Source organism: Microcoleus sp. PH2017_12_PCY_D_A, assembly GCF_020738565.1.
GTDB lineage: Bacteria > Cyanobacteriota > Cyanobacteriia > Cyanobacteriales > Microcoleaceae > Microcoleus.
Genome location: NZ_JAEQCI010000021.1, coordinates 1 through 57,147 on the forward strand (window position 1 = coordinate 1; position 57,147 = coordinate 57,147).

Genomic DNA, 57,147 nt, shown 5'->3' on the forward strand with positions numbered 1-57,147 from the left:
CCTGACTGCCACCTTAATTACAAGGGTTTAACTGGACTGGCTCTAACAAAATACTCTCCATAATGAACCAACAAAAATAACAGATGAATAACAAACCTATCGATTTATCTACTAACTCAATTAAGGTAAAACTGCTGAATCATTTAGCTCAAGAATTGCTCACCCCGCTCACTTCTGTCCTCGGCATGGCAAGCGTGTTGAACCAAGAAATTTACGGCCCCTTAACCAGCAAGCAAAAAGAATATATCGACGTGATCGAAGACAGCAGCCGGTCTTTGCGATCGCTAGTTGAAGAAATTTTGGAACTTGCAGAACTAGACGATACCGCTTTCACATTGAAGCGAACCGCAGTTGATATAGAAACTTTGTGTCAGCAAGTTGTGACAACCCTGTTGCCCGCGGCAAGTAAGCGAGAGCAAGAAATTAACTTGTCCATGGGGCCCGGGCCCCGCATCTGGTTGGCCGATAAGGATAAAGTTCAGCAAATGCTCCACCACTTAATTTTTAGCATTATTCAATCCGCTGGGGCAGGCAGCGTGATTCGAGTCCACCTTTCTCGGAAAGAAGAGGGGATCAACATCGGAGTTTGGGTTTTTCATCCTTGGTTGGGTGAAAGTTTGCCCCATGCTAAACTCTACTCCGACTACTTGCTAAAGGTGGGATCGGCTAGCGGTAGCGGTGGTCGATCGAACTCCGAAACCAGCTTTCTCGGACTCGAACCGCAACTGGCGTCACAGACACAGGCTTCGCAGCGATTAACGCTGGAGTTTGCTGAGTTGGCGGCTTTGGTGGCCGAGAATGCTGCGGATACCGCACCGGTGCTAGCTGGTTACGGCGCTAGGGAACGTTTGGGGCTGCTGCTTTGCTGCCAGTTGGTGGAAATTCAAGGCGGCCAACTCTCGATTCAAGGCACTCCGGAATCTGGATATCGCTACGTGCTCTGGCTACCCTGCATCAATGCTACCGAGTTGTTGGAAGGGTAAAAACCAGTTGACAGTTGACCTGTGACAGTTGACGGTTGACCTGTGACAGTTGACAGTTGTTAGTTGTTAGTTGTTAGTTGTTAGTTGTTAGTTGTTAGTTGTTAGTTGTTAGTTGTTAGTTGTTAGTTGTTAGTTGTTGGTTGTTGGTTGTTAAGGGATGAAGTTAGTTGAATGTTGATTGTTGACTGTTGACAGTTGTTATTAGTTGTTACTTGTTAGTTGTTTTATAATAAAATAACTAACAAATTTTCAGTAATAAGCAATGCTAAATTGCCCCTAATAACTAATAACCAATAACCTGGGAAGGCCAATGCCCTGGGAAGGCCAATGACCAGGGAAGGCCAATGACCAGGGAAGGCCAATGCCCCATGCCCCATGCCCAATTACCAAGTACAAATCTAAAAATGAATTCAGTTTGGCAACAGTTAACTATGGCAAATTTGCCGCTCTCTCAGTGGCAAAATGCCAGTTATTTATTGAATTTTGCGATCGGCAATGCGCGCAGTTGGCGGCAGAGTAGCTGGCTGATGCAGTGGGCCCAACCCTTGGGTTTTGCTTTGCTCGCCTTGACTTTCGGTATGGGCCCGTTTGTGAACAACGCCCTGGTGGGGCTGTTGATGGCTGCTGGCGCTGCATTTTGGGTGCTGCTGACTATTTCCGACGATCGCGCGATCGCCCTCACACCCATTCACTTGCTGGTACTTTTGTACTGGGGCATTGCTACCGTCGCCACAGCAATGTCGCCGGTGAAAGCCGCCGCTTTCACAGGTTGGAGCAAACTCACCCTGTATTTGCTATTTTTTGCCCTGATGGCGCGGATATTGCGAGATTCCCCTTTGCGATCGTGGTTAATAGCCGTATATCTTAATGTTGCTTTAATTGTCAGTTTCTACGGCGTGCGGCAGTGGATTGATAAAGTGCCACCATTAGCTACTTGGAACGATCCGACTTCTACCCAAGCCGATGTCACCCGAGTTTACAGTTTTTTGGGCAATCCCAACTTGCTCGGTTCCTATTTGCTGCCAGCCATTGCCTTGAGCGCCGCCGCGCTTTTTGTCTGGCAAGGATGGGGCACCAAACTTTTAGCGCTGACGATGCTGGTGGTGAATTGTGCGTGTTTGCGATACACCGACAGCCGCGGCGCTTGGATCGGTTTTGTCGCTCTGCTTGTGGTGTTTTTAGTGCTGCTTTGGTACTGGTACAGCCCTTTGATGCCTAGGTTCTGGCGCACTTGGGCCCTGCCGTTAGGGTTAGGAGGTTTGGCTGGGGCGTTAGTTTTGGGAGTGCTTTTGGTGGCTCCCTTGCGCGATCGAGTTTCCAGTATGTTTATCGGCCGCGGCGACAGCAGCAACAATTTTCGGATTAATGTTTGGACTGCGGTGATTGACATGATTCGCGATCGGCCAATTATCGGCATTGGGCCGGGAAATACTGCTTTTAATAAAGTTTATCCGCTTTATATGAAGCCGAAATTCACTGCTTTGAGCGCCTATTCTGTGCTGCTCGAAATTGCCGTCGAAACTGGTTTTATCGGTTTAATGTGTTTCTTGTGGCTGATGATTGTCACCGTCAATCAAGGTTTGTTGCAGATCAAAAAATTGCGCGACGCACAATTTAACAGCTCTAACTCGCAGGAAGCATCCCCAAATCTCAACTCAAATCAGGGGTTTTGGTTGATTGGGGCGATCGCAACTTTAACCGGCATGATGGCCCACGGTTTTGTCGATACCGTTTGGTACCGGCCGGAAGTTAATATGCTTTGGTGGTTGATGGTGGCGATTATTGCTAGTTTTTACAGCAATTCTCAGCAGCAGCAAGATTCAGCTTTGACACAGCCCGAGTAGATATATAGCACTCGGGAGCGATCGAACCTATAAAAGTGAGGGCGGGGTTTTATCCCCCCTTGGAAAGGATTCCAGTGCCAAAAAAGCTTGCAGCTTTCCTAAAGCTGCAAGCGATGATAGTCATCAGTTATTTCCAATTCTTTAATCTCAAATCTAAAAATAGAAAATCTCACATCTCAAATCTCAAATGGTATAAGGTGCGCGGCGCGCACCTACATAACTACTACTACATACTACATACCTGTTAGTGTAAAGTGCTAGTGGCGAACTCTACAAAAATTATTGAAAATAACTCTTATTCTTCGGTATCCGAAGGCATTGCAAATCTCGGACACGCATAATATCCATCTTTATCTTTGCACCGCCGCCACGTCGTAGACTGATTCGATGTGAACAGCGTTTCGACTGATTCATTTACTGTGGGCGTAACAGTTGCAGGAGTTGGCATTGCTCTTGAGGCTTGACTTAGCTCCATTACCGTTATAATTGCCAGCATGGTTGATGAAAGCAAAACTGTGCGTTTCATTTATTTGTTTTTTCCTTTTTTAATCGTTGACGTGCCATTCCTATCCATATATCCTCATCGAATTCCTGGGAATCCGCATACTTTAGACAAGTTTTCCACTGCGGTAGCGCTTCCTTCGTCTTGTTCATCCCTTCTAGGACTTGCGCTTTTAAGCAGTAAGTTGCCGATCTTTCACTATCAAGCTTAATCGCTGCATCCAGATGCTGCAATGCCTCTGAATATCTACCCTGTTTCAGCCGAGCCCATCCCAAATTTTTGAGTAAGGAATATTTTACTCGATCGTCCTCAGCTAATTTTAAACCTTGCCACAGCAAGTGAACAGCAGCAGCATAGTTTTTCTTCTCTACTATATATAATCGAGCTAAATTGCTGTAAGCAGCAGGGAGACCCAGTTTGGCAGCTTGCAGGTATTTTCCTCGGGCGCACTCTAAATCTTGCACCTCTTCGCAAAGCCATCCCAGATTGTAAAGAGCTGTTCGGCTTTTGGGATCTACGAAGAGGGCTAACTCATAGGCTTTTTGAGTATCAGCCAATCGATTGGCTTTGTAGTTTTCAAAGCCCCTATTATTAAACAGTGAGGCGAGTTCCGGCAACCCAAATTGCCAGCCACCAAAGCCTACTGCTAGCATCAGTAGGAATGCCCCCCACTTAGATTGATGATGCTTTTTTGTTGGCTCTTTCATGACATTAAAAATGTTAGCTAACGGTGTCGTTTTTAGCATCTTTTAACTTGAGAGTTGAGATATTTTGCTGTCTAGATTTAATTGCCACCCTCATGGCATCATAATCTTACGAAATGACTCAGGCTTGAGCTCATTTCTCATTTATGGTTTGCAAATCCACAGCAGAATGCTTGCGTCATGCTGCGATTACCTAGATGTATTCGAGCATAGGTTAACCCTTCGCGGGACTCCCCAAGCAATCCGGATATTTTTAAGAAGATTGAAGATTGAAGCGGGAAGCAGGACAGTTGACAGTTGACTGTTGACTGTTGACAGAAGAGCCCGAAGAATTCAATAGAAGGGTTGAGAGAAGACAGTTTACCGTTTACCGAATGATGACTGATGATATGGTGTCCGCTCGATTAAGGGCACGCGCGAACAGTTTGTAGTGCGGACTTCAGTCCGCTCTGAAGCTGCGGACTGAAGTCCGCACTACAAACCATTTTTATTATGGTCATCGATCGGACATAATATAACTGATGACTGTTGACAGTTGACAGCTTGCCCCCCTGCCCGAAGAGCACAGTCGTTGGGTTGATAGGTGACAGTTGACTGTTTACCGACTAATCACTAATGACTGATGACTAAAATTGCTTCATCGCGCGTTCCATATCCCGCTTGTCTTCGCGTTTCTTCAAATCTTCGCGCTTGTCGTGCAGTTTTTTGCCTTTCCCCAAACCAATATCAAGTTTTACCCAGCCACCTTTCAAATACATTTTTAACGGCACTAAAGTCAATCCTTTTTCTTCCACTTTGCCGATTAATTTGCGAATTTCCTGCTTGTGCATCAGCAATTTGCGGGTGCGGCGAGGCTCGTGATTAAAATAGTTGCTAGCACTTCTCCACGGCGAAATATGAACGTTAATCAGCCATATTTCGCCATTTTTAACCAAAGCGTATCCGTCCCGCAAATTCGCTTTTCCTTCCCGAATCGATTTGACTTCGGTTCCCTTCAACTCGATGCCCACCTGATATGTATCTATAATTTCATACAGATGGCGCGCTTGTCGGTTGTCGCTAAGAATTTTGTATCCTGTAGTTTTTTCGCTCATTTTTACCTCCGATAAAATTATTATAAGGCTAACATTTATGTATAGAAAATAGAAGCTTGACAAAACTTAATTTATAGGTCTAGGCATTACCTATTTTGCTGAGCTAAGATTTCATCAATGTGAATGTCAAGCGGTATCATGCAGCGCACCAATATTCCCGATTCGGGAATTCCCGATTCTGTTAGTCCCCCTCAGGCGGTTAATTTGGTTTGGCTGGCTCCTTTTTTCCTGGCGCTTGCTTGGTTCTGGGCGAATATCTCGGCTGTTAAGTGGCTGTTATCGTCGTTTGTTGAGATATCGACACTGTACAAGATAGCAATTGTTTTTCTGATTGTAGCATTAGTAGTGCGATCTCTCATTTCGGGCGATCGCCCGCGGGCATTTTCCCCAAACTTCGTTTTGAGGCGCAATCCGCTGCTGTTAATGTTGGGTGCGGGTGTTTTGGCGATCGGCCCAGGGTGCATAATTAATATCCCACAACTTAGCGTACTGCTATTTATCCTGGGAACTTACGGGCTGTCGGGCTTCTTTGCGGAACCGAATTTTTGGCAAAAAAACTTGCCAATTGCCGGCTTGCTGGCTTGTATTTTACCCTTCAGCAATCAGTTTAATAGCGGCCTCGGCTTACCAGCACGAGTGATGACTGCTCACGTAGTAGAACAGTTGCTCTCATTCCTGCACGTGGGAGCTATTTCTTCCTACGATATCCTGATTTTAGAAAACGGCATCGCTCACGTTGACGTACCTTGCAGCGGCATTAAAACCCTCTTAGTCGGGACGCTATTTTTGCTAGTAGCTACCTGGTTAGAAAGCCGAAAATTGAGTTTTCAATGGCTGGCAGTATGCGCTGCTAACTTGTTAATGTTGTTGTCTGCTAACGCTTTGCGAGTTGTCGTCTTAGTGCTGGTTGCCCAAGTTTTGCAACAGCCAACTTATGCAGAAATCCTCCACGTACCGCTGGGAATTGTGGGTTTAGTCTGCGGTTGTTTTGTAAGTTGGTTGATGCTGCAACAAGTCCCCAAATTTCAGGCAACAAAACAAATTGATTTTAACTCGCAACGAGATTCGGAAATACTGAAAAATCAGCCTCTGGCAAAAGCTGGACTAATTGCGACCGTAGCTGTTTTAGCACTAATTTCTCAATTGTATCATGTAGAAAGTACAAAAGTAGCGATCGCCCCGTTGAAATTTCCCCAACAAATTATATCCGAAGCAATCCCCCTGAATCCCAGCGAACAAAGATTCTTCGGCAATTACCCTGACACAAAAGCAGAAAAAAAGAGATTTGTGTCAGGTAACTTGCACGGTTCCATGCTCGCAGTAGCCAGCACATCTTGGCAGACTTATCACGCACCAGAGTTGTGCTTTGTAACCAGCGGCATCTCCGTCAATCGCATAGAACAAAAACAGCTAACCCCTACTGTAACCGCTCGCTGGCTCTATCTCAAAAACAACCAACTATCCGCTGCATACTGGCTGCAATCTCAAGCGCAAACCACAGATAACTTCTTGTCGCGCATCGGCAGCGACATCACCCATCGCAACCAGACTTGGGTGCTAGTTTCCATTCTTTTTGACACTTCCGTAAACCCAGAAAGTCCTGAAATCCAAGACTTCGCGACTACCGTACACAACACGGTCAATCATAGCTTAACAGCAGGAAAAAATGAAGAAACTCAAACTGGCATTTAACATAATTTTTCAGTCAATCTTTTGGCTGTGGAACCTGAACTTTTTGTCAATAGTTTATTTGGGAATTTTGCCTTACCTGGCAATTCCGTTGATTCAAGCCACAATAGACGGAATTATTCCCCTTGAATTTTCCTTAACCCTAACAGCGTTGATAGCAGTACCTACAGCATTTACAATCCTCGGATTCAGGCGTTTTCGCAAGCAACCATTACAGCTAATGCGCCTGTTTTACGGAGTAGAAGCGCCGTTGTTTTTACTGTGCTCGATCAGGCTGTTTTTGCTGCGAGAACTGAATCCAGCTAGCTCGCTAATTATCGCTACAATCCTTTTGTGCATCGCAGCATTTTTAGTAGAAATGCTCTACGGATATCTGGGAAAAAAAGAAAATCTTCAAGATTTTTCAACATCTCAAAATGCTGGCAACAGCAAGCTTAGTTCGATTGGATTCATGGGAAAAAAGCGAAGTGCGTGGATACAATTAGGATTTCACAGCTTAATGCTGCTAGTTGGAACTTGGGCGGCAACATTGCTGATGTTTTACGCTCTACCTCTGGCAATTGTGACAATAGTTGGATTTTTTAGTTTTGCTTGGGTATCACCACTCATAGACTCTCTAAAATACAGCTCATTTTCTATAATCTGGTGGCTCCCATTATCCTTAATTTTGTTTGGTTTTACCTCCAGCTTGTTCGTGGTAATGCCTTCGCTTTACGGCTTTCTCTACATCCAATCCGGGCGCAAAGTATTTCGCAATTTTGCTTCGCAATACGGGAAAAATCAGGCAATAATGGGCAGCTTGGGAGTCATGGCGGCTTGGCTGGCGATTTTCGCGGCTTTGCTACAGCAGCCGCAAATTCAAGCAATGAAAATGCTGGCAACTCCCGCAGCAAATGATACTGCCCGTCAAACTTTATTAGCCAAGTCTGATATGATTCGATCGGGCTTAGTTAATGCTTATTTATCTCCGTACCGGTACCTCAGCACTGTGGGAGAAAACAACCACATTTATGAGATATACAAAAATACTTTGAGTTTGCCTAATGCAGCGGCTCGCAACGTGCAGAACAGCTACAATTTTTTAATGTCGCCGTTTTTGTATCAAGGCTCTAGTTCAGATGTTGAAAAAGCCGAAAAACTCTACGCTGGATTCTTCGATACCGAGATTCAAAAAGGTGACATGGAATCAGTAAAACACGCGGTGCAGTCAACATCTAACCGCGAAGAAGCTAAGGCAGGTTTGCTGAATGTCAATGAGGAAAAAGTCTGGTTGCAATCCCAAGAAGTTACAGTCACAGAAAAGGGCGATTGGGCTGACGTTCAACTCTACGAAGTTTACAAAAATCAAACGCCTAACTTGCAAGAAGTATTCTATTACTTTTCTCTGCCGGAAAGCGCCGCAGTTACCGGAGTTTGGCTGGGCGATACTGGGGATTTGAACAAGCGTTTTGTATTTACTGTGTCGCCCAGAGGAGCCGCCCAGCAAGTTTACAACCAGCAGGTGAGAGAAAGGGTAGATCCGGCTTTGCTCGAACAAGTTGGCCCGAAACAATACCGCTTGCGAGCTTTTCCAATTCCGGCTAAACGAGAGTTTTCGGGCACGCCAACTGATGCACCAACGGAGATGAATCTGTGGCTGACTTACAAAGTCATGCGACAGCCCCAGGGTTGGGCGATGCCTGTTTTGGCAGAAAAACGTAACATTTATTGGGATGGAAATACTCGCCGCACGATTGCCGGAAAACAGGTAAATTACAGGGGAAAAGAGGCAAAAGCAACTTGGTTGCCGGCTTTTGTGCCAGCAGTTTCGCAGCAGCAAGCAATACCGCGTCTGACGAATTTGCCTGGAGAAAATACGATTTCTGCTAAGCCGCTGGTTGATGCAAATTATTCGCTGCCGCAGGGCAAGAAGTTTGCAGTGATTCTGGATACTTCCCGCAGCATGGCGGGGGAAACGAAGGAGGTTAAGGAGAATTTTGAATGGTTGAAAGCGAATAGTTTAAAAGCAAATACGGTTGATTTGTATGTGGCGAGTGCTGCGGGGATGCCGCCGAAGTTGGTGGAAGATTTGCGGAGTTTTGATGCTGGAAAGTTGACGTTTTATGGTACGCTCCAACTTAAGGATATTCTGCAACAGTTTGCTAAGTTGCGGGGTGATAAAAGTTACGATACTGTGTTTTTGGTGAGCGATCGCCACAGCTATGAGTTATCGGACGATCGCAAAACCACCGTTTCCATGCCCTCACCCCTATGGAGTGTGCATTTGGGAGGCTTACCACCGGGCTATGACGACGCAACTTTAAAGCTGATTCAAGATAGCGGCGGCGGAGTTGCTACGGATATCAAAGAGGCGATGCAGCGAGTGGCGACGACAGCAGCATCGGGGAAATCGGTAGTTAATGTTATTGATGGCTATGTTTGGAGTTACAGTAAAACTCCGAAGGCGGCGGCGGTTCCGAAAATAACAGATGATGAAAATGAAGGTTTTAAACCGATAGCTGCGCGGCAGTTGATAACCGCCCTTAGCAAACAGAAAACTGCGAATCAATTGACTCAATTGGATGCGATGCACTCGTTGGCTAAAAACTTTAAGGTGGTAACGCCGTATTCTTCGATGATTGTGTTGGTTAATGACGCGCAAAGGGAACAGCTAAAGGCGGCGGAAGCTAAGAGCGATCGATTCGATCGCGAGGTAGAATCTGGTAAGGAACAGTTGACTAAACCGAACAATCCTTTGAATGTTTCTGGGGTTCCTGAACCGGAAGAATGGCTGCTTTTGATCGTTGGGGCGATCGGGCTTTTGACCATTTTCCTCCGCCAGCGGCGCGCGAAATTGATAGATTGAGGGTGAAAAGTGCGATCGCGTTTGTAGTGAGGACTTCAGTCCGCATCCATTTTAGGAAAGAAGGACTAAAATCCTTACTACTAACTACTTATAGGTTTGTAGTGAGGACTTCAGTCCTCAGAATTTTAGCAAAGAAGGACTTTAGTCCTCACTACGAACCAATTTCTACAAAAACGATCTCGCCCTCAATCTTTACCGGGTAAGATTCCAGGGCATCGCTGGGTGCATTCAAACATTTACCGCTATCTAACTTGAACTGAAATTTGTGAAACGGACAGGTAATGATTCCATTACTTACTTTCCCCATGTCGATCGGATATTCTAAATGAGTGCAAGCATTGCGGTAACAAGTGACCTTCGCGCCTTGGCGATTCAAAATCAGCGAAGTATCCTCAACTTTTACCTTCAATACACCCCATTCGGGAACTTGATTTAGCGCTGTTGTCTCTACCCACATAAAATATTTTTGTTCCGAAATTAATTTTGTCTGAACTTAGGCAAAACCTTTATATTTAGCACTTTACGGCTATTCAAACTACTTTTTGCGTAAGTTTAGATTATTTTATTCCATCCGCAGGTAACGCATGAGAATGCTCATCACTTCACCCGGCTTTTGGGCAGGTTGCAGCGGACTCCATTTGCTGACAATCGTCAACAAAACTATCTTACCTCAGTGTAGACGAATGTCAACAATCTTTACTTAGTTGCGAGCTTCTGGCAACATAGAAGCCATGAGCAAGGCAGGAAAGGCGCTGAAGCTGGTTTTAGAAACCTATGGCATCAGCCAAAATCAATTGGCAGCGATTATGGGCATTGGGCGATCGAGCATTAACCGCTGGGTTAACGAGAATCGAGATCCGGCATCTGAAGCGGTTTTAGAGATTCGCAAGGGATTGCAGCAAATCAATCCCGATGCAGCAGGGGAATTCATTCGTTTGTATTTAGATGATTTGGAGGAAAAACTCGAAGAGTAATCATTAAGAAACTATTGCAACTAATTGGCGATCGCCCGTCGGATGCGATCGCGAAAACCCCTCAAAGTCGGGCTTCTCCCCAGAGTAACGCTTTGAGAGACAAACTCAGCTATCAGTTCAACAATCGGCAATCCTGGGAAGATGCGGCTACTTAAACAATTAACATATTTCCCATCTTCTAGCACGTTAATTTGCAGTTGGTTATTTTCATACCGCCACAATTCAGGAACTTGCAAAGCTTCATAAGCATCCAGTTGCGTTTTAGAGGTGACATCAATTTCAATTGCCAAATCGGGAGGCGGATCTACTGTCAAATCTACCCGCCGTTTTCCTCGCATCGCCTGATGGTTTTGGATGTAAAAACATTGGTCAGGTTCCACACCACTCTTTTTAGTTTCTCGCTTAAATGTAGTCGAACCAAAGCACTCGCAATCTATTTCTAATTCTTCTAGCAATATCTTCACCATATCGCCGATTAGTTCTTTATTTACCTCATGTTCTGGTAAAGGCATCCGAATCTCCAACGAACCTTGATTGTAGGCTAAGCGGGCGGCACGGTGTTCGCCCAGTTCTGATAAAATCGCTTCAAATTCTGGCCAACTAACATCGTGTAGCAACAATCGCTGTCCTAGGGGAATATCGAGTTGTCTGAGTTGAAGTGTCACCATAATATGATTTTAGAAAGCTGTTTAAATAAAACTTAGCTGTTCGCAAAGTGCGATCGGCCGCATTTCCCAATAGTATCAGACTTAACGGGATGAAGTGCGATCGCCTTCCACGCATCAAAACCTAACCGTCTTTAGGGTCATTTCCCAGATACAACCGAACGAATTCCGAAGCCGCCTGCGGATTGAAAGTCTGCAATGCCTTGTTAATCGCAAATACCGCCTCAGCCGACGGATCTCGTTCTTCACTCACCCAACGGCTAACGTTTGAGCGATCGATCTCCATCTTTGCAGCCAATTGATATTGACTGATCTCGTATGCCTCCAAGATTTGTCTGAGGGCTTTACCTGCTTTTCCCATGTTTCCGATTCTGTCAGAGAGTCACGACGCTGTAAACGTTGCTGATTGTCATCGCTTGTGCTACACTAGGAACGTTGACAATTAGCAACTATTCGTTACATACCAGAGTCTGGCTGGGGCGATCGCCCCCATGCCAGTTATACTTAACATAGATTCAACAAATAGCCATCGTGGACATCAACCAGCAAAAAGAACAGTTCAGCTATGCCTATATTTATGCAGTTGCTTCCACAGCAGGCTACTCTTTCCAGGTAGCAGCTAGACCGTTAGATTTTGACGGGATTGATATCATTCTTGCTGGCGGTATAGGAAGTGGAATAATTCGCTATCCTAGGCTTGAACTCCAGGTAAAATGTACATCTAGGGATGTAGTTGGAGACGAGGCAATTAGATATCCCCTCGAAGTCAAAAACTACAATGACTTAAAAGTAGAAAATATTCTGACTCCCCGACTGTTAGTCGTTGTAGTCGTACCCGATAATCTAGACAATTGGCTCATCCAATCTCAACAGGAACTTTGCCTGCAATATTGCGGTTATTGGGTTTCTTTGCTTGGTCAACCTCCAACCCAGAATCAAACCACTGTCACAGTTTCCATACCCAGACAGAATATATTTAATGTAAAAGCTCTCACCACTCTCATGCAGCGAATTGAAGCAGGTCAAACCCTATGATAGTCACCGTTCGAGATCCAGAAATTCTCAAACACCTAGAACCAGAAAGCGTGCGTACCTACCTCCAAACGCACCGCTGGCTAGAAGTGCGGCAAATTGAAGATAAAGCTTCAATCTGGAATCGCCACAGCGAAACCGGAGAAGAGTTCGAGATTCTTCTACCATTGAAACCAGAATTTTTAGATTTTCCTCGCCGGATGGCTGAAGTTTTACAAACCCTAGAAATTGCCGAAAATCGTTCCCAGCTCGAAATTCTCAGTAACCTCTTGACATCAGCTCCTAACATTACCATTCAAGGCATCGTAACCAACTTGCAAGAAGGAGCAGCCACCGGAAAATTAACTGTGACTGGTGTTATTGTTGGCAAACTGCGGCGCATTCAGTTAGAACTAGCAGAACCAGTATACGAACTGGCAGTCAAAGCCTATCAAGCCAGAATTCCGGTTATTTGTCAAGGCAATTTAGTTAAACAAGGTCGCTCTTTTTTGCTGCAAAATACGCATCACTTTACATTAGATTTAGATGCCTGGTTGGAGTGAATGCTGTGTACTACAATCAATCTAAAAAGAGATTTTGAAATGATTTTAAGAAGATGGTTAATGTCTTTATTCTTCAGCACGTTCATGAATTCGGAGACGACCGCGAAGACTACAAAATAATCGGTATTTATTCGACTAAAATATTAGCCGAAGCTGCTAAGGCAAGAACGCTTTCCCAGCCCGGTTTTATAGATGCTCCAGAAGGCTTTCATATAAGCTGTTATCCCTTAGATAAAGACCACTGGATCGACGGCTATGTAACTGTTTATTATTCTGATTCTTAACCTTTACCCTAGGGATGAATCTGACTCAAAATCACCCGCAATCTGTCGTAATCATCCTTCAACAAAACACTCAAACTCCTCCCCGCTTCCACCAACCAAGATCGATCGCGCATCCGCAACTGATAAATCTCCCGAATCGTCGCCGCCGTCAGCGCATCCACTGGCGCATTAGTCACCCCCAGCAGCGTCCTCAAAAAATCTAACTGCACCGTAAAATCAATCACCTCATTCGGTTCGCAGCGATAAACCGCCTGGTGAATTTGCGGCGGGCGGGGTGGCAAATACTGATAAATTGTACCCCTCGATGGGCCGTGGCCGTTCAACCTTTCCGGTGGCTTCTCAAACCCCACAATCGCCACTCGAAACTCGGTTTTGAGCATCGCAAAAATCTGCGGTTGTTCTTCCCGCAACTCTTCGAGGGACAAACCCAAGGCGCGGGCTCTGTGCACGGAGTCGATCGGGCTAGTGGTAGCATGGTAAACTACGCCGTAAATTTGATTTTTCGACTCTTCATCTTCCGCCTTTACCCAACTCCCAAAAGGCGGCATCACCGGAAAACTCAAGTCATCCGGTTCCAAACATTGAGCCAAAAACTCCGTAGTTGCCGTCTCGATGACTTCAGCAATGCGATCGGGATGGCGTTCTTTTGTTTCAAATTGGGGTAAAGGTAAACGCATAATTTTAGTTATTAGTTATTAGTTATTAGTTATTAGTTGTTGGTTATTAGTTTTGTGTTAGACTTGGGTACTTTTGCAATCAAAGGATTTACGAATAACTTCTATACGTAGGGTGCGCACTGCGCACCTTACTGCAATCAAAGGACTTACGAATAACTTCTATACGTAGGGTGCGCACTGCGCACCTCTTACGAATAACTTCTAGTAGGGTGCGCACTGCGCACCTTACCTAAACGTTCGCGAGCGGGGACGCTCGCGCTGATGACTAATGACTATTTCGCGCGGCCAGCCGTAGCATCCACAATATCCAATTGCGATAGCCGGAACGTGATCAGCTTGTCCCAATTGCCGCCTTCAAACAGTACCGCGACTTTCCCGTCAGTAACTCGCTGGACAAGTCCTTGAAAGCCGTAGTAAATCTCGCCCTTATCTTTAACTCGAACTGCCGAACCTGGAAAAATCATAATTGTTTGAAAGTTAAGTTTGACTCTTTATAGCTTACCGTTTCTCGTTTCTAGTTCCCAAGCAGAGCCTGAGAACTAGGCAAATCTTCGCCAACAGGAAGACGCGAGGCAGAGGAGGGGAACGAAAGTTTTAGTCCCGGACAGGCTGCGACTCTCAGAAACCGGGTTTTTTATCAATCCTAGGGCTGCAACCCGTGTTTTTGTGCAAAAACCCGGTTTCTCGGCCTCCATGCGTCCTAGACTAAATTTGTTAGGCTAGGGCTGCTACAGAAACTTTACCGGCAATGCGTCCCGCGATCGCCCGCAACTCCCTAGCAGAAGCAGAACCCGGTTGCCCCACCACAATTGGCACGCCCGAATCGCCACCTTCCCGCAGCGGAATTTCCAGCGGAATGCGGCCTAACAGCGGCACTCCCAACTCCGCCGCCGTCCTTTCCCCGCCGCCGGAACCAAAAATATCGTATTGCTTGTCGGGCATATCCGGCGGCACAAAATAACTCATATTTTCCACAATTCCCAGCACCGGCACTCCCAACTGCTGGAACATCTTCAACCCCTTGCGGGAGTCCAACAAAGCCACCGTCTGCGGTGTCGTCACAATCACCGTACCAGCCATCGGCACCGCTTGGGCCATTGTCAACTGCGCGTCTCCTGTACCCGGAGGCATATCGACAATCAGATAATCTAAATCGCCCCAATTCACCTGATAGAGGAACTGCCGGATGATCCCGTTCAACATCGGGCCGCGCCAAATAACAGGCTGGTCTTTGTCAATTAAAAACGCCATCGACACTAATTTGACGCCGTAGTTGAAAGCGGGTTCGAGGGATTCCCCGCTTTTTGAGTCTCTAACCATCACTTTCGCGTCCCCCAAACCCAACATATTTGGGTCGTTGGGCCCGTAGATATCCGCATCCAGCAAACCCACCTTCGCGCCGGTTTGCGCCAGGGCTACAGCCACATTTACCGCCACCGTGCTTTTGCCGACGCCGCCTTTGCCGCTGGAAATTGCGATAATATTTTTAACGCCTTCTATGCCTTGGCGATCGACCACTCCTTTCTGCTGCGGGGTCTCGGCTGTCACCTCCACAGCCACTTTTTCGACTCCTGGCAACTGTTTGACCGCTTTTTGGCAATCTTCAACAATAAATTCTCGCAGCGGGCAAGCAGGCGTTGTCAGCACTAGAGTAAAACTGACGACACCGCCGTCAATTTTAATGTTACGAATCATATTCAATTCCACCAAACTTTTTTGCAGTTCGGGGTCTTGCACGGGTCGCAGGATTTCTAAGACTGAACTAATATCGAGTGTATTGGGCATTGTGTTCTCCACCATAGCTCTGCAATTTGGTCAACGAATTTTCGATCGCAAGTTTAAGTATATTTTTATTGCTATTTTTTAATGTAACTTCATAGCGATCATTTGCAGACCTGCGGTGGCATAATGACATGGCGACTGGATTTGGGACTCACGGTCAATCTCAAACTCAAATGCGATCGGCAAGAATTTCTACGACCGAAAGCAATTTGGTCACAATCCCCGAATTGATCCGTGGTCGCAATTCTTCAATTCTTCAATCTAAAATCTTAAATCTAAAATCGGATGACAGTTTCTACAACACTTAAAACCGCGACTTCCCCGTTTTTGCCACCCGCTGACTCTAGAGCTAGAGTCAGCCAATTTATGAAAAGCCTACAAGACGAAATTTGTCAAGCCCTCGAACAGCTCGATGGCGGTGGCAAATTTAAAGAGGACTCTTGGGAACGCTCCGAAGGCGGGGGCGGACGTTCTCGCGTTATGCGCGAAGGCAATGTGTTTGAACAAGGCGGAGTCAATTTTTCCCAAGTTTGGGGCGAAAGTTTGCCTGCTTTGATTCTGGCCAAGCACCCAGAAGCTGCCGGTCACGATTTCTACGCCACTGGCACTTCAATGGTGCTGCACCCCCGCAATCCCTACTTACCTACGGTTCACCTGAATTACCGCTATTTTGAGGCGGGCCCGATTTGGTGGTTTGGCGGCGGTGTCGATTTGACTCCTTATTACCCGTTGGCTGAGGATGCAGCTCATTTTCACAAAACTCTGAAAGCAGCTTGCGACAAACACCACTCGGACTATTATCCTACTTTTAAACTCTGGTGCGACGAATATTTCTACCTGCCGCACCGCCAAGAAACCCGCGGTATCGGCGGCCTGTTTTTTGACTACCAAAACGCTCAAGGCCCGCTTTACCGCGACCAGAATGTCAAAGGGAAAGCTGCTGAGTACAGCAAGAATGCTGGAAACCCGGAACCTAGAAGCTGGGAGTCGCTGTTCGCCTTCATACAGGACTGCGGGCGGGCATTTTTGCCGGCTTACACCCCAATTGTTGAAAAACACCGATCGAAAGCATACGGCGATCGCGAGCGCGATTTCCAACTTTACCGCCGCGGCCGTTACGTTGAATTTAACTTAGTGTACGATCGGGGCACGACCTTTGGCTTACAGACCAACGGACGCACCGAATCGATTCTCATGTCCCTGCCACCTTTGGTACGCTGGGAATATTGTTTCGAGCCAGAACCCAACTCTCCAGAAGCCGAACTCTACTCAAAGTTCTTAAAACCGCAAGATTGGGCGAATTGGTTGCCTCAGCAGTCACCGACCTGAGTTAAACTACTGAGAAAGTAACCACCGCGATAAATAGTAATAAATTTGAGGGAAGGGTCAGTGATTCATATTGATCAAAAAACCCACACGCTTCAAGACGGTACAACAGTTATCGTCTTAGCACCGACAGGACGGTTGGACATCACGACAGCTTGGCAATTCCGCCTCAAGTTGCAAGAGTGTATTTCCAAACTCAGCCGCCATGTCGTCGTGAATCTTGGTCAGGTAAACTTTATCGATAGTTCTGGCCTGACCTCGTTGGTAGCGGGTATGCGCGATGCGGATAAAGTTAAGGGAAGTTTCCGCATTTGCAATGTTCATCCAGAAGCCAAACTGGTGTTTGAAGTCACCATGATGGATTCTGTGTTTGAAATCTTTGAAACGGAAGAAGAAGCTCTAGAGGGGGTGCCGCGCGCCAGTTAAGCACTCCAGCTTGTATAGATTGCGGTGTAAGGGCAATTTAAGAAGACCGGGCGATTGAAATCGCGTCTACACACACAAAACAAGCCGGACGCCGGTTGAAGAAGACCGGGCGATTGAAATCGCGTCTACACACACACAAAACAAGCCGGACGCCGGTTGAAGAAGACCGGGCGATTGAAATCGTGTCTACACACACAAAACAAGCCGGACGCCGGTTGAAGACAAAGGCGGTGAAAATTACCCCATCTTCTTCTTTAGTCCGCGCACCATCCGGACTTTGTTTGTGTAGGCGCGGTTTCTAACCGCCGTCCGATATTTTTTTGTGTAGGCGCGGTTTCTAACCGCCGTCCGATATTTTTTTGTCTAGACGCGGTTTCTAACCGCCGTCCGATATTTTTTTGTCTAAACCTGGTTTCAACCGCCGTCCGATCCGATCCCAAGTGTATTGGCCAATATCTCAGAAGCAAAATCCTGACGCTTGACAAATCTAAAAGGGCCCATTAAAGCCCCCCAGATAGCCTTGCCTGTCGTGGGGCTAATTCCTTTGTCGTAGCTGAGAAATTCCTCCTCTGCCGCTTCAAATCCCAAGTCTACTTGGTAATTTTGCCCGCCGTAGGTAAAGCAGCAACGAGTTCCCTCCGGCAGAGATGCCCGAAATCGATAGCGATTTGAGCCTAAATTTTGCACCGCAACCGAGAGGGTGCAGCCGGGGAGAAGTTCGATTTGCTCGCTAGTTAGTTTTGCCAGCAAGTCGGGGTTGCGACCGGCTCCTTTGACCGCTTCGATATCCTTGAACATATAATATTGAGCTTCTATCTGTCCGGGCGCTGTCTTCACGTGCCTCAGTTGCACGATACGGGGGCGGTAGGGCTTGTCTAATTCGAGAATGTTGGCTTGTTCCGCAAACAGGGCAATGCTGGGTTCGTCCAAGAGAGCAACCGGCAGGGGTCTTTGCCAGAAACGCAGGTGGACGTACCAAGCCGGGTCTGCTAGCGCTTGTTCCCGGTTGTCAAATTCGCCCGCCATGTACTGGGCTAAGGCTCTTAATTCAGGAGAAATTGTCATGTTTGTGTGATTTTTGAGAAATGAGTGCTTGACAATTAAAAATTATTGTGCTAAGCCAGAGCAGGGTCGGCAAAGTCAGAAGATTAGATTTATCACCGATCCCAGAAGAGCTATGATTGTAAAGATACTTGGCTTTTGCCCTGGTAGTGCGACATATTAATTGTTGCTGCCGATCGCCCGCAAAATCTTTTTAATAAAATTTTGCCTCGCAGTCTCGGATGCACAGTTAAAAAAAACTGGCAATTTTTGTCAGCCCGATCGCCAATCGACTCGACTTTACTCATGCCGCGCTGGTCCACCTGTGGCGGCACAATTATTTATCTATAAAACTCAGGTGAACAAGAACCGTACCGTTTCAGATACTAAGCGAAGTTTCTATACGATTCACACTCGGCCGATTAACTCAATTTACCGTCGAGTGGTGGAAGAGTTGATGGTAGAAATGCACTTGCTTTGGGCGAATGTCGATTTTCAATACGACCCGATTTATGCTTTGGGCGTGGTGACAGCTTTCGATCGATTCATGGTCGGGTACGCCCCAGAAGCAGACAGACTGTCGATTTTTAACGCTTTGTGCAAAGCCCTAGAAGACGATCCCGATCGCTACAAACATGATGCTCACCGCTTGGAAAGCTTGGCCGAGCGACTTTCCGGGTCGGAGTTGCTCTCGTGGCTCGATCGCTCCACCAGCTTTGAAGATACAGGAGATTTGCAAGCGTCTTTAGGGGCGATCGCCAGCAACGCTCAATTTAAGTACAGTCGCTTATTCGCGATCGGTTTGTTCTCGCTGTTAGAAAAAGCTGACCCCGAGATGGTAAAAAACCAAGAAACTCGCAACGACGCGATCGCCAAAATCAGTGCAGCTTTGCATCTACCTGAAGACAAAGTTAGCAAAGATTTAGATTTGTACCGCAGCAATTTGGAAAAAATGGCCCAAGCGCGAATAGTGCTTCAAGATGTCATCCAAGCGGAACGCAAAAAACGCGAAAAGCGAGAAACAAAAGTTACTGCCGGCCCCTCAGGAGACTCTTCTGACAGCAATAATTAATCGTTTGAAGGAAGAAGGAAGAGGATCGATGTGAAGAAGGAAGAGGAAGAGAAAGAGAGAAATATATTTATAAAAAAATAAAACTCTTGCATTCTATTTTTTTCTTCTTTAGTTCTGGCTTCTGCTTTCTGGCTTCTGACGGATGAATGTTTGTGGCTCAAAAACTAAAAATCCCGCTTTTTAAATTGAGCGGGATCGACTTAACCAAAATAGAGTTGTTGGATGTTGTACTAGGGCTGCGGCTCAAAATTAACGGCGTTAGCTTGCAGCCAATTGCTGAGATTTGACAGAACTTCAGTTCCAGAAGACGGCTTACCCAAAGCTGTGGGGTTTACGGGTTCAGGTCTGACCAAGTTGCGGTCGATCGCTGCATTGACTTCTTTGGAAATCAGATCGTGAAGTTGCTCCTTAGCCCTAGCCCTTTGAAAGTGAGCTCCCTCTTCCGTCGTAGCGTACAGAGGCGGCAGCCTATTTAAAGCATAAGCCGCAATATCTCCCACATCCAGACTCTGCTCGCTCGTCGCCTCAATTTCTGCCACCCTAGCGATCGCCTCGCTAAGCACCAACTCTTCCATCACATTGATGAACTGTTTGCGAGGCAGAACCACAACTTCTCCGGTCAACAAAGCTCCCATCAGACGATCGAGAGCCATGTACTCTTCGATCGACAATTCAGAAGCCGTATTGCAGATACGTCCTACCTCAGCTTCCATAGACGGCGTTAAATAGCCGTCTTGCAAAGCCTGTTCAACAATTTTTTCAATACTCATATATGCTTCCCGCTCAACGGCATCATTAATACAGTTTTGTTTTGTAAAGACGCAATTGCTGGCGTCTTGAGATTCGAGTTTTGAGGCTTGAGTTGAGAATTTTTCTACAAATCATAACCCAATAGTGATAACCCTGAACAGTTATCTGCACGCCCCAGCCACAAACTTACCCCATAATTGACAGTTAAATTCGTCAAAATCGGTAAAAAATCCTACTCAACTCCCTGAAGCCGCCAAGGTACCGGATCGACAGACTGCCCGTGCACGTAAAGTCCCCAGTGCAGGTGAGGGCCTGTCGAAGCCCCCGTTGACCCCAAACCACCAATTACTTGACCCGCTTTCACGAAATCGCCTTCCTTGACATCAATCCGGCTCAGGTGCATCAAAATACTTGCTACCCCTTGACCGTGGTCGATACCAACTACATTACCGTGGATTTTGAACCCTTGGGATTCGCGGCCCACCAGAGACACGCGACCGGCTGCCGGTGCAACTACAGGAGAACCGTAAGCGCCCGCGTAATCGACGCCCCGGTGGTAGTAGTCCTTAGCAAATACCCCATTATAGTACCGGCGCACGCCGTAAATAGTGGTAATTTCGCCGGAGTTGGGGCGCAACAATTTGCCATCCCAGAATTTTTGGGGTGTCACCAGCGCTTTAAAGGCGTCCACGCGATCGAATTCGGCATCTGTACCTTCTTCGTCTTTCCCGGGCGGTAGCCAGATGGATTGGGTGGGAAAAGCTCGATCGCGCACTTGCACGTTCAACTTCTGCACTTGTCCGTCACCGGAGACTTGCAGAAGGCGCGCACCGGGTTTCTCTAGCGGCGTCGTCGGTAGCAGGGCCCGAAAGCGACGATTGCCGATCGCAAAAGCAGGGTAATTTTTCTGCTGTAAAGACACTTTTGGAGTTTCCCCGCTGTTACCGTCAACCTGAATAATTACCGACAGCGTATCACCCAGTTCGGGATTTGTCGGTGTCACCTGCACCTGCAAAGCTTGCACCGGCGCAGTGAAACTCAGAATGCCAGCAACAATTGGTGCGATCGCGATCGATATCTTCATGTTTGCGTTCAACAGCCTACACTTCAAAATAGCACGCACAACTATTTCCGCAATTGATTCGGAGTTGGCTCGATTCACAGTCGCTGTCATGCCCGATATCCTTAATCTTTGTCTAGCTAATGTTACACAAAAAATGCCATCTTAGCACCTTCTCACCTTAAAGAGCAAGGCATTATGACTCCTGCGAAGTCTGTTAAGTGTCGCCTGTGAAAACGCCAAGCGCAACTAATTATTTTTCGGGTTTTTAGCGTAGCTGCATAAGTCAATACGCTTCAATCAATGTTTGTCATTGCGAGGAACGAAGCAATCGCAGTATCTATTTTTTATTTTGAGATTTATATTTAAACCCTATGGCTGCATAAGCGATCGATATTGACGTATACATTATATAAATGTTATAACGATCGCATCGTACATATCAATCGTCCAGAGGTCAAAATACTATGCCAAACGAGCAAGACAGACCCGGAGAATACGATGCAGTCCTTGGCGGCCAAAATTCAATTCCTGTCAATGCGGCGGTACTCGGAGGAATTGCAGGTGTTAAAAGCCGATTGGCTTCGCCGATTGTTGAAGTGAGAATCGCCGCACTCTCCGAAGCGCTCAAATATGGAGAAGTCGGTTTAAAATTAATAATTCAAGCTTTGCACGATGAATCGATGCAGGTGAAAATTTCTGCTTGTTCGCTGCTGAAAGATCGATCGGAAGAGAAAATTCAACAGCATTTACAAAACTATTTCCCTATATTTGAGTTTGATGTCATCACAGTCGATGCGTATGGAAAAGAAAATAGTCGGAGAAAGTCATGGGTTCATTACTTCAGAGAAGACTTAGGTAATGGAGTTGTACTCGATATGGTTTACATTCCCGGCGGCACATTTATGATGGGTTCGCCAGAAACAGAGTACGGTAGACAAGAGCATGAACGTCCGCAGCATCAAGTAACTGTACCGACTTTTTATGCAGGAAAATATCCCATCACTCAAGAACAATGGCAAGCGGTGATGGGAAATAACCCATCAGAGTTTAAAGGTGCGCAACTGCCTGTAGAAAAAGTAACTTGGAACGATGCAGTAAATTTCTGTCAGAAGTTGTCTGAGAAAACAGGGAAAAACTATCGCTTGCCGAGTGAGGCCGAATGGGAATATGCTTGTCGGGCCGATACGACAACGGCTTTTCACTTCGGGGAAACTATTACTCCCGATTTAGTTAATTATAAAGGTAGCTATCCTTGCGGTTCTGTGCCTGGAGGACTTTTCCGCCACCACACTACTGTGGTGGGAAGTTTTCCCCCAAATGCGTTTGGCTTGTACGATATGCACGGGAATGTTTGGGAATGGTGTGAACTTTACCGGCATGATGGCTACAATGGCACACCCTCTGACAGCGGTGCTTGCGAAAGCGGATCTGATTACCGATTGCAGTGTGGAGGTTCGTGGCTCGACCATCCGCTCAATTGCCGTGCTGCCTACAGAAGGTGCGATTCTGCGGGCAACTCAAGCGGACTCAGGGGTTTTCGCGTTGTTGCTTTGCAGCAGCTTCCTATTTCCCCGTCTTCCCTGCGATGACTCTTCTTTACTCTTTTCTGTTGGTGCGTCGCGGCCTGTAATTCGTTAATTCGATCGCAAATCTCACAGATACGCCCTTAGACATATGACTGCTACAGCCGATCGCCCTCTCAAACATTTTTGCATAGAAGACTTGAAAAGTGCCGACCTTACAGGCATTTCTCTCATCCCCCAACCTTTAACCTTGCGTTTAGACTTTACATTCGGAATCGGGATTTATGACACTTCGATCGAATTCTATCAACTCGTGCATCAGGTAATTTCTCAACCTGTCAACTCCGACTCAGAAGAGTCTTGCTTCTGGGTAGGTAACGCAGAATTAAGACAATTGACAGAAGATAAAAGTCAAATTTTATCTGCTTTGTCTTATCCTTTTCAAAATCAAGCTGGTTTGGTTGAGACAGGTTCTTCGGCTATGTTCTACTTTCGGCTAGAAGGGGATATTTGTATCGAAGTAGTTTGCGGTAGTTACAAAATTTTTCAAGAATTGGAATCGGTGGTTGCAACCGCTTTTACTCCTGTCTAGATCCCCCTAAATCCCCCTTAAGAAGGGGGACTTTGAAAGCACTTCCGGTCCCCCCCGACCTAAGGGGGGCTAGGGGGGATCGGATTTAATGGAACCCTATTTAAGCTCGATCGCACCGCACATCTCACCGATCCGCACCATACAATTAGCTTGCTTGTGCCTTCGGAAGAAACATTTTTTCAACAACATTTTTCCGCAGATAAACTGTCAAAGGTTTTTCGATCAAAGAGTAGAATAGGCAGCCGACAACTACGGCCAACAATGCCACTAGAGCCGGGGCAAAGAAACCGTCGAAATATTTTCCTAAATTTGCCTTTTGCACAATTTTTGTAGCCGCTGATATCACCGGACTGTGGATCAGAAATATTGAATAGGAGGCATCGCCCAAGAAGATTAAAAAATAAGGAATTCTCGGAGAATCCTTGAGGTCGATCGAGGTAGAACCAATTATTAATAAAGCTGCCAGCACTGCAAAAGTATTGATGCGCTCGAACTCAATGTTGCCCCAAGCCACCAGCAGCGCTAAAATCACATATCCTAAATTTGCTATCCCAAATAATATCCATCTGTAATTGGTGATTTTCTTGTTATATTTAAGCACGATATACGCAGCCAAGCCGCCCAAAACAAATTCTAGATTCATATTTCCAAATATTAGATCCAGCAAGAAAAAAGCGTCGGTAATTTTTACTATTATATCTATTTTCCAAAAATGTAGCATCGTCACAAATAGCCAAGCCGACAGTAGAGGCAAAGACTGTTTAGGCTTTAGCCAGATAGCTATGCTGAACAATACGTAAAAATATATTTCGTAAACTAACGTCCAACCTACATCCAGAATTGGCTTGTTTTTTTGAGGAATCAAGAGCAGCGATAGAATTATCTTGTTCAGAGTTAAATCTTGATTGTTAGCAAAACCGGGAATTACTAAAAAGAAACACAAAACTGTCAGAGTAATTATCCAGTAGATCGGGTAAATTCGCACGCAGCGCTTGACTAAAAATGATTTTAACTGGTCTTTTTTGCCGATCGCCGATCGGTGAACGTACACCATGATAAAACCGCTCAATACAAAAAAGTAATCAACACCGCTCCACCCAGCCTGAAATAAATTAAAAAAAGTAACTTGATTTAATCTTTCGGTGCTCATCTGGTTGACGTGAAACATTACCACCAATAAAGCCGCAATCCCTCGATAAACTTGCAAGAGATTAAGCTTTTTGTGAGGAGTTGAACCCTTTGTCATGAGAAAATACCTTGTTCGAGAGTGGCAGTTGGGCTTGCTACTCAACTATAGTCAACGCCCCCAACATAGTCAACACAATAAACACTATAATATAACTTTACACTTTTTTCATAAAGTTGTGCAAGAAGACTTCCGACTGATTGTTGACTTAGTTCTAGTTCTCGCTGCTGCCGCAGCAGGAGGACTATTTGCATCGCTGTTGCGACAGCCGGTAATTCTCGGATACCTTCTGGGAGGGATCGTAGTTGGGCCGGCCGGTTTGGGGCTGATTAAAGAATTAATTCAGGTAGACACCCTGGCTGAATTTGGCGTTGCTTTTCTGTTGTTTGCTTTGGGAGTAGAGTTTTCATTCGCCGAACTAAATCGAGTTAAAGCAATTAGTCTGGGCGGTGGGGGCTTGCAAATTGTGCTGACGATCGCCATTACTACTGCAATTTCCTTGGGCGTAGGCTGGGTAGACTCGCCCGCCCAAGGGGTGTTTTTAGGGGCGATCCTGTCGCTTTCTTCGACGGCGGTTGTACTCAAATGCTTGATGGAACGCAATGAAGGCGGTACTTCCCACGGGCAAGTCATGCTGGGAATCTTGGTAGTCCAAGATTTGGCCTTGGGGCTCATGCTGGCTGTTTTGCCGGCCCTCAATCAGCCCGCAGAGGCGATCGGCATGACGGTAGTCTGGGCCCTGGTGCGGATCGGCTTATTTGCTGCCGGTGCAGTCGCCGCGGGCATTTGGATCGTACCGCAGTTGCTGCGCTACCTCGCGAAAACAGAAAGCCGGGAACTGTTTTTGCTGGGAGTTGTGGTTTTGGCTTTAAGCATTGCGCTGCTGACAGAATATTTGGGTTTCTCGATCGAGATGGGCGCATTTGTGGCGGGTTTAATGATTTCGGAGGTGGAATATGCTGACCAAACTCTAACTTATGTAGAGCCTTTGCGAGATATTTTTGCATCCTTATTTTTTGTTACCATCGGAATGTTAATCGACCCGTTTTTTCTCTGGAACCATCTAGAATTAATCCTGGGACTCGTATTTTTAGTATTTGTCGGCAAATTTTTGATTGTAACGCCGATCGTCCGATTATTTGGCTATCCCCTAAAAACAGCATTAATCGCAGGTTTGGGCTTAGCTCAAATCGGAGAATTCTCCTTTGTGCTCGCTAGTTCCGGCCAAGCTATGGGACTGGTTTCGCGAAACGTTTACCTATTAATTTTAGGAACGACAGCAGTCACCCTTGTGCTGACGCCGTTTGTATTGAGAAGCGTGCCGCAGTTATTCAAGTGGGCGGAAAATTTCGGGCCGATTCAGCGCTATTTTGACGAAACATCTCAACCTGTCGAAATAGCTGAAACTTTGCCGGAACAAAATCATGTGGTGATTTGCGGCTACGGGCGAGTTGGCAGAAATTTAGTCAAAATGCTGCAAAGTCGCAACTGTTCAATGGTGGTAATCGACGAGTCGGAAAGCAGAATTCAAGAGTGCAGAGTGTCAGGAATTCCTTACATTTACGGGAATGCTGCCAGCTTGCACGTATTGGAAGCCGCCGGGGTGGAACGGGCCGCATCAATGGCGATTACTCTTCCCGATCCCATGAGCACTCGCTTGTGTCTGAAACGGGCTTTAGAATTAGTCCCGGATTTGGATATTGTGGTGCGGGCAAACAAAGATAAAGATATTGAATTGCTTTACCAACTCGGGGCTTGGGAAGTTGTGCAGCCGGAGTTTGAGGCTAGTTTAGAACTGTCGGCCCACTTGCTGGCTGGGATGGGTTTGTCAGCAATGGCAATTGGGCGGGAAGTCCAGCAAATTCGCAGCAGCCGCTATCTGGAATTGCGCCCAGCGCGGGAACCTTTGGCGGTTTCGCGGGATTTGAAAGTGGCGGTTCGAGATATGAACAGCGAGTGGTACAATTTGCCGTCGGGTTCTCCCATCGCTGGGATGACTCTGGAAGAAACTAACTTGCGGCAGTTGACAGGGGTCAGCGTGATGGCGATCGTCCGCGAAGATGGCGAGGAAATTGATTATCCTAACGGGAAGGCTGCTTTGGAGTCGGGCGATCGACTTTTGGTAGTCGGTGAACCGGAAGAATTGATCAGTTTTGAGTTGCTGGCGAAGGGCGAAGTTGCAGTCCCCGAGGGCGACAGTTCTTGTCAGTGGCTGAGGCTGCCAGCAAACAGCCCTTGGGTGAATCAAAAACTGTCAGAGGTAGATTTGCTGACTCAGTACGGGGTGCAGGTGCGGGCGATCCGCCGGGAAGGGAAGTTTACTCGCTGGCCTGACGGAACTACCGATTTGCAAGAGGGCGATCGTTTGCTGCTGTGCGGGGGCTTCTACGAGCTCGGTTTGATGCAGCGGACGGCCTCGCCTCCGGTGCCGCAACCTGCGTTAAAGCTGCCTTTTGTCACCGCCCAAGTCAGCGAAAAGCTATTTAGCGATTAGTTAGCGGGCATGGGGCATGGGGCATCGGGCATCGGGCCTTCCCAGGTCATGGGCCTTCCCAGGTCATCGACCAAACAGGTCATCGGGCAGGAAAGCAGTGGGCAGTTGACAGTCAACAGTCAACAATGCCCCGTGCCCCATGCCCCATGCCCCATGCCCCATGCCCCACTCTCAGGCGTTGGGTTTGAGATAAGCAATTGCCGATCGCGAGATCAGAATTTGTGTTTCTGAGGGATCTAAGAGGCAAATGCAGTTATGATCCTGCCAAAAAATTCTGCCGGCTAGCAAGTCACCGGTCATGAGTTTGATTTCTACCTGTTTTTTGTCTTTGATGTAGCTTTGTATTAAGCGAACGCTGGGCAATCCGGTCTCAAATTCTGACATAGTGGGAAATGGGTAATTTAGTCATTAGTCATTAGTCATTAGTCATTGGTCATTAGTCATTGGTCATTTTTTGCTATCAACTATCAACTGTCAACCTGTATGCTGTCAACTGTCAACTGTCAACCTGTATGCTGTCAACTGTCAACTGTCAACTGTCAACTATCAACAGAGGTTTGTTTTTATGCCGATCGAGTTTGCGAAGTATCACGGACTGGGCAATGATTTTATTCTGATTGACAACCGCCACTCCTCAGAACCAGTTTTAACGCCAGAACAAGCTGTGTCCATGTGCGATCGACATTTTGGGATCGGCGCAGACGGCGCAATCTTTGCTCTTCCCGGTCAAAACGGTACGGACTATACGATGCGGATTTTTAACTCCGACGGTTCGGAACCGGAAATGTGCGGCAACGGGATTCGCTGTTTGGCTAAGTTTATCGCCGATTTGGAAGGTGAGAAGGCAAAAACTGAGTATCGCATCCACACTCTGGCGGGTGTGATTAGCCCCGAATTGCGATCGGACGGTCAGGTTAAGGTGGATATGGGACTTCCCCGGCTGCTGGCTGCGGAAATTCCGACAACTTTGGCGACACCGGATGTCAAAGTGATAGATGTGCCGATCGAAGTTGCCGGTAAATCTTGGTCTGTTACCTGCGTCAGCATGGGAAATCCTCACTGCATTACCTTTGTAGACGATGTTTCGGCTGTGGCTTTGGAAACTGTCGGCCCTCAATTTGAACACCACCCAGCTTTCCCGCAGCGTACAAATACCGAATTTATTCAAGTTATGCGACGGGACTACGTAAAAATGCGGGTGTGGGAAAGAGGCGCAGGTGTTACTCTAGCTTGTGGGACTGGTGCTTGTGCTGCTGTGGTGGCTGGGGTGTTGGTCGGAAAGTGCGATCGGACAACTGCTGTTGAACTTCCCGGTGGCGTTTTGGAAATCGAATGGGCTGAAGTTTCTGGGCGGATTTACATGACGGGGCCGGCACAGCAAGTATTTAGTGGTTCTCTTAGTCATTAGTCACCAGTCATTAGTCATTGGTCAAACAGATCATTGGTCATTAGTCATCGGTCAGAAGGAGTTTTTTGTAGAATTGACAAACAAGAAAAATTATTGAATTCAAAATTATTCTTTAATTCTTTAAGTATGAAAAATGCTCAATGACTAATGCCTTGCGCTTTTTGAAGTCATTAACCCAAGACTGATTACTAATGACCAATGACCAATGACCAATGACCAATGACCAATGACCAATGACCAATGACTAATATCGTGTCCTGTCGAGCGATCGCGATAAGTCAGGTTCGTAGTGTGGACTTTAGTCCGCATTTAGGGAGCGGACACCAGGACGCACTACGAACCTTTTTATTACTGGTAATCGACCGGACATGATATAGGCCTGAATTCTAAAATCTAAAATCTAAAATCTAAAATCTAAAATCAAGTAGGTGGATGTGCATGGCTGGAGGTATTTATCTGATTCAGGACGACGACAGGCTGGTAGAAATGATGGAACAGCCCTACGACTCGGAAGACCAGTTACAAGACTTGCTTGTAACTTATCCTAATCTGATTGCCGGAGATCAAATCGATCGCGCGACGGCGCGGAAGTGGCTGTTAATTTCACGGGAATCAGTGCCCACCGATGAGGAAACTGCCGTCCAGTGGTCGCTGGATCACTTGTTTCTCGACCAAAATGCAGTTCCTACTTTGGTGGATGTCAGACGCACTTCTAATACTGGACTCCGGCAAAAAGTTTTAGGTCAGTCGATCGACTATGCTGCTAATGCGTTGGTTTATTGGCCGATCGATTCAATTATTGCTCTGTTTGAAGCCAATTGTCGCGATCGGGGCCGCGATCCCGAACAGATTTTTGAAGAGTTTCTCGGTGCGGATGCTAATGAAGATTTATTTTGGCAGAAAGTTAAAACTAATTTGCAAGCCGGTAAAATTCGCTTAGTATTTGTAGCAGACGAGATTTCCGCTGAAATGCGCCGAGTTGTGGAATTTCTCAACGAACAAATGGACCCGGTTGAAGTTTTGGCCCTGGAAATTAAGCAGTATGTAAGTGAGGACGGTTTGAGAACCTTGGTTCCCAGAGTGATCGGTCAGACAGCCGAAGCACAGCAGAAAAAATCGAACGCAATGCGCGAAAGAAGGCGCTGGGATGAATCGTCATTTTTTGCGGAAATCAAAGCCAGACAAGGCGCGGACGAGGCGCAAATGGCAAGATCCATATACCTTTGGGCAAAAAGTCAAGAACCCGAAATTCAAATCCATTGGGGAACGGGGGACACCTACGGTGGTTTCGCGGCTCAATTGCATCACAGGGGCAGAAAACCATATCATTTATTCACTGTAGATATTGCTGGCAGAATGGAGATTTCTGCTGACAATTACGGTTCCCAACCGCCATTTAATGCTGAACCAAATTGGCTGGAATTGAGAAGTAAACTGAGTTCGATCGGTCTCTCGCTACCTACTGAACCGGGCGAGAGAAGGTCGCCGAGTCTGGCTTTATCTACTTTGGAAGACGAATTTGCCCTCCAGCAAGTTATGGAAACGTTTAATTGGGCGATCGAACAAATTAAAACGTTATAGTCATTAGTAATCTGTACGGTTTGTAGTGAGGACTTTAGTCCTCTGAATTATCAGGACTAAAGTCCTCACTACCAACCAATCTTATTAAAAGTAATTGACCGAACATCCTATGAATCCTGACTATCGAGAAAATTAAAACATTATAATCATGAGTCATTTGTACGGTTTGTAGTGAGGACTTTAGTCCTAGTCATGGATGCGGACTAAAGTCCTCACTACAAACCAATCTTATTAGGAGTAATTGACCGGACATAATATGACTGATGACCAATGACTAATGACTATTGACTATTGATAGCGAATGTTTGCTTGTTTCAAGCGGCGCAAAGCTTCTCCCAGTCGATCGCAATCTGCAATCAAACTAACCCTAACATATCCTTCGCCGCCAGGGCCGAAAGCATTACCAGGAGTAACAACAACACCCGTTTGCTGCAAAACATTCAGCGCAAAATCAGTCGAACTCATGCCCGGAGTGCAAGGAACCCAAAGATACATTGCAGCCAAAGGTTTGGGAATATTCCACCCCAATTCGGCCAATCCTTCAACCATAAAATCGCGGCGAGTGCGATAGCGTTGCTGGACTTCGTGCAAGTAACTGTCAGGTAATTGCAGCCCTGTTTCTGCTGCTGCTTGCAAGGCGGAAAATATGCCGTAATCTAAGTTAGTTTTTAAAGTGCGCAAACCTTGAATTATCCGGCTGTTTCCAACTACAAAACCGACTCGCCAGCCGGCCATATTGTAGGTTTTTGACATGGTGTGAAATTCAACGCCGATTTCTTTTCCGCCGGGAATTTCTAATAAACTTGTCGGTTGATAGCCGTCAAAGGCTAATTCCGCATAACACAAATCGTGAACCAGCAAGATTTGATGTTTGTGCGCGAAAGCCACAATATCTTTATAAAATTCGCGGGGGGCCGTTGCTCCGGTCGGATTGCTGGGATAATTAAAGTAGAGTATTTTGGCTTGTTCGGCTACGCTGTCGGGAATGGAACCTAGGTCAATTACCCAGTCATTTTCCGGTTTGAGGATAATGTTGTGAACTTTGGCACCGGCGATAATCGGGCCGCGAAATAATACCGGATAAGCGGGACTCGGTACTAATACTAAGTCGCCGGGATTGATATAGGCGATCGCAAAATGCGCTAAACCTTCTTTAGAACCCAATAAAGGTAATGCTTCGCCTTCTGGATCGAGTTCGACATTGTAGCGGCGGCTGTACCATTTGGTAATTGTACGGCGAAAACTGGCAGTTCCTTCAAAGGGCGGATAGCCGTGATTTGCAGGATTTTGGATAGCTGCGATGGCGGCTTCTACTACCGGTTGCGGAGTCGCACCGTCGGGGTTTCCCATTCCTAAGTCTATTAAATCTAGTCCTTGTTCGCGGGCGCGGGCTTTGAGTTCGTCGAGACGGGCAAATACGTAGGGCGGTAGTTTTTGCAACCTGTCAGCAGGGCTAATCCAATCCAAAGTCATTTGTTTTTTGTCACTTGTCAGTTTTCCTGGTTCGTAGTCAGGACTTCAGTCCGCAAGTTAGTAGTGAGGACTGAAGCATTGGTGTCAACATTAACCCGAAATACCGCCAGGGGTTTAAACCCCTGGCTAATATCCCAAGTCCTCTAAAAGAGGACTAATGAATTACTCAGTCCTCTTTTAGAGGACTGTCTTCTTTGAGGCAGGGGTTTGCAACCCCTGCTTTAAGAGCGGGTGTGACGATAAGTTGACACTAACAGGATTTCAGTCCTTCCAACACAGCCTTTACAGGACTAAAGTCCTTACTACAAACCTTACTTACAAACCTTACTACAAAATGTTTTAATTCTTGATTTTCAATTCTCCCACAGGTGCGGTGGTAGAAACCATCGCCGCCATTAATTGTTCGGGAACGACTTTAAATGGCAGTCTGTGGATGTCGGAATTGGGATTGCACGCTATTTGAGCGGCGCGCTGCAATTCTGTTAGGCTAACGTCTCCGAGTCCTAAGTCCTCTAAAGTTTGGGGCAATCCAATCTCGGCGTAGAATTTTAGCAGTTGCTGTCTGGCGGTGGCTGCGAGTTGATTGTTTTGCAGAATTTCTTCTAGCCGCAGTTGCACTAAAATGCCGTAGGCAACTTTTTCGCCGTGCAATGTGCCGTGACTTGCTAATAGATGAGTTAGGCCGTTGTGGACGGCGTGGGCGGCGACGGTGCGACATTGGGCTCCGCCGATGCCGCCGATTACTCCTGCTAGCAATACGGCGGCGTCTGTGACTTCTTGCCAGGTTTCGCTACCGGGTTCTTTGAGGGCGGCGGCTGATTTTTGGAATAAAATATCGCGCAGGATTCTAGCTTGTTGGACTGCGGAAATAATCATGGTTTGTTCCGAGTGTCCGCTGCTGACTGATGCTTCGTACCATTTGGCGATCGCATCTCCAATTCCTGCTACTAATGTCCGCTCAGGTGCTGTTTGAATTAAGCCGTAGTCGAGTATCAATAAATCGGGACATCTGGCTAATGTGACATCGTATTGGAATGCACCTTGTTCGGAATAAATGTTAGAAAGTGCTGTCCAAGCGGCACAGGTTGCTGCTGATGTGGGTATGGTGACGATCGCCATTTTGCACTGATGGGCGAGGAGTTTGGCTGCATCCAAGGCTTTGCCGCCGCCGACGCCGATGATGAAGTCGGCTTTGTGGGTTTGGACGGCTGCGCGGAGGGTTTCGAGGCTGGTTTCGCTGCAATCTTTGCCGTAGGCTGTGTGGGCGGATTCTAACTGCTGCTGTTCGAGGATTGGTTGCAGGTATGGTTGGGCGGCGGCTAGGGAGTTGCTACCGCCGACGATTAGGGGCCGCTTTCCGAAACGGGCGATCGCATCTCCGGCTTGTGATAGAGCGTTTTGACCCCGCAATACACAGGCTGGAGCAATTGTCAAGGAATAAATTGCAGTTGCGGTGGTAGTTTTGGTGCTTTGGGTTTGAGTCATCGAACCAGTGGATGAGTGACGAGAAGGTTTATTGTCGCAGGATTGCTGGATTTTATAGGATAACTCTAACTCGCGTTGGGCAACATGGTAACTTTTGTAAAGTATTTGTTAAGTATTGTGGTTGGGACGGGCTGCGGGAGTTGAGGGGCGATCTCGAGTATTCACCCAATTTTAGACTTCCAATTCGATCGTTTTAATGATTTATGTTGCATAGTGCTGAAAGGACAGATGCTTGGTTTCAGCATAACAATTGTCGATCGAAGGGCTTTACAGTGTTTGATAGGTTCTTTGTCGATCGCTGTTGTCCAGGAAGGAGCTAGTCACGATGTGCTCTGCTTTTATACCCGCAACAGGAGATTCCGACGGGAGTAAGAAGAAATTGACATACATGAGCAATTTGCGGTATTTTATGGTTATATAGCGAAAAGAGCTAAGCGTGCACAGTAGCTGCTTCGGTTGAGCTAGACTGTTATGCAACTCAAAGGAGTTTGTGATGTCAATGAAAGTGTTTTTCACACTAGAAGCCCGCAGGAACGGGGTTGGTCTAACAACGAAAAACGAGAGTTGGCCCGCATTCCCATTGTGGGGGAGTACGTCGCAACTGCGATCTACAGTCCTTGGTTTTGTGTTCAGCTAGTGGTTCACACGCATTTTGATGGTGAATTTGACGCGGAGGTGTACGCAGTTGCTGCGGATCACAACGAAGTTCTAGAGATTGCTCAGGCAAATTAAGCGATGACTAAGAAAGTCTCAATTGATTACAATGATATAGCTGCAATTGCCTTTAAATCTGCTTTTCCTCATGGTTGGAGAAGCCTTATCCCTGGTTATGACATATGGAAACTATTGATTGAACCACTAGCTCAGAAGGTTATTGATGCTGCTACTTTAAGTCAGGGGAATGATCTTGAAAATATCAAGGAAATAATTAGATCCGGCAAAGAAAACGGGGTCGATGAGTTAGAGATAAAAATTGCAAAAGAAGCAGGTATAAATATTGGTACTAACCTAAATGAAATAGGTATTCCTTGTAATGTGAATTTTAGAGTTGGGTCCCAAGGGGAGACTGTTATTAACATAAAGTACAAGTAGAGAGATACAAGTACGAGTATTGCTGAAACTGTAAGTTGTTTAAATTTATCTGGATAATTAATAATATATGAGACGAAAAAGAGAAGTTGTAGAAGCACTATTAGAAAGTCTTTCTATCCTAGAAAGATCGCGCGCAGTTAAACTAAATCGTTAGACCGCGAAACTGATAACTAATCAATAATAGAGATTATTTTTCTATATGACACCACAATCACTTGAACAACTTGTGCAGAAAATTCACGAACTTCAAACACTTATGGTGACAGTTGCAACAGGTGAAGCACGTATTCAGGAAAAAGATGATGAGTATAAGCAGCTATATATGGAAGTGAGTTTGAAGCTGGAATTTCTACAAAATGAAGGCTTCAACGTTGACAATCCAAATTCTTTTAGATCCCTGTGGGATTGGTATAATTACTGGTCAGCTCATTTGGCTACTTATGCTTTACGTCGTCAGTATGTTGGGGAACTTTACGAAAAGGTTCTAACATCATTTGAAAATACTCTCTACAAGCATCGCGCAAATTCGATGTCGAGTGAAGAACTAATTGACGACTTGCAGCGCAGGTTAGGTCAGATGATACCTGAACCCCAGACTAGGTTCAAATTCACAATCAATTCTCTGCATCCAAAAATTATTCAGCGATGCCAGCAACAGTTTGAATTGGGACAGTATGATGATGCAATATTCAATGCGATGAAAACTGTCGAAGAAGAAATTCGAGATCGTGCATCAGCAGCACCAACTGATGTAGGAGTTGCTCTGGTTTCAAAGGTTATGAATCCTAATCAACAACCAAAGCTAATTTTTAGTTCAGTAAATGCAGAACAGGAGGCAGCACACTCTATGTACCGAGGCGCAATCGGTAGTTTTAAGAATCCACTCAGCCATCGTTTCTTGGATACCTCTGATCCAATAAAAACTTTTGAGATTCTAGGTTTTGCAAGTTTATTAATGCGTATGCTAGATGATGCAACTGTAACACCATCTAGCTCAAATGGTGTCTAACAACGCCTATGCACACCGGCCGCAGAGAGTTGATCGGTTATGATGCAGAGGTTACTAGCGTCCAGTGAGTGCGAACGTTACATTTTTTACCAACAGGTGAAACCCGATCGATCGCCCCTTTCCAAGATCCTAGAAAAATACAAGCACGGTCAAGGCTCAAATTAGCTCAGGCTCGATCGCCTTCTCTGTGCCATCGCGCAGGAAACCATCCCTAGTGGATGATGGTTGTAACAGAATTTGTGGGATTATAATTTCTGTGCAATCAGCCTTCTTGCCTTCATGCCAACGAATGATTCTGACCTACAAATCCAAGCACGAAGAATTCTAGACGCGATTGCTTTCATTCCTTTTGAGCAATATCAACCCTTGACCCGTGGGTTTGAGAGCATTCCTGCGCGTCCTGGCATTTATGCAATCGGGCACAGAACTGATGGATTGCTCTACATCGGTAAAACCAAGAGCTTACGAGGTCGCTTCAGTGGTGGGCACAAAGCTTTTTTGTGGGCATGGCTCGATAAATATAGCGATGAAGACATACGGATTGCAATACAGACAATTTTTCACGCTTGAGAACCCTGCGTTACTATTGGAGCTAGAAGCCATCATTCTAAGAGCTGCTGAACCCCCTTACAACGTCCAAATTCCAAATGAGATGTAAATGCCATGCAAGCCAAACTTAAAGAGCAACTTTCCCTCGCTGATGCTGAAGTTATTTTAGGACGTTTTCCTGAACGAATTCGTGCTGCCCTAATTGCTCGTGCTGCTGAAATTGAATACCCGATCGAAGCAGTCATTGAGATGGCGATCGCTAGTTTCCTTGACACAGAAGCATTAGGTTTTGCAGATTGCAAACCAGGACGCGGACAATAACAGCGTCAAGTGGCGATCGCGGCGATCAAACAATTCAAATTAGCAAAAACTATATGCTAGAATCAGGGTGTGTGTGAAGCGAACAAAGTAAATGCCTACTGATGCTCAATTGAGAGGTTTATATCGTCTTAGCTATTGGCTAACGTTTATTATGCTTCAGCCCGTACATCTCGTCTGCATTGACGAGCGAACAAACAATCTGTATGTTTTGGCTGGAAATACCGAGAACCTGGAGTTTCAAATTGCGCCGAATGGAGAAGTATTCTGATGAGTCAAGTTAACTATAGTGCTATGTCAGATGAGGAGTTAAGGCAACACTTTCTTCGACATCGTGAGGATAAGACGGCTTTTCGAGCGTATCTGGATAGGCTAAGCAAGCGCCGGCGCGAAATTATTACGACTGTAGACGATCCTGATTTTGATGCCAAGATTCAAGCAGCAGTTTTGCGACAAATGCAAGCGGCAGGTAACAACGGTGATGCGGCGGTATAACCATTTAAATACAGATTTTTGTATCTTCTTTTTAAATGGTTTTTGTGTGCGGGATTTATTGCCGACTAAAGATTGTTTTGAACCTCACTTAATGCGATAATTGTAGCCTCGATCGGTGTCATCATAAAGTCCTTCGTCTTCGGGTGCGTAGCCTTTCAAAAAAGCATCGTGACTGCGAGTAATAGCTGTGTCAATTAAATAGTCTTCTAAATAGTCTTCGCCGTCGAGTACAGAAAATTCAGTTAATTCGGGATCTGTCAAAAAATCTTGGGCTGTGACAGCCATGTATGGTGCTAGTATTTTATGGCGTTCCGCGATCGGCAACTTAGCAATTTCTGTAAGGGATAGCTTGAGCGGCGGTGGTTCTGTTGGCGAATTGCTAGACTCGGAACTTTCACTTGATAAATGTTGTGTTTGTGCCCCTTTTTGTACTAGAAATTCCACGAAATCGAGCACTTCCTGCTGTTTATCTGTCGAAAGCATCCGCAGATTCTCTAATAATATTTTTTCGATATCGAGTGTTTGTGTCATTGATTTTTACCTGCACATCGATCGGGTATTTGTAGGGTGCGTACTGCACACTTTACCTGTTCTATTATATCAAATTTGCACGGTCAGCAGTCGATCGCCCTTTTCGATCTGAAATTTGGTCAAATGTCTATTATGCCGCCAACTAACCATCGCCTCGAACCTCGATCGTATAACTGTAGCCCTGTTCAGTCAGAAACAGTTGGCGGTGTCTGGCAAAATCCTCCTCACAAGTTTGTAGCGAAACTAAGGTATAAAAACTCGCAGTATGTCCGTCAGATTTAGGGCGGAGAATTCGTCCGAGGCGCTGCGCTTCTTCCTGGCGAGAACCATATTTTCCCGATACTTGAATCAACACATCGGCATCGGGTAAATCGACGGCAAAGTTGCCCACGCGAGATAGAATTAATCCGGGAATCTCTTTGTGACGGAATGCTTCGTACAGCCGATCGCGCTCAACCTGTTTTGTCTTCCCCGTAATCAGCGGCAAATCGGTAACTCGGGCGATCGCATCCAACTGCTCCAGAAACTCACCAATAATTAAAATACGGTGTCCCGCTTCCTTTTGCAACAAACTTTGCACCACATCCAACTTACCCGGATTTTCCGCAGCAATCCGAAACTGGCTGCGGCGGGGCGCTAAGGCATATTCCATTTTTTCGGCCTCATTTTGGGCGACGCGGATTTCGGTACAATTGGCTGTAGCAATAAATCCCTGTCCTTCCAATTCGCGCCAAGGTACGTCGTAGCGCTTCGGGCCAATTAGCGTGAAAACATCCCCTTCCTTCCCGTCTTCGCGAATCAATGTCGCCGTCAAACCTAACCTGCGTCGCGCTTGTAAGTCGGCGGTAATCCGAAATATTGGTGCGGGTAGTAGATGGACTTCATCATAAATAATCAGTCCCCAGGATTGCGCGTTAAATAACTCGAAATGCGGGAATTCATCATCTTTAGTCGATCGATAACTGAGCATTTGGTAAGTCGAGAGAGTTACAGAAGCCGTTTTTTTGCTGTTGCTGCTGTACTCGGCGATCGCATCTTCAGTTAAACTCGTCTTGTCCAATATTTCCCTGCGCCACTGGTGCACCGAAGTCAAACTGCTGGTGAGAATCAGCGTCTTTTGCTGCACCAAACTCATCGCAATCATCCCCACAATCGTCTTACCAGCCCCGCACGGTAGGACGATCGTTCCACTGCCACCTCTAACCTCTCCTCCCTGATAGAATGCCTCTACGGCTTCCTTTTGATAGGCGCGCAAATTAAAGGGTAAGTCGCTTCCTAAAGTGCGATCGCGCAATGCAATCGCCAACTCGGCACCCTCGACATATCCAGCCAAATCTTCCGCCGGATAACCCACTGCTAGCAAAGCTTGTTTGAGTACACCGCGATTCCCGGCATCAACTTGAAAGCAAAGATCCGAAATCCGCTTACCTAACAGCGGTTTTACGCGATCGTCCCGCACTAGCAACTCCGTCAGCGGGCGATCGACAATCCGCAGTTGTAAATCGGGATTTTCCGCATCAATCCTTTCAATTACCGTCAATCCGTAGCGAGTTCCCAGCAGTTCAATTTCCTGCGCTACAGATTCGGGAATGTCATATTTAGCATACTTTCGCAAAGCTGCGATCATCAATTCAACTAACATTCCCGCCGCCCGCGCATTCCACACACTCAAGGGCGTGATGCGATAGGTGTGGATGTGTTCGGGACTTTTGATTAATTCGGCAAAGGGTGCGATCGCTTCTCGTGCCTTTTGTGCTGTAGGGGCGTGAACTTCGAGTAAAATTGAGCGATCGCTTTGCACGATTAAAGCATTTTCAGGAACGTAAGTCATAGGAAGTTCGGCAACGGATTTTGTAACGGATGTAACGGATTGAATAATTGAAGGAAGAAAGTAGAAGGTAGAAGTTTAGTAGAACAGAAATGTTTGGTTTGTTTGATCCAGTCTATGTGAAAGGTGCGTCGCGATCGAGATTGTACATCTTTTTTAGGGATTTATCGCCAGCGACGCATCATACAAATACTACAAGAGAATGAAACAGCCCTGCCTACTAAGAGGGGGGACAGGATGCTTCTCAAAGTCCCCCTTTTTAAGGGGGATTTAGGGGGATCTTGCCTCGGCTATAAACGAAAGATACAAAAGTTTTCGGGCGATTGTTGACACTCATAATATCAGGTGTATTATTTATCCGACTGCGGCAAGACATAGCCGACTTGCCGCAGGGCGGTGCGAAATTTAGTTTCCTGGCCCAATTGAACCGCTAAAGTGCGATCGCCCGCCAACTGACAGAATTTTTTAGTACGGGAATCATTAGCAATTAGCAATGCTAAATGGGCGGTAGTACATTCGATCAACCTGACAGTACCTACATCTTGCACGCTATTCGATCGCTCTGTAACATCCGTCAGAAATTGTTGCACAGTTTGCGGCAGCGGTTCAATACTCCTTGCGTCCAAAAACTCTGTAAACTCTGCTAATGGATATCCGTTTTCAATGGCTGCGAAGATTTTTGGGCGATCGAGACGCCACACAACATCCGAAACTTTCTTAGTATAGACATCAAGGACGATCGCATCAGATGTCTCGACACCATCTCCCGCCGCAATAATTTCTAGATTCGGCAATACCCGCAGCGTTTGACGGATCTCAATTGCTGGCGGAGTATACTTATCCGTCAACTCCAAACAATAAGCCCCCAAAGCTGTCAAACGAAAATATACTAAGCCATCATAACGACTCAGGAATTCCAGATTGTCGGTTCCCCAAAGATCGTCATAATCACTTGGTATCAGCAACGGATCGACATATGCAACATCAATTATGCCCAAAGTAGCAGCATACTCAAACAAAAAACAGCGCATATATCGTTCTTCCAGAATCCGCCAACTGTAGCCACTCAATTCTGATAAGTTTCCATACCCAGCTTCACCAATATACAGATAGTACGGTTCCTCCGTCACCTCAAACCTATGGCCCGTTGCGACTAGATATTTGCTAAAGTCATGAAATAGAATCCACTTACCCACAGGACATTCTGCGAGCACAGAGGCGATCGCATCTCTCCGCCACGTCACATCCGTCATCCCACTTGCGCCCCTGCCAGTTTGTCCTTTGATCGCATCAATGCGGCGAAATTCATCAAAGATTTTGGTCTTTAACCAGCGTTTCCATGCTGTCTGCAAACCTTTGGCGGGTGATTCTTGTAAAGCTTTCAGTCCCGCTTTTGTCAAAACTAGCTTTTTGCCCGATCGTTCCGCGAACTTGCTCCCTTGCGCTATCATTATCCAAGCAAAGGGCTTGATGCTACCGATTTCAGCGAATACTTCATCATCATAGTCGCTATCCTTGGCTAGGGTAATTTGACGCTGTTCCTCATTATAAAAATCACCACCTTGCAATATAGAGGCGATCGCCTTTACACTTGCAGCAGTAGGCAAAGCAGTTTTCTCGCTAACAGCAACTTTTCCCGACTGAATCAAACGCAAAACTGCTGCAAAATCCTTTGTAGCAGTCAACTGTGTTTCACAAGAAGTCATGGGAATCTCGTATTCTTCTGTCTCCTTTTTTTCTGTACTATAGTTATATCTTTGAACGCGGAGTTTAACCTGATTTTGTACTGTTTCACCAACATTATCTAACGTGGCTTCTTCGGGTGGTGGAACAAATTTTAGCAATTCTTCTTCTAAATCGTAGGGTATCTGCCTGCCATAAATAAACAAGCATAGCATTGATGGTTCTCTGTTAGTTCCATAGCGATCGCTTGTGCCAAAATTTGCTGGTTCTCCGTATTTGGCGCTAAATATCTCAGGAAAATAAACACCATCATCCCCATGTATAACCTCAGCTACAGCCGCTTTTTGAAGGTCATCTAATTTTGCCCACACATTCCGAAGGTTCTTTCCCAGCAATTGCGATCTAATTCCCTCAACAAGATCCGCTTTACGGGTTAATTTACGAGGATCGGGTAATAATGCTTTGAGCTTTTTTAAATCGTCAACAATTATTCCTTCCAATGCCTGTTGGAGGCTAAAAAGGTTATTTACGGTTTGGTAACGCGACATAATATTTGAGAATGCGCCCGCTTCAAAATTGTTTTTGCAACCCAAATATAACAACTTTACCGGATGCAAAACTTGAATTTTTGTTACAAAACTCCAGAAATCTGGTTAAACAGTTACGGTACCATGAACCGGAACGGTGCATAGGTTATTTGTTTTAATTTTTAAGGGAATATTTTCGGCCCTAAAATTACCCGGTTCAACAGCCGTAGGGTGCGTCGCCATTAACAATCCCTAAAAAAAAATGGACAATCTCAAAGCGACGCACCTTAGACTTCTTGCAAAAGTCCTTTTAATCAAATTTTCGGACGGGCTCTGGGGCCCATCCCACAAGTCAGGATTTAATACCAATTTTCAGGCATTTATACAACATTAGCCCTAGGGTGCGGATCCATTAACAATTCCTAAAAAAATGGACAATCTCAAAGCGACGCACCTTATAAACTGAGCCTTTTATAAGCAAAACTAACAATTATATTGTATGGTTTGTTTCGTCCACCCAATGTGTAAGGTGCGTCGCCATGAGATAGGGCATGAAATTTAGGAATTGTTCTCGTGCGATACACCCTAAAACTAACTGAAACCATTGCCGAGACAGGAGTTTTTATGTAATTAATTTTGTGTGGTTACTTAGGAATGAAAATTAAATAACTTAAGCAAATTTGTGGGATGGGCGTCCCGCCCGTGCTAGTACGGGCGGGACGCCCATCCCACAATAATCATCAAAGTGTAAGTTTTGAAATTTTCATTCCTTACTTGATCGAAACTGACATACTGTAACTTGCACCTCCTCTTTCTGTGCCGATAGCTATTTGATAGTCTCCTGTTTGACTCAATTCTCCAGACCAGCTCTTTGATTCTTTAACTATCGTCTTTGTATTGGGGTCTACGATGTTAAAAACAGCATTTTTTTCAAGAGATTGGATCTCAATCTTCATCCTTTGCCCTTTTTTAGCTTTAATCAAATAAGTATTGACAGTACCGCGCGCTACTCCTCCTTTGATTTCGGCTGAATTAGTACCTTTTTTGAATTGAATTCGCTGCTGAACCTTAGCCATTAAAATGACAGGTTTTTCAGAATTTACTGGGGAGGAAACAATGCTAGATATAGCTTTTACAGAAGTCGGAAAAATCATCAATGCACTTAAGCCGATAGTCAAAAGATTTATTGGGTATTTGAAACTTTTTGCTGGTTTGTTCATCGGAATTTAACAGTAAGACTGAAATTTGTTTACTTGTAGGATTATAGCTGACTGAGGCTGTCTGCGTGCGATCGCCCTTACCGCCAACTTGATTGCAGAGGGAACCCCCGGATGTGAGATAATTTTAGGCGATCGCAAATTACGCATTACTGCACAGCCGCCAGCGGGCGCGGTACAGTCAAAACACCCGCAGCGCCGTGTTACCAAAAAATTGTACAATTCTGTGCAATTCTAATTATCACAAACCAGACGATATGACCCAACAGCCAACCATCACCTACCGCACCGAAAGCGACTCGATGGGAGACAAACAAATCCCATCTACTGTTTACTACGGTATCCAAACTCTGCGCGCCGTTGAAAATTTTCCCATTAGCGGTATCAAACCTTTATCAACTTACATCGATGCTTGCGTTTTAATTAAAAAAGCTGCCGCAATTGTCAACGGTAAACTCGGCTGCATTCCTGAAGATATCAGCGCTGCACTGATCGAAGCTGCTGATGAAGTTTTAGCAGGAAATTTGCGCGATCAATTTGTCGTTGATGTCTACCAAGCAGGCGCCGGAACTTCTCACCACATGAATGTCAATGAAGTTCTTTCCAATCGCGCTTTGGAAATTATGGGCGATGAAAAAGGTAACTACAAGCGCGTTAGTCCCAACGATCATGTAAACTACGGTCAATCGACTAATGATGTGATTCCAACTGCCATTCGGATCGGCGGATTGTTGGCCTTGGAAAAAACTTTGTTTCCGGCTTTGTCAGGGGCGATCGCATCCTTGAACAAAAAAGCCTTAGAATTCCACGATATCGTTAAATCCGGCCGCACTCACCTGCAAGATGCCGTCCCGGTTCGACTCGGTGAAACCTTCGGCGCCTGGGCACAAATTCTCAGGGAACATACCGCCAGAATTGAAACTGCATCGGGAGATTTAACATCCTTGGGATTGGGGGGAAGCGCAGCGGGAACGGGCTTAAATACTCACCCAGAATACTGCGAAAAAGTCGCTCAAATTCTTTCGGAGTTAATCGGAAAACCCCTAAAACCAGCGCCGCATTTAATGGCAGCAATGCAGAGTATGGCGCCGTTTGTAAATGTCTCTGGCGCGCTCCGAAATCTCGCTCAGGATTGCGTTAAAATGTCCCACGACTTGCGTTTGATGGACTCGGGGCCGAAAACTGGTTTTAAGGAAATTCAACTGCCTCCGGTGCAACCTGGTTCGTCAATTATGCCGGGGAAATACAATCCGGTAATGGCAGAAATGACATCGATGGTTTGTTTTCAAGTCATGGGTTACGATAGCGCGATCGCCCTTTGTGCCCAAGCAGGACAATTAGAATTGAACGTGATGATGCCCCTGATCGCCTACAATCTCATTCACAGCATCGAAATTTTGGGCAATACCATCAGCGCCCTAACAACCAAATGCCTCGACAAAATTGAAGCCAAGGGCGATCGATGTCTCGCCTACGCAGAAGGCAGTCTCGCCCTCGTTACCGCCCTCAATACTCACATCGGCTATCTCAACGCCGCCGCCGTCGCCAAAGAATCTCTCGAAACCGGCAAATCTTTGCGGCAAATTGTGCTAGAACGCGGTTTAATGAATGCAGAAGACTTGGCAAAAGTTCTAGATTTAGAGAAAATGAGTGCGATGCCAGAATACCGGGCGGTTGAAACCGCGCCTATAGAAACAAAACCCTTCTAGTGCGGGTTGAAGGCCGGGCGGTTAAAATTACATTATTTTCTTCAGTCCACGCACCATCTGGACTTCGTTTGTGTAGACGCGGTTTCAACCGCCGTCTTATCTAACTTTCTGGCGGTTTCAACCGCCGTTTTATCTAACGCTTACGTTTGTGTAGACGCGGTTGCAACCGCCGTCTTTTCATAGCTAAAAATTGGGGAGCAATATTTATGCGCGCAGGTTCCTTTGGCAAAGTAACTCAAGATAAAGAGAACACAACTCAAGTGACATTTCATTATGTAGAAGGTCACACGGAAACCTTTACTGTTCCGATGCCTGCACAAGAATTTCAAGCAGAAGTGCTGAATTTGTTAAATCAACCTTGGTTGACTTTTCATTTAGTAGATCAAACCGTTTTTATCTGCACTGCCCGGTTGGTGAAAGTGGAAGTTAAACCTGCTATTCCGGAACTTCAAGGTCAAGGAATATTTCCTAACTCCCTGCGAGTTAGTACCATGCAGCGGGCTGCTTCTGGCAGATTGCCGATGTCTACTTAAACTTGGTTGATGGTAATTGATAGTAGGTAATAGCTGAGAAGTGGTAAGGTGCCCATTGCGCACCCTACTTATAAAAGTTGTGTGTAGCGGTAAGGTGCGCATTGCGCACCCTACCTATAGAAGTTGTCTGTAAGTCTCGGAATATATCCCCGTAATAGCTGAGAAGCTGTAAGGTGCGCATTGCGCACCCTACCTATGAAAGTTGTCTGTAAGTCTCGGAATATATCCCCAAGGCCCTGCGCAGGCCTGTTTGCCCATTACCCATTACCCCTTACCCATCATGTCTTCTGTTAGTTTAATTCGCGCTAATTCCTACGATCGCCAAAAGCTACAAAAATCCTTAGAAAACTTGCTCGCACCCTTGGGCGGAATGTCGGCTTTTGTCAAATCGGGCGATCGGGTTTTACTCAAACCCAACCTCCTCACAGGTGCTCGCCCTACCAAAGAATGCGTCACCCGCCCGGAATTGGTTTACTGCGTGGCGAAAATGGTCATCGAAGCAGGCGGAAAACCATTTTTAGGAGACAGTCCAGCTTTTGGTAGCGCCATGGGTGTCGCCAAAGCCAACGGTTATTTGCCACTGTTGGCAGAACTAAATTTGCCCGTAGTAGAGTTTCAAGGAAAACGCTACGAAACAGTCAGCCAAGATTTCAATCATCTCCGACTTTGCAAAGAAGCAATGGAAGCCGATGTCGTGATTAATCTGCCCAAACTCAAATCTCACGTTCAATTAACCGTCACAATGGGCGTCAAAAACTTGTTCGGCTGCGTACCCGGAAAAATGAAGGCTTGGTGGCACATGGAAGCCGGCAAAGATAGCGCCAGATTCGGTCAAATGCTGGTAGAAACGGCCCGGACAATTAACCCAAATTTGACGATTTTGGATGGCATTATCGGTCACGAAGGTAACGGGCCCAGCGGCGGCGAACCTAAGTTTTTAGGAATTTTGGGCGCCTCCAGTGATGTGTTTGCTTTGGATCGAACTTTAGTGGAAATTATTAATGTCGATCCAGCAATGGTTCCGACTGTAGCTGCGGCGATGAGATTGGGACTGTGCTCGAATTTGGAGGAACTCGATTTTCCACTGTTGCGCCCGGAAACTCTCAAGGTTTTCGATTGGAAATTGCCGGAAAATATGATGCCGATCGACTTTGGGATGCCTCGGGTGATTAAGTCAGTATTCAAGCACCTTTATATCCGGTTTATCAAAGAAAATAAGGGAATAAGTGTGTTGTTATCTGACAAGTGACAAAGCAAGTTTAAATAATCTGGACATTTTTGGGTAGTGGCCCAAACCCTCATTCTACCGTTGAAGTTTTAGCTTCTGAGAAAGCCCAAACCCTATCCTACACTGATTCCTGATGAAAAACTATCCAGAGTCTTGAATTTAAATGAGTTATCTTAAATAAGGTGTTAAGCTAACAACCATGCCCTAAAAATGTGTTTCTGAAGCCTGATAATTTTAGGGTACTCATCTACTGTGTATTGTGATACACAATATTCAACGACGATAATTGATTCCAGCATTTAAGCTCCAACTCCGCTGGTTATCAGTACATCTAGTATGTAAATAAGGAGAACTCCAATGCAAACTCAGAAGCCCTTAAGTCCTACTGTCGTTTCCCCTATATCGGGACAGAGTATGAAACCCTGGTTATTCATCCCGGGTGATTGGCGAAGACCTGCAAATAAAGAGTCATTTCAATTGTACTGGTGTCAAAAGTCACAACTTGGATGTCTTCATCCTCTACCAGATCTCGACCAAATTGACAGCTTCTACGACATCGACGATTACTATACCCATCATGCAGACTCTACCGACTCAGAATCTACCTCTTCTATTTCCTTCTTCGATAAATTGCGAACCCATCTAGCTTGGCGTTTCGATAAGGGAGTAGATGTCACCACTCAATGGTGGAAACAGCATTTCGGGACTTCTTCTTACTCGATCTTAGAAATCGGTTGCGCCAATGGCAAAATGCTGGAAGAATTCAAATTGGATGGTCACAAAGTCTGGGGAGTAGAACCCGACAGACAAGCTTTGCGTTTCGCCGAGGAACGAAATCTTGATGTATATTATGGCACTGCTGAATCTTTGCCCCCGGAAGTCACGTCGAGAAAGTACGACATGATTATTATGAACCACGTACTGGAACATACCATAAATCCTTTACTGGCACTCCGCAATGCCATGGAGTTGCTCGTGGAGGGCGGCAAATTGGTGATGGAAGTACCAAATAACTCGTGTATGGCGCTAAAAGAATCAGGGATTGCATGGCTCCATCTAGATGTGCCAAGGCATTTTTATTTCTTCACACCCGACAGTTTCCGCGCTATCTGCGAACAGGTTGGATTTGAGGTGGTTTCTACCGAGTTTAATGGCTACTATCGCCAATTTACTAACGGTTGGATCGATGATGAAAGAAAAATTTTGAACGTGTTCAATTCAATGCAATCTCCTGGGATGGTAAAGCCCAAAGAAAACAGTAAACTCCAAGCTTGGAAACTACTACTGAAAACATTTATGGCTCCCGACGACCAAAAATACGATTCAGTCAGAATTGTTGTACAAAAGCCACAGTAAGAGCGAAGGAAGGGAAATAAAGCTTTGAAAATTTCTTAGTACCTTGAGAATTTCAGGATCGAGGCTTCCCATTACCTAAAACAGGACTTACGCATGACGGATGAGTGCATCTCAACTTGGGCAATTACGTCTTTTTTGCCTTAGTGCTACTTTCGGCGCATCGCAAAGCTTCTATAAAGCGATCGCAAGCGATCGCCCACTATTCAAGCAAAGCTGAGATGCTCCCCTGACGCACCAGCTCTACATAGGGTGTGAAATTAGGAAAAATCCCGAGCAGGAATCCCCCCTATCCCTATCCCTAGGCATCTTGCGTAAGTCCTTTGACAGTTTACAGTTGATAGTTGACCTGGGACAGCTACCTCTACCTAGAAGGAAGAGGATTAGATTAATGAATCGTCTTCTTTTAATTTATCCCGAAAAAGCTTGGTGCTTTAAATCAATTCTTTTTGGTAAAAAATTTTGTTTAGGGCAGCCAGCGGGGGCGGAATCCTTTTACAGGCAATTCTTGAGGTAATGGAGAATTATTAGATGTCGGTGCGTTTTTTAAGTTTAAAAGTATGAGAGTTGAAGAGGCGATCGCACTTCCGCCCTCTGTTCTCAAATCTCCTGCGACTGGTTCTGATTTCTTCACAACTAGCCGATCTAATAGCAATTCTAAACCGTCGGGCGACAAACTCATTTTTGTCTCCACTTGGTCGGGCAAAACTAACAGCGCTTTTACTGCAAATGTGTGCAAATTAATGGCTTCGAGGGTGAGTTGCTCGGAAAACTCTTTCCCTGGCTTGCGCCTGGTTAACAAGCAGTAAAGCTGAGGATTTCTGGGGTCAAACTGACAGTTGAGGAATTCTCCGGCGGTGCGGATCAATTCTTTTTGCAATCCCTGATTTGTGACTAAAAAGATTGACTGCGTAAAATCGCTGTTGTACTTCAGCATTGCCGATTCTCTGCCGTCGGGAGTGAAGCTGAATACTCTCCGAAATGATGGTATGAACTCTAAAGGTTTGACGTTTGGTGTTAGGGATAAAATGGCGATGCCGTCTGCTTGGGGATTGGCGAAAGTTGCGCTGTCTGGGGCGATCGCAAATTCTCCAGCAGGACGACTCAACAACCGCTGCGGCACCGGCGAAGTGGACGATCGCACTACCCACAAACCAATGTCCTCTGCATTGCCCCTCTTTGCCCGCTGAATCGCGATCGCCTTGCCATCACCAGACAAATCAAATTTGAGATTTTCATAGTCTTGATTGCCTAAAATCTGCTGAATGCTGCCCGGTTTTTGAGCCGGATCGGAACTTCTGCCTGTAGTGACGGCATACAAGGATTGTTCGTACAAACCAGGCTGATATTTTGACCATTCGCTAGCAGAAAATAAAATGCGATCGCCCGCCGGGTAAATTCTATAATCTTTAACTACTAAATTTTCAGGAGTGAGGATGATTTTTTGTTGGCGGGTGAGATTGTAAAGAATTAACCGCCCTTTTTCTGCGGCTTCTGTGCCCGTGTAAACAAAAGCTCGATCGGGCGTGCTGAATTGACTGACAAACGGTGCGATCGCATTTCCTTGTTTGTCAGAACCTAGTTTTTCCCGCGCTTGTTGCAAAGAAATTGTATAAGTGCGATCGTACTGAGGAGGCGCGATCGAAGTATATACCAGCCGCCGCCCCGACCAACTAATTTTTCCCGGCAAAGGCGGCTCGACGTGCAGGTTTGCTTCAACGCTTGCACGATCCATCGGGCGGCTGAAAGTCAGGACAAAAGCCGTATCTCTCGCCCCTACTTGTTTGTTTTTCCAGCTAAAATCGCGCACTTTCGGTAAAGATCGATCGCCCTGAGCAAGCAAAAACCCGATCGCTAAACTCAGCAATACCATCAATGATAGAGCCGTGCGGTCGATCGGCTCGAATCTTGTTAATTTTCCCACAAACATACAACAGTCTGAATTTAGGCTAGACTTATACCATTTTAGATTTTATATTTTAGATTTTAGAATTGGCAATAACTGATTTCATAAAGAGTTGGAGCGCGGGCCTACAGTTCCCTTCTTTTTTTAACAGGTATTATTACTCAAATTGAAAGTCTGCCTGCGCGGACTTGCAATATAAACAAGCAATCTCAAATAACCCGTGAAATTTTATGCGAGCTCCTCAAATCTATCGATCGATCTGTTAAACTAAAATCCTGTTCCTCTACAGGAAAGTTATCGTGAACAAAAACCTACTGACTTTGCTCGGCTGCTCCGGTTCTTTAATCTTAACCCTCTTAGCAGTAAATCCCGCTAATGCTAGCACCCCTAATTCCCAAAATCGCAGCATCGATCCCAATGGCGAAATCGCAGTCAATCCAGGAACCAATCAAGACGAAAGCCAATCCTCGCTACCAGAAATAAATTCAGACAAAATAGGAAACCTCGCCGTCCTAACTTTAGGCTGCGACTGTAATGGCTGTCGAGTCCAAGTCCTCCAAATGATAGAACAAGGACGCCTGACACTTCCTCAGTAACGCAGACACTAATACCAATTTTAAAAAAGAATGCAACAGTATTCTTGTCCCCCCCGCAATACAGCGGGGGGGGCTAGGGGGGGTCGAAGAGTGTTGCACGATTTTAGAAAAATGGTATAATTTACACAAAACAAGCAAAACAGAAGTTACAGAAAACAACCCATTAATTCTCGATTTTAATCGTCACAAGTTTAAAGTCGCCAGTCAAAATAATTAATTATTATTTCTACTTTTGGCTTGTGGCTTTTTATTTGTGAACGCTAAAAATTTACCGCACAAGAGAGAAAATTCAACCATACAATACTTCTTCCACAGGCGGCGTAGCGTCTTTGGGGTCGAACTCTTTGAGTTTGAAAGCTTGCAGCAAAAACAGCCAGATATACAGCGGATTCAACAAAACATACCGCTGCCAGAGCCGTCGGGGTTCCTTCATCAACCTAAACAGCCATTCCAAACCTATCTTAGATAAAAGCTCAGGAGATTTAGCCAAATTTCCCGCATGAAAATCGTAGGCTGCACCTACAGCAATCAGCGGCATTGATATGTCATCCCGGTATTCGTAAGCCCAGACTTCTTGTCGCGGACAGCCCAAACCTACAAAAGTAATGGCTGCACCGCTGTTGCGGATTTGCTGGGCAATTTCCTTTTTCTCTTGGGGCGAGACGTGCCTAAATTTAGAAGGCTGAGTCCCAGCAATGATTAACTTGGGAAAACGCTCGCAGAGATTGCGAGATAAAGCCTCCAAAACAGAAGGTTTAGAGCCGTACAAATAGATAGATAATCCTTCTTCGGCCGCACGTTTGCAGATTTCTAACATCGCATTCGGCCCGCAAACGCGATCGGGCAATCCCGTATTGTAGAGCAAATTTAACGCCCATCTTACGGGTTGTCCATCCGGCAATACTAAGTCAATGTGATTGATCCGATAGCGGTGAGTGCTGTCAAGCACCCCAGTCATTACCCCGTGCACCGCTAGAGCCGAAACTGAAAGTGGTTTTCCGGCCCTGGCTGCCTCAATAATTTTGCTGACAGCCGCTTCATAATTCAGGGCATTTACTAATATGCCTAGTACATTCTTTTTCCCGAGATCGATCATAGAACACCTCTGTAAGCCAACAGCCGTTACAGTCATAAATCTCCTGTAGGATTTGTTTAACGTTGTATTCAATCTTTACCACAAATGCCAGCACATTCTTGCTGTTACTGCTCAATCCTTCTAACCCTGTTTCAGCCAGCGCTCGCGGTTACAGTCATAAATCTCCTGTAGGATTTGTTTGACGTTATATTTCATTTTCCAGTCAGGATAGTGGCTGGAAAATTTTGAATTGTCGCTAATCCACCAAATGTGATCGCCAATGCGATTACCTTCTGCATATGTCCAATTAAATTTGCGTTCCGCAATTGCCTCGCACATCTGGATGGCTTCTAACATCGAACAGTTGCTGTATCTGCCTCCTCCTGTATTATAAACCTGGGCACTTCTAGGAGCTTTATAAAATTCATAAAAAGCCGAAATTAAATCTGCACTGTGAATGTTATCGCGGACTTGCTTGCCCTTGTAGCCAAACACGGTGTAGGGAGTTCCTGTCGCGGCGCACTTCATTAAATAGGCTAAAAATCCGTGCAATTGAGCTCCAGAATGATTGGGTCCAGTCAGACAGCCACCCCGAAAACAAGCCGTATTCATATTAAAATAACGACCGTATTCTTGAACTAAAACATCAGCGGATACCTTGGAAGCACCAAACAAACTGTGCAGGCACTGGTCGATCGACATATCTTCGCGAATCCCGCCTTCGTAAGTGTGACCTGGTTCAATTTCCCACCTGTGTTCTAATTCAACTAAAGGCAATTTGTTGGGCGTATCGCCGTATACTTTGTTGGTAGAAGTAAAAATGAAAACGGCATTGGGACAGTACAAGCGAGTTACTTCTAAAAGATTGAGAGTACCGTTAGCGTTGACGGTAAAATCTATTTTAGGAGCGCGGGCGGCCCAATCGTGGCTGGGTTGGGCTGCTGTGTGAATTACTAACTCGATCGACTCGCCGTACCGCTGAAAGATATTGGTAATTGCTTCATAGTCGCGAATGTCCACATCTAAATGGTAATACTTTGTTCCCAGTGATTTTTCTAGTTGTTGGCGGTTCCAATTAGTAGAACCGTCAGCACCAAAAAAGAACTGGCGCATATTGTTGTCGATGCCCACGATGTCGAAACCTTGTTTGGCAAAGAATTTACAGGCCTCAGATCCAATTAAACCCGCCGCTCCAGTAATGATTGCAACGCTCACGCTTCACCGCCTAAAAAATATAGTTTTCTTTGTTTTGTGCGATCGCACAAATCAGAATTCATCCTGATTTACCCTGGAATACATTTTCGCACAATTCGGCAAAAAATTTACCTTTGAGCTCCCAATCATAGATTTCCCTGACGCGCTTTTGACCCGCTCGACCCAAGCGATCTCGCAATTCACGATCGCGCGCTAAACACACTATAGCTTCTGCTAGACCTTTCACCGCACTTTTCGGATCGGTTGCCTTGACTTTAATGCCAGTTTCAGCAGTCACTTGAGTAGCCGGGCCGCCCAAATCCAAACAAATCGTCGGACGACCAACTCCCATCATTTCAGTGCATACAAAACCCCCCGAGTCATGTAAACTCGGATGGAGAAGAACGTGAGACTCCGCCATTTTTGAAAGAGTTTCATTGCGCGGTAAAGCTCCCCAAAAATGTACTTTATTTGCGAGTCCCAATTCTGTTACCAAAGTTTCTAAACGCTGTCTTTCTGGGCCGTCTCCGACAATCCAATATTCGGATTGTTCCACCTTCGCCTCCGCAAATGCACGGAGTCCCAAGTGCATCCCTTTCCAGTGTAATAGACGACCGACACTAATAAATCTAATTGGTCGATCGGGCGGGGTTGGAAATTTTTCTAGTTCCTCAATTTCCTGCTGCGATAAACCGACTTGCGAGAAAATTTTCACATTTTTTGCTTTGAGAAATCGCAGTCGGGCGGCGGTTTCTTCGGTAGTTGCGAGCGCGATCGCACTGCGGCGCGCCGTCAGCCCCACAAACGGATCGCGTTCTCCTGCGCTCTGAGCCAATGCTCGCAGCGTTTCGTAAATTCTGCCCCGGCGGCTAAAATCTTGCCAAAAAGGCTTTGGTGCTGCTTCTGCACCCCCGACTGGCCCCCAAATAAAAGGATGCGGCAACAGCGCCAGGAAACTTGGTGACCAATGTTTAACATAAGTTACGTGGTGTACTATGTCAAAGCCGATCGAGCGATCGAGCTTTCGAGCGATAAAATAAGCCCAGATTTGCCACAAATAGTAGTGAAGTTGCAGCAATCCCTGTCTCCCCTTCCAATCTTCGCTCCACCCAAACGGATCGAAATAAACAAAGTGCAGGTTGGGCACGGGATTGCGTTCTAGTTCTGCTTCAATGTACGATCGACAAAACGTGCGAGTAAATACCCAACTTTCGTGATGTTTAGCAGATTGGATAACAGTATTCCATCCCACTCCCTCTTCAGATCCTAGATTTGGTTCGCAAGCAAAGGCAGATAATAGAATTTTCATCGGTAATGGGGAATTGGTAATTGGGCATCGGCCAAAGAGGGCATTGGGCATTGGGCATTGTAGATAGAATCGGGAAGTTATTGGTAATAAATAACCAATAACCAATAACCAATAACCAATAACTAATAACTAACAACTGTCAACCGTCAACTGACTTCATCAAAAAAGATGTAACCTCGACATAAGCTTTAGCTGCTGTTTCAGGATTTTTTTGAGAAATTAGCTGTCGCGAACACTCTCCCATCGATTCAATCAAATCAGGACGATCGATAAAAATTCGCATTTTTTCCGACAACTCCTCAGCATTGCTCGGATCGAAAATATAACCATTTTTCCCTTCCACAACTAACTCGCAGGAAGCAGCACCGTTAGAACACAATATCGGTTTTCCAAACACCATCGCTTCCGGTACAACCATTCCCCAAACATCCTCAAAAGTCGGAAATACAAAAATATCAGCTTGCTGAAAATAAGCTCCCAAACTTTGATAATCAACCCATCCGACCCAATTTACTTGCTCCGGGAAATCTTGCTCTTTAACAAAAGCTTCCAACTCATCCTGCTGGTCGCCCTTACCAACAATTAATAAAGTATAATCAGAATATCCTTGCTTTTTGAGGATCGCACAAGCTTCTAACAGCGTCTTAATTCCTTTTCGAGCTGTAATCCGTCCCACATATAAAAAAACTGGCTGTTTGACATCTAAATTTAGGGGCTTGGTTGTGGCCAAAGGTTTCAGCAGCGTTTCGGGATCGGGAACTAAATAAGTCCTCGTAAAAACTTGCTCTTGGGGTGCATGGAGAACTTCCACCAAATATTTTTTCCCGGCTTGGCTGTTAGAAACAAAAGCATCGGCAAACTTAGCTAAAATGCGTCTGGCGAATGTCCGAAAACTCGAATCTCGAAAATCGGTGTTTGGAGAACTACCGTCATAAATAATTGCAACTCGCCATTGACAAAAAGGCTTGAGCAGAATTACCAAGACAGTCCACAAAGAAAAAGCTTGAGGAAAAACTACTTGTGGCCTAAATTTGAGCAAGTGACCGATGATGCTAGGCGACACTGCGATGAAACCGCGATCGTATCCTGTTTCTATCTTTTCTGTCTCGACAAATTTAGTCTCCCCTACCAACTTAATTGCTGATGCTCCCGGTAGCGTCGGATCGAACCCTGACCAAACTCGACCAGTATAAAACACAGTATTTTTATATACTTTTGTAAATTCTCTCAATACAGGCTGCCAATAGGCGCCCAATTCTACTTCTGGAACCAGCCAAGCGACGCGCAAATCATCTGAATCGACCATGCTATTCACCTTGGGTTTTGTTTTTAGTGAATCCCAGCTTGCTCAAAACTGAAAACCAAACTAGCCTTCTGTAAGGTAGCAACCAATACACTGGCCAGAACAAACCACCGTGACGCCGAGCAAAAACTTTCCACTCTTCCCAGGGCTGAAGGGTAGCATCTTTAAAAGCTAAACCCTTGGGTTGGTTCATTTTTTCCAAGCCCTCACTCATGTTTGTCGCCGCTATTGTTGTTGACTGCGGATTGGGAGAACAGGTTCCTTGATAGCCTGGAGCTATCCAAACTGTACAGCCTTTTTGTCGGGCACGCAGGCCGTATTCCCAATCTGATAGATAATGAATAAAGGCTGGATCGAGATTGCCAACCAGTTCAACCACGCTGCGGGGAATTAACACGCAGTTACCATTCATGCTGTCACAAGGCTGAGCTGCTTTTGTAGGTTTGAGGAAGCGAAATTTAAAGGGAAGCAATGGGGTAATTTTGACTATGCCGCCGTAAGTAAAATCACCGGTTTCTGGATCGCGAGTAGAGCCGGCAACGATCGCCTTTTTTTCTCCTTTTTTAATTAGCTCGCTACTGGTTGTCAGCAGGTCGTTGAAAGCTTCTGGTTCGAGTACGGTGTCGTCGTTGAGCCAGACATAGTAGTCTGGATCGTCTTTCATGGCTTCGGTGAAAGCAACCCGCATTCCTCCATTCCAAAATAAGTTACCATCTCCCGAAAAAATCTTGACTTGAGGGTATGTTTGCTGTACTGCTTCGGCTGTGCCATCAGTGCTGCCGTCATCTACCAGATAAGCATTGAGTGCAATTTCACTTGTTAATTTTTGGTTAAACAGCGACTCTAGAGTGGCCAAAGTCTTTAACTTGCGGTTATGGCAAGTCATCAGGACTGCTATGCTTATCTGCTCCATCTATATCAAATATTGGACTGTTTGTGCAAAATTGGTATAAAACTGTCCTCGGGCGATCGACAATGCCGATCGCAGGCGAGTCCTATTCAATTATTAACTTAATCTGTCGCAAGTATCAAGATATTTAGTCGATCGTTTATTTTTTGATTTGCCAGCTTTGCCCCGACGATAATTGCCTGAGGGGGTGATTGTAGCAATCAACACGTCGGCTGTCCGAAAATATACTAATAAACACCGAAAAATCGGCATTATAAATACCCTACAAGTTTTACATTTAATCAGTTTTACTTACTTAGGAGTTTGGCAAACTTCTTGATAAAGATTTTGATACTCGCGAGCTTGCACTTCTAAGGTAAACTTGGCTTCAACTTTCTCTCGTGCTAGGCGACAAAGCTTTTGATGCCGCTCAGAATCTTCTAGCACCCAAGCAATCCCTCGCGCTAAATCCTCGGTATCATAGGGTTGGGCTAAATAACCATTGTACTGGCGATCGACAATATCCTTTAATCCCGTCACATCAAAGGCCACCACCGGCGTACCGCAAGCCATGGCTTCCGATGCCGTCTGCCCAAAAGCTTCGTACCGCGACGGGACAACCATCACATCCGCCGCTGCATAAACCTGTGACAAAGTAGTATCATCCAACCTGCCTAAATAATGAGTTTTGAAACCAACATCGATCGGGCTTTCAGGCTCAGAACACCCAAAAACCAACAGTTCAATCTTATCTTGCCAACCCGACTGACTGAGGCTTTGCAAAGCCGGAACCAGCAACGGAAACCCCTTCCAGCGATCGCCCGTACCCTGCATAGCCCCAAACAACACCAACTGTTTATCTTGAGGCAAATTCAAACTATCCCTCACCTGCGGGCGGTTCAGCGGCTTGTAGAGTTCAGCATCAAGGCCGTTAGCAATTACCTTAACTGGATATTTTCCCAACAAAGAACTAGATTTCGCGCATTCAGCCAACCAATGACTCGGAGTTACCAAAGTCAGATCCAAATTTTGCCAAGCTTCAGCTTTGCGCTGCCAAATCCAACGAGAAATATCAGCATCCTTAGTGCTGTGAAGTTGCGGACAAGCACCGCAAGCATCTAGATAGCGATCGCAACTTTCACTGTAGTGACACCCACCCGTAAACGCCCACATATCGTGCAGCGTCCAAACCACCGGTTTATTAAACTTAGCCAAGGTTTCAATCTGCATATAACCTTCACAAACCCAGTGCAAATTGATCGCATCAGGGTTGATTTTCGCAACTTCCGATGCCAGGGAATCAGGAACCCATTGCGGCGAAAAAATTACCTCACCTAGTTTGGGATAAACTTTTAACGGCAATCTATTTAATTTAGCTCGGAAACTCTTAAACTTTTCTCCTAATTTTGTCGGGATTAACCCCACACTTTCATCATTACTAGACTTGTAATTAACCAACATTTGGGAATTTACCCCCACACTCTGCAATCCCTGGTGCAGGCGATAAGTTGCCCTCGCCGCACCACCTTTAAGATCGTAATTACTCACCAGCAAAACTTTCATCAAAACATCCTCATTATCAAATCCCTCCGTTTGCACCCCAATTATTCATCTGTCCTCTTCTCTTCCTCTGCGCCCTCTGCGCCCTCTGCGGTTAAATCCTTCATAAAAATCCCAAACCAAATACCCAAATCCCCAACTCATTCAAAAAGTAGGATATCTAAAAAACAGCATTTTTACTTTTTCAAGAATTCTTTAATTTTGCG

At 45.7% G+C, this 57,147-nt stretch carries 58 protein-coding genes (1 of these 58 only partly in view); 29 read left to right on the top strand and 29 right to left on the bottom strand.

The features are described from left to right. Window positions 1-83 precede the first annotated feature (83 nt). Together JGK39_RS05435 and JGK39_RS05440 are read left to right on the top strand one after the other, a co-directional pair. Entirely contained in the window at window positions 84-983 is a 900-nt protein-coding gene (locus tag JGK39_RS05435; RefSeq protein ID WP_293247771.1) for a histidine kinase dimerization/phospho-acceptor domain-containing protein, read from the top strand. 404 nt (window positions 984-1,387) lie between these two features. Continuing rightward, window positions 1,388-2,827, top strand: coding sequence for an IctB family putative bicarbonate transporter (locus JGK39_RS05440; protein WP_293247768.1), 1,440 nt, complete (start codon window positions 1,388-1,390; stop codon window positions 2,825-2,827). Window positions 2,828-3,122: 295 nt separating this feature from the next. Here JGK39_RS05440 and JGK39_RS05445 read toward each other — a convergent pair whose 3' ends face one another. The 3 genes from JGK39_RS05445 to smpB all read right to left on the bottom strand — a co-directional run bounded on the left by JGK39_RS05445 (window position 3,123) and on the right by smpB (window position 5,127). Beyond that, on the bottom strand, window positions 3,123-3,353 hold the full coding sequence (locus tag JGK39_RS05445) for an Osc7112_2153 family protein (protein WP_293247765.1): 231 nt from the start codon (window positions 3,351-3,353) through the stop codon (window positions 3,123-3,125). Next, window positions 3,350-4,075, bottom strand: coding sequence for a tetratricopeptide repeat protein (locus JGK39_RS05450; RefSeq protein WP_293247762.1), 726 nt, complete (start codon window positions 4,073-4,075; stop codon window positions 3,350-3,352). Before JGK39_RS05450 ends, JGK39_RS05445 begins: the two co-directional genes overlap by 4 nt. Window positions 4,076-4,659: 584 nt before the next feature. After that, entirely contained in the window at window positions 4,660-5,127 is a 468-nt protein-coding gene (gene smpB, locus JGK39_RS05455; protein ID WP_293247759.1) for an SsrA-binding protein SmpB, read from the bottom strand. A 138-nt stretch (window positions 5,128-5,265) separates the two neighbouring features. Here smpB and xrtO point away from each other — a divergent pair, with 138 nt between their 5' ends. Further along, window positions 5,266-6,819, top strand: coding sequence for an exosortase O (xrtO, locus tag JGK39_RS05460; RefSeq protein WP_293247756.1), 1,554 nt, complete (start codon window positions 5,266-5,268; stop codon window positions 6,817-6,819). Continuing rightward, a complete protein-coding gene (locus JGK39_RS05465; protein ID WP_293247753.1) occupies window positions 6,794-9,661 on the top strand; it encodes a TIGR02921 family PEP-CTERM protein in 2,868 nt (955 codons plus the stop codon). Before xrtO ends, JGK39_RS05465 begins: the two co-directional genes overlap by 26 nt. 151 nt (window positions 9,662-9,812) lie before the next feature. On the opposite strand, the gene JGK39_RS05470 is transcribed toward JGK39_RS05465, so the two are convergent. Then, window positions 9,813-10,118, bottom strand: coding sequence for a Rieske (2Fe-2S) protein (locus tag JGK39_RS05470; protein ID WP_293247750.1), 306 nt, complete (start codon window positions 10,116-10,118; stop codon window positions 9,813-9,815). Between the two features lie 274 nt (window positions 10,119-10,392). Between JGK39_RS05470 and JGK39_RS05475 the strand changes: the two genes are divergently transcribed. Continuing rightward, the gene (locus tag JGK39_RS05475) at window positions 10,393-10,635 is read left to right on the top strand and encodes a helix-turn-helix transcriptional regulator (protein ID WP_293247746.1); all 243 of its coding nucleotides are present in this window, start codon (window positions 10,393-10,395) and stop codon (window positions 10,633-10,635) included. A gap of 20 nt (window positions 10,636-10,655) precedes the next feature. Here JGK39_RS05475 and JGK39_RS05480 read toward each other — a convergent pair whose 3' ends face one another. Beyond that, a complete protein-coding gene (locus tag JGK39_RS05480; RefSeq protein WP_293247743.1) occupies window positions 10,656-11,303 on the bottom strand; it encodes a Uma2 family endonuclease in 648 nt (215 codons plus the stop codon). Between the two features lie 121 nt (window positions 11,304-11,424). Further along, entirely contained in the window at window positions 11,425-11,661 is a 237-nt protein-coding gene (locus JGK39_RS05485; RefSeq protein WP_293247740.1) for a helix-turn-helix transcriptional regulator, read from the bottom strand. A gap of 170 nt (window positions 11,662-11,831) precedes the next feature. Between JGK39_RS05485 and JGK39_RS05490 the strand changes: the two genes are divergently transcribed. From JGK39_RS05490 to JGK39_RS05500, 3 genes are read left to right on the top strand one after another with little or no spacing between them, the layout of a single operon-like run. After that, entirely contained in the window at window positions 11,832-12,335 is a 504-nt protein-coding gene (locus JGK39_RS05490; RefSeq protein ID WP_293247737.1) for a DUF4365 domain-containing protein, read from the top strand. Next, on the top strand, window positions 12,332-12,874 hold the full coding sequence (locus tag JGK39_RS05495; RefSeq protein WP_293247734.1) for a hypothetical protein: 543 nt from the start codon (window positions 12,332-12,334) through the stop codon (window positions 12,872-12,874). Before JGK39_RS05490 ends, JGK39_RS05495 begins: the two co-directional genes overlap by 4 nt. A 53-nt stretch (window positions 12,875-12,927) precedes the next feature. Further along, the gene (locus JGK39_RS05500; protein WP_293247731.1) at window positions 12,928-13,158 is read left to right on the top strand and encodes a hypothetical protein; all 231 of its coding nucleotides are present in this window, start codon (window positions 12,928-12,930) and stop codon (window positions 13,156-13,158) included. A gap of 8 nt (window positions 13,159-13,166) precedes the next feature. Here the strand turns inward: JGK39_RS05500 and JGK39_RS05505 are convergent, their stop codons facing one another. From JGK39_RS05505 to JGK39_RS05515, 3 genes are all read right to left on the bottom strand, one after another. After that, window positions 13,167-13,835: an HAS-barrel domain-containing protein gene (locus JGK39_RS05505; protein WP_293247728.1), complete on the bottom strand. Its 669-nt coding sequence runs from the start codon at window positions 13,833-13,835 to the stop codon at window positions 13,167-13,169. Between the two features lie 272 nt (window positions 13,836-14,107). Further along, the gene (locus JGK39_RS05510) at window positions 14,108-14,299 is read right to left on the bottom strand and encodes an NAD(P)H dehydrogenase subunit NdhS (RefSeq protein ID WP_293185343.1); all 192 of its coding nucleotides are present in this window, start codon (window positions 14,297-14,299) and stop codon (window positions 14,108-14,110) included. A 250-nt stretch (window positions 14,300-14,549) separates the two neighbouring features. Then, window positions 14,550-15,620 (bottom strand): Mrp/NBP35 family ATP-binding protein, encoded by a 1,071-nt coding sequence (locus tag JGK39_RS05515; protein WP_293247725.1) that lies wholly within the window; start codon window positions 15,618-15,620, stop codon window positions 14,550-14,552. 282 nt (window positions 15,621-15,902) lie between these two features. On the opposite strand from JGK39_RS05515, the gene hemF reads away from it, so the two are divergent. Continuing rightward, on the top strand, window positions 15,903-16,946 hold the full coding sequence (hemF, locus tag JGK39_RS05520; protein ID WP_293247722.1) for an oxygen-dependent coproporphyrinogen oxidase: 1,044 nt from the start codon (window positions 15,903-15,905) through the stop codon (window positions 16,944-16,946). A gap of 60 nt (window positions 16,947-17,006) precedes the next feature. Continuing rightward, the gene (locus JGK39_RS05525) at window positions 17,007-17,369 is read left to right on the top strand and encodes an STAS domain-containing protein (RefSeq protein ID WP_006631392.1); all 363 of its coding nucleotides are present in this window, start codon (window positions 17,007-17,009) and stop codon (window positions 17,367-17,369) included. Window positions 17,370-17,783: 414 nt separating this feature from the next. On the opposite strand, the gene JGK39_RS05530 is transcribed toward JGK39_RS05525, so the two are convergent. Both JGK39_RS05530 and JGK39_RS05535 read right to left on the bottom strand, forming a co-directional pair. After that, on the bottom strand, window positions 17,784-18,434 hold the full coding sequence (locus JGK39_RS05530; protein ID WP_293247703.1) for a chromophore lyase CpcT/CpeT: 651 nt from the start codon (window positions 18,432-18,434) through the stop codon (window positions 17,784-17,786). 110 nt (window positions 18,435-18,544) lie between these two features. Beyond that, on the bottom strand, window positions 18,545-18,745 hold the full coding sequence (locus tag JGK39_RS05535; RefSeq protein WP_293295645.1) for a hypothetical protein: 201 nt from the start codon (window positions 18,743-18,745) through the stop codon (window positions 18,545-18,547). Window positions 18,746-18,768: 23 nt separating this feature from the next. On the opposite strand from JGK39_RS05535, the gene psb29 reads away from it, so the two are divergent. Further along, complete coding sequence (psb29, locus tag JGK39_RS05540) at window positions 18,769-19,482, top strand: photosystem II biogenesis protein Psp29 (RefSeq protein ID WP_293247819.1); 714 nt, start codon at window positions 18,769-18,771, stop codon at window positions 19,480-19,482. Between the two features lie 230 nt (window positions 19,483-19,712). Here psb29 and JGK39_RS05545 read toward each other — a convergent pair whose 3' ends face one another. Both JGK39_RS05545 and JGK39_RS05550 read right to left on the bottom strand, forming a co-directional pair. Then, window positions 19,713-20,252, bottom strand: a complete 540-nt coding sequence (locus JGK39_RS05545; protein WP_293247696.1) for a late competence development ComFB family protein — start codon at window positions 20,250-20,252, stop codon at window positions 19,713-19,715. Between the two features lie 212 nt (window positions 20,253-20,464). Then, the gene (locus JGK39_RS05550) at window positions 20,465-21,316 is read right to left on the bottom strand and encodes a M23 family metallopeptidase (protein WP_293247817.1); all 852 of its coding nucleotides are present in this window, start codon (window positions 21,314-21,316) and stop codon (window positions 20,465-20,467) included. 443 nt (window positions 21,317-21,759) lie between these two features. On the opposite strand from JGK39_RS05550, the gene JGK39_RS05555 reads away from it, so the two are divergent. Both JGK39_RS05555 and JGK39_RS05560 read left to right on the top strand, forming a co-directional pair. Further along, the gene (locus JGK39_RS05555; protein ID WP_293247693.1) at window positions 21,760-22,884 is read left to right on the top strand and encodes a formylglycine-generating enzyme family protein; all 1,125 of its coding nucleotides are present in this window, start codon (window positions 21,760-21,762) and stop codon (window positions 22,882-22,884) included. Between the two features lie 85 nt (window positions 22,885-22,969). Then, window positions 22,970-23,410 carry a hypothetical protein gene (locus JGK39_RS05560; RefSeq protein ID WP_293247690.1) on the top strand — a complete coding sequence of 147 codons (441 nt, stop codon included), beginning with the start codon at window positions 22,970-22,972 and terminating at the stop codon, window positions 23,408-23,410. A gap of 145 nt (window positions 23,411-23,555) precedes the next feature. On the opposite strand, the gene JGK39_RS05565 is transcribed toward JGK39_RS05560, so the two are convergent. Then, a complete protein-coding gene (locus JGK39_RS05565) occupies window positions 23,556-24,656 on the bottom strand; it encodes an acyltransferase (protein WP_293247687.1) in 1,101 nt (366 codons plus the stop codon). Window positions 24,657-24,774: 118 nt separating this feature from the next. Between JGK39_RS05565 and JGK39_RS05570 the strand changes: the two genes are divergently transcribed. Continuing rightward, a complete protein-coding gene (locus tag JGK39_RS05570; RefSeq protein WP_293247684.1) occupies window positions 24,775-27,090 on the top strand; it encodes a cation:proton antiporter in 2,316 nt (771 codons plus the stop codon). 171 nt (window positions 27,091-27,261) lie between these two features. On the opposite strand, the gene JGK39_RS05575 is transcribed toward JGK39_RS05570, so the two are convergent. After that, complete coding sequence (locus tag JGK39_RS05575; RefSeq protein ID WP_293247681.1) at window positions 27,262-27,474, bottom strand: RNA-binding protein hfq; 213 nt, start codon at window positions 27,472-27,474, stop codon at window positions 27,262-27,264. 181 nt (window positions 27,475-27,655) lie between these two features. On the opposite strand from JGK39_RS05575, the gene dapF reads away from it, so the two are divergent. Both dapF and JGK39_RS05585 read left to right on the top strand, forming a co-directional pair. Continuing rightward, on the top strand, window positions 27,656-28,498 hold the full coding sequence (dapF, locus tag JGK39_RS05580) for a diaminopimelate epimerase (RefSeq protein WP_293247678.1): 843 nt from the start codon (window positions 27,656-27,658) through the stop codon (window positions 28,496-28,498). Between the two features lie 438 nt (window positions 28,499-28,936). Further along, window positions 28,937-30,079, top strand: a complete 1,143-nt coding sequence (locus JGK39_RS05585) for a hypothetical protein (protein WP_293247675.1) — start codon at window positions 28,937-28,939, stop codon at window positions 30,077-30,079. Window positions 30,080-30,367: 288 nt separating this feature from the next. On the opposite strand, the gene JGK39_RS05590 is transcribed toward JGK39_RS05585, so the two are convergent. Continuing rightward, window positions 30,368-31,552: an aspartate aminotransferase gene (locus JGK39_RS05590; protein WP_293247672.1), complete on the bottom strand. Its 1,185-nt coding sequence runs from the start codon at window positions 31,550-31,552 to the stop codon at window positions 30,368-30,370. Window positions 31,553-31,891: 339 nt separating this feature from the next. Then, window positions 31,892-33,037 carry an iron-containing alcohol dehydrogenase family protein gene (locus tag JGK39_RS05595; RefSeq protein ID WP_293247669.1) on the bottom strand — a complete coding sequence of 382 codons (1,146 nt, stop codon included), beginning with the start codon at window positions 33,035-33,037 and terminating at the stop codon, window positions 31,892-31,894. 471 nt (window positions 33,038-33,508) lie between these two features. Here JGK39_RS05595 and JGK39_RS05600 point away from each other — a divergent pair, with 471 nt between their 5' ends. From JGK39_RS05600 to JGK39_RS05635, 8 genes are all read left to right on the top strand, one after another. Then, complete coding sequence (locus JGK39_RS05600) at window positions 33,509-33,769, top strand: hypothetical protein (RefSeq protein ID WP_293295643.1); 261 nt, start codon at window positions 33,509-33,511, stop codon at window positions 33,767-33,769. Between the two features lie 3 nt (window positions 33,770-33,772). Next, window positions 33,773-34,129 (top strand): hypothetical protein, encoded by a 357-nt coding sequence (locus JGK39_RS05605; protein ID WP_293295642.1) that lies wholly within the window; start codon window positions 33,773-33,775, stop codon window positions 34,127-34,129. 199 nt (window positions 34,130-34,328) lie between these two features. Continuing rightward, on the top strand, window positions 34,329-35,138 hold the full coding sequence (locus JGK39_RS05610; RefSeq protein WP_293295640.1) for a TIGR02391 family protein: 810 nt from the start codon (window positions 34,329-34,331) through the stop codon (window positions 35,136-35,138). 39 nt (window positions 35,139-35,177) lie between these two features. Beyond that, the gene (locus JGK39_RS05615) at window positions 35,178-35,303 is read left to right on the top strand and encodes a hypothetical protein (RefSeq protein ID WP_293295638.1); all 126 of its coding nucleotides are present in this window, start codon (window positions 35,178-35,180) and stop codon (window positions 35,301-35,303) included. 114 nt (window positions 35,304-35,417) lie between these two features. Next, window positions 35,418-35,708 (top strand): GIY-YIG nuclease family protein, encoded by a 291-nt coding sequence (locus tag JGK39_RS05620; RefSeq protein ID WP_293295647.1) that lies wholly within the window; start codon window positions 35,418-35,420, stop codon window positions 35,706-35,708. Window positions 35,709-35,801: 93 nt separating this feature from the next. Next, the gene (locus JGK39_RS05625) at window positions 35,802-36,008 is read left to right on the top strand and encodes a hypothetical protein (RefSeq protein ID WP_293295636.1); all 207 of its coding nucleotides are present in this window, start codon (window positions 35,802-35,804) and stop codon (window positions 36,006-36,008) included. Between the two features lie 91 nt (window positions 36,009-36,099). After that, on the top strand, window positions 36,100-36,276 hold the full coding sequence (locus JGK39_RS05630) for a hypothetical protein (protein ID WP_293295634.1): 177 nt from the start codon (window positions 36,100-36,102) through the stop codon (window positions 36,274-36,276). Then, entirely contained in the window at window positions 36,276-36,500 is a 225-nt protein-coding gene (locus tag JGK39_RS05635) for a hypothetical protein (protein ID WP_293295632.1), read from the top strand. The genes JGK39_RS05630 and JGK39_RS05635 overlap by 1 nt, the downstream gene beginning before the upstream one ends. A gap of 84 nt (window positions 36,501-36,584) precedes the next feature. Here the strand turns inward: JGK39_RS05635 and JGK39_RS05640 are convergent, their stop codons facing one another. The 4 genes from JGK39_RS05640 to JGK39_RS05655 form a co-directional block, all read right to left on the bottom strand. Continuing rightward, window positions 36,585-37,031: a hypothetical protein gene (locus tag JGK39_RS05640; RefSeq protein ID WP_293295630.1), complete on the bottom strand. Its 447-nt coding sequence runs from the start codon at window positions 37,029-37,031 to the stop codon at window positions 36,585-36,587. 142 nt (window positions 37,032-37,173) lie between these two features. Beyond that, window positions 37,174-38,862, bottom strand: coding sequence for a DNA repair helicase XPB (locus JGK39_RS05645; RefSeq protein WP_293295628.1), 1,689 nt, complete (start codon window positions 38,860-38,862; stop codon window positions 37,174-37,176). Window positions 38,863-39,209: 347 nt separating this feature from the next. Then, the gene (locus tag JGK39_RS05650; RefSeq protein WP_293247651.1) at window positions 39,210-41,090 is read right to left on the bottom strand and encodes a hypothetical protein; all 1,881 of its coding nucleotides are present in this window, start codon (window positions 41,088-41,090) and stop codon (window positions 39,210-39,212) included. A gap of 749 nt (window positions 41,091-41,839) precedes the next feature. Further along, the gene (locus JGK39_RS05655) at window positions 41,840-42,289 is read right to left on the bottom strand and encodes a hypothetical protein (protein ID WP_293247648.1); all 450 of its coding nucleotides are present in this window, start codon (window positions 42,287-42,289) and stop codon (window positions 41,840-41,842) included. 254 nt (window positions 42,290-42,543) lie between these two features. On the opposite strand from JGK39_RS05655, the gene JGK39_RS05660 reads away from it, so the two are divergent. From JGK39_RS05660 to JGK39_RS05675, 4 genes are all read left to right on the top strand, one after another. Next, window positions 42,544-43,995, top strand: a complete 1,452-nt coding sequence (locus JGK39_RS05660) for an aspartate ammonia-lyase (RefSeq protein ID WP_293247645.1) — start codon at window positions 42,544-42,546, stop codon at window positions 43,993-43,995. 206 nt (window positions 43,996-44,201) lie between these two features. Continuing rightward, window positions 44,202-44,528: a hypothetical protein gene (locus JGK39_RS05665; protein WP_293247642.1), complete on the top strand. Its 327-nt coding sequence runs from the start codon at window positions 44,202-44,204 to the stop codon at window positions 44,526-44,528. Window positions 44,529-44,808: 280 nt separating this feature from the next. Further along, window positions 44,809-45,777 carry a DUF362 domain-containing protein gene (locus tag JGK39_RS05670; RefSeq protein WP_293247815.1) on the top strand — a complete coding sequence of 323 codons (969 nt, stop codon included), beginning with the start codon at window positions 44,809-44,811 and terminating at the stop codon, window positions 45,775-45,777. A 393-nt stretch (window positions 45,778-46,170) separates the two neighbouring features. Then, on the top strand, window positions 46,171-47,112 hold the full coding sequence (locus JGK39_RS05675; RefSeq protein WP_293247639.1) for a class I SAM-dependent methyltransferase: 942 nt from the start codon (window positions 46,171-46,173) through the stop codon (window positions 47,110-47,112). A gap of 463 nt (window positions 47,113-47,575) precedes the next feature. On the opposite strand, the gene JGK39_RS05680 is transcribed toward JGK39_RS05675, so the two are convergent. Further along, the gene (locus JGK39_RS05680; RefSeq protein WP_293247636.1) at window positions 47,576-49,039 is read right to left on the bottom strand and encodes an Ig-like domain-containing protein; all 1,464 of its coding nucleotides are present in this window, start codon (window positions 49,037-49,039) and stop codon (window positions 47,576-47,578) included. A 275-nt stretch (window positions 49,040-49,314) separates the two neighbouring features. Between JGK39_RS05680 and JGK39_RS05685 the strand changes: the two genes are divergently transcribed. Continuing rightward, on the top strand, window positions 49,315-49,611 hold the full coding sequence (locus tag JGK39_RS05685) for a hypothetical protein (protein WP_293247633.1): 297 nt from the start codon (window positions 49,315-49,317) through the stop codon (window positions 49,609-49,611). A gap of 289 nt (window positions 49,612-49,900) precedes the next feature. Here the strand turns inward: JGK39_RS05685 and JGK39_RS05690 are convergent, their stop codons facing one another. The 7 genes from JGK39_RS05690 to JGK39_RS05720 form a co-directional block, all read right to left on the bottom strand. Next, window positions 49,901-50,743 carry a WecB/TagA/CpsF family glycosyltransferase gene (locus JGK39_RS05690; RefSeq protein ID WP_293247630.1) on the bottom strand — a complete coding sequence of 281 codons (843 nt, stop codon included), beginning with the start codon at window positions 50,741-50,743 and terminating at the stop codon, window positions 49,901-49,903. A gap of 84 nt (window positions 50,744-50,827) precedes the next feature. Then, window positions 50,828-51,901 carry an NAD-dependent epimerase/dehydratase family protein gene (locus JGK39_RS05695; RefSeq protein WP_293247627.1) on the bottom strand — a complete coding sequence of 358 codons (1,074 nt, stop codon included), beginning with the start codon at window positions 51,899-51,901 and terminating at the stop codon, window positions 50,828-50,830. Window positions 51,902-51,959: 58 nt separating this feature from the next. Beyond that, the gene (locus JGK39_RS05700) at window positions 51,960-53,189 is read right to left on the bottom strand and encodes a glycosyltransferase (protein WP_293247624.1); all 1,230 of its coding nucleotides are present in this window, start codon (window positions 53,187-53,189) and stop codon (window positions 51,960-51,962) included. A 139-nt stretch (window positions 53,190-53,328) separates the two neighbouring features. Further along, the gene (locus tag JGK39_RS05705; RefSeq protein ID WP_293247621.1) at window positions 53,329-54,495 is read right to left on the bottom strand and encodes a glycosyltransferase family 4 protein; all 1,167 of its coding nucleotides are present in this window, start codon (window positions 54,493-54,495) and stop codon (window positions 53,329-53,331) included. A 1-nt stretch (window position 54,496) separates the two neighbouring features. After that, the gene (locus tag JGK39_RS05710; RefSeq protein ID WP_366048529.1) at window positions 54,497-55,378 is read right to left on the bottom strand and encodes a glycosyltransferase family 2 protein; all 882 of its coding nucleotides are present in this window, start codon (window positions 55,376-55,378) and stop codon (window positions 54,497-54,499) included. Window positions 55,379-55,693: 315 nt separating this feature from the next. Further along, the gene (locus JGK39_RS05715) at window positions 55,694-56,944 is read right to left on the bottom strand and encodes a glycosyltransferase family 4 protein (protein ID WP_293247813.1); all 1,251 of its coding nucleotides are present in this window, start codon (window positions 56,942-56,944) and stop codon (window positions 55,694-55,696) included. 173 nt (window positions 56,945-57,117) lie between these two features. Continuing rightward, window positions 57,118-57,147 carry the final stretch of a glycosyltransferase family 2 protein gene (locus JGK39_RS05720; protein WP_293247615.1) on the bottom strand. The gene runs 897 nt beyond the window's last position, so 30 of the gene's 927 nt are visible here — the last part of the coding sequence; its start codon lies off the right edge, out of view; it ends in the stop codon at window positions 57,118-57,120.

Coding starts and splice junctions, on each gene's coding strand:
- JGK39_RS05435 (WP_293247771.1), top strand. CDS start 84: ATGAATAACAAACCTATCGATTTATCTACTAACTCAATTAAGGTAAAA.
- JGK39_RS05440 (WP_293247768.1), top strand. CDS start 1,388: ATGAATTCAGTTTGGCAACAGTTAACTATGGCAAATTTGCCGCTCTCT.
- JGK39_RS05445 (WP_293247765.1), bottom strand. CDS start 3,353: ATGAAACGCACAGTTTTGCTTTCATCAACCATGCTGGCAATTATAACG.
- JGK39_RS05450 (WP_293247762.1), bottom strand. CDS start 4,075: ATGCTAAAAACGACACCGTTAGCTAACATTTTTAATGTCATGAAAGAG.
- smpB (WP_293247759.1), bottom strand. CDS start 5,127: ATGAGCGAAAAAACTACAGGATACAAAATTCTTAGCGACAACCGACAA.
- xrtO (WP_293247756.1), top strand. CDS start 5,266: ATGCAGCGCACCAATATTCCCGATTCGGGAATTCCCGATTCTGTTAGT.
- JGK39_RS05465 (WP_293247753.1), top strand. CDS start 6,794: ATGAAGAAACTCAAACTGGCATTTAACATAATTTTTCAGTCAATCTTT.
- JGK39_RS05470 (WP_293247750.1), bottom strand. CDS start 10,118: ATGTGGGTAGAGACAACAGCGCTAAATCAAGTTCCCGAATGGGGTGTA.
- JGK39_RS05475 (WP_293247746.1), top strand. CDS start 10,393: ATGAGCAAGGCAGGAAAGGCGCTGAAGCTGGTTTTAGAAACCTATGGC.
- JGK39_RS05480 (WP_293247743.1), bottom strand. CDS start 11,303: ATGGTGACACTTCAACTCAGACAACTCGATATTCCCCTAGGACAGCGA.
- JGK39_RS05485 (WP_293247740.1), bottom strand. CDS start 11,661: ATGGGAAAAGCAGGTAAAGCCCTCAGACAAATCTTGGAGGCATACGAG.
- JGK39_RS05495 (WP_293247734.1), top strand. CDS start 12,332: ATGATAGTCACCGTTCGAGATCCAGAAATTCTCAAACACCTAGAACCA.
- JGK39_RS05500 (WP_293247731.1), top strand. CDS start 12,928: ATGGTTAATGTCTTTATTCTTCAGCACGTTCATGAATTCGGAGACGAC.
- JGK39_RS05505 (WP_293247728.1), bottom strand. CDS start 13,835: ATGCGTTTACCTTTACCCCAATTTGAAACAAAAGAACGCCATCCCGAT.
- JGK39_RS05510 (WP_293185343.1), bottom strand. CDS start 14,299: ATGATTTTTCCAGGTTCGGCAGTTCGAGTTAAAGATAAGGGCGAGATT.
- JGK39_RS05515 (WP_293247725.1), bottom strand. CDS start 15,620: ATGCCCAATACACTCGATATTAGTTCAGTCTTAGAAATCCTGCGACCC.
- hemF (WP_293247722.1), top strand. CDS start 15,903: ATGACAGTTTCTACAACACTTAAAACCGCGACTTCCCCGTTTTTGCCA.
- JGK39_RS05530 (WP_293247703.1), bottom strand. CDS start 18,434: ATGACAATTTCTCCTGAATTAAGAGCCTTAGCCCAGTACATGGCGGGC.
- JGK39_RS05545 (WP_293247696.1), bottom strand. CDS start 20,252: ATGAGTATTGAAAAAATTGTTGAACAGGCTTTGCAAGACGGCTATTTA.
- JGK39_RS05550 (WP_293247817.1), bottom strand. CDS start 21,316: ATGAAGATATCGATCGCGATCGCACCAATTGTTGCTGGCATTCTGAGT.
- JGK39_RS05555 (WP_293247693.1), top strand. CDS start 21,760: ATGCCAAACGAGCAAGACAGACCCGGAGAATACGATGCAGTCCTTGGC.
- JGK39_RS05560 (WP_293247690.1), top strand. CDS start 22,970: ATGACTGCTACAGCCGATCGCCCTCTCAAACATTTTTGCATAGAAGAC.
- JGK39_RS05565 (WP_293247687.1), bottom strand. CDS start 24,656: ATGACAAAGGGTTCAACTCCTCACAAAAAGCTTAATCTCTTGCAAGTT.
- JGK39_RS05575 (WP_293247681.1), bottom strand. CDS start 27,474: ATGTCAGAATTTGAGACCGGATTGCCCAGCGTTCGCTTAATACAAAGC.
- dapF (WP_293247678.1), top strand. CDS start 27,656: ATGCCGATCGAGTTTGCGAAGTATCACGGACTGGGCAATGATTTTATT.
- JGK39_RS05585 (WP_293247675.1), top strand. CDS start 28,937: ATGGCTGGAGGTATTTATCTGATTCAGGACGACGACAGGCTGGTAGAA.
- JGK39_RS05590 (WP_293247672.1), bottom strand. CDS start 31,552: ATGACTTTGGATTGGATTAGCCCTGCTGACAGGTTGCAAAAACTACCG.
- JGK39_RS05595 (WP_293247669.1), bottom strand. CDS start 33,037: ATGACTCAAACCCAAAGCACCAAAACTACCACCGCAACTGCAATTTAT.
- JGK39_RS05600 (WP_293295643.1), top strand. CDS start 33,509: ATGCAACTCAAAGGAGTTTGTGATGTCAATGAAAGTGTTTTTCACACT.
- JGK39_RS05605 (WP_293295642.1), top strand. CDS start 33,773: ATGACTAAGAAAGTCTCAATTGATTACAATGATATAGCTGCAATTGCC.
- JGK39_RS05610 (WP_293295640.1), top strand. CDS start 34,329: ATGACACCACAATCACTTGAACAACTTGTGCAGAAAATTCACGAACTT.
- JGK39_RS05615 (WP_293295638.1), top strand. CDS start 35,178: ATGATGCAGAGGTTACTAGCGTCCAGTGAGTGCGAACGTTACATTTTT.
- JGK39_RS05620 (WP_293295647.1), top strand. CDS start 35,418: ATGCCAACGAATGATTCTGACCTACAAATCCAAGCACGAAGAATTCTA.
- JGK39_RS05625 (WP_293295636.1), top strand. CDS start 35,802: ATGCAAGCCAAACTTAAAGAGCAACTTTCCCTCGCTGATGCTGAAGTT.
- JGK39_RS05630 (WP_293295634.1), top strand. CDS start 36,100: ATGCCTACTGATGCTCAATTGAGAGGTTTATATCGTCTTAGCTATTGG.
- JGK39_RS05635 (WP_293295632.1), top strand. CDS start 36,276: ATGAGTCAAGTTAACTATAGTGCTATGTCAGATGAGGAGTTAAGGCAA.
- JGK39_RS05640 (WP_293295630.1), bottom strand. CDS start 37,031: ATGACACAAACACTCGATATCGAAAAAATATTATTAGAGAATCTGCGG.
- JGK39_RS05645 (WP_293295628.1), bottom strand. CDS start 38,862: ATGACTTACGTTCCTGAAAATGCTTTAATCGTGCAAAGCGATCGCTCA.
- JGK39_RS05650 (WP_293247651.1), bottom strand. CDS start 41,090: ATGTCGCGTTACCAAACCGTAAATAACCTTTTTAGCCTCCAACAGGCA.
- JGK39_RS05655 (WP_293247648.1), bottom strand. CDS start 42,289: ATGAACAAACCAGCAAAAAGTTTCAAATACCCAATAAATCTTTTGACT.
- JGK39_RS05660 (WP_293247645.1), top strand. CDS start 42,544: ATGACCCAACAGCCAACCATCACCTACCGCACCGAAAGCGACTCGATG.
- JGK39_RS05665 (WP_293247642.1), top strand. CDS start 44,202: ATGCGCGCAGGTTCCTTTGGCAAAGTAACTCAAGATAAAGAGAACACA.
- JGK39_RS05670 (WP_293247815.1), top strand. CDS start 44,809: ATGTCTTCTGTTAGTTTAATTCGCGCTAATTCCTACGATCGCCAAAAG.
- JGK39_RS05675 (WP_293247639.1), top strand. CDS start 46,171: ATGAAACCCTGGTTATTCATCCCGGGTGATTGGCGAAGACCTGCAAAT.
- JGK39_RS05680 (WP_293247636.1), bottom strand. CDS start 49,039: ATGTTTGTGGGAAAATTAACAAGATTCGAGCCGATCGACCGCACGGCT.
- JGK39_RS05690 (WP_293247630.1), bottom strand. CDS start 50,743: ATGACTGTAACGGCTGTTGGCTTACAGAGGTGTTCTATGATCGATCTC.
- JGK39_RS05700 (WP_293247624.1), bottom strand. CDS start 53,189: ATGAAAATTCTATTATCTGCCTTTGCTTGCGAACCAAATCTAGGATCT.
- JGK39_RS05705 (WP_293247621.1), bottom strand. CDS start 54,495: ATGGTCGATTCAGATGATTTGCGCGTCGCTTGGCTGGTTCCAGAAGTA.
- JGK39_RS05710 (WP_366048529.1), bottom strand. CDS start 55,378: ATGACTTGCCATAACCGCAAGTTAAAGACTTTGGCCACTCTAGAGTCG.
- JGK39_RS05715 (WP_293247813.1), bottom strand. CDS start 56,944: ATGAAAGTTTTGCTGGTGAGTAATTACGATCTTAAAGGTGGTGCGGCG.